This window comes from Streptomyces xingningensis (assembly GCF_054957865.1).
In genome coordinates this window covers 54,314-111,984 of the sequence record NZ_JBDJPF010000009.1, presented here as the reverse complement: position 1 = coordinate 111,984, position 57,671 = coordinate 54,314, and the positions used below count along the sequence as shown (strand labels likewise).

Here is a 57,671-nt window from a genome sequence, read left to right as displayed (position 1 = left end):
GCCCAGGGAGCGATGGCCGACGCACTGCGGCGGGCCGGTCTGTTGTGAGCCGGCCGGTCCGGGTGCGGCCGGCCGCACCCGGACCGGCTGCACCCTGGCTGACGCGGCACTAGCGCGCCGGGAACCTCGGCAGCGGCCGGTCGAAGAGCCAGGGCTCCAGCACCTCGCCCACCGGCCGCCCCACCACCCGCCCCGCATGCGCCAGAAACGCGCTGGTGTCCGCGCTCCCGCCGCGGTGCGCCGCGTGCCAGGTCCGCAGCACCGTGAAGAAGCAGGCGTCCCCCACCGCCAGCCGCAGTGCGTGCAACGTGCATGCCCCCCGCACATAGATGCGGTCGTCGAAGAGGTGCCGTCGGCCGGGGTCCGCGATGCGCAGATTCTGCCGCCGCCCCGCCAGCTCCAGCCAGGCCCGCCGGGCCAGGGTGTCCGCGTCGTCCTCGCCGATGTGTTCGGACCACAGCCACTCGGCGTAGGTCGCGAACCCCTCATTGAGCCAGATGTGCTGCCAGTCGGCGAGGCCGACGCTGTTGCCGAACCACTGGTGCGCGATCTCGTGCGCGACCAGCGTCTCCGAACCGCGCTGCCCGTCCACATGGTTGCGCCCGAAGACGGACAGCGTCTGGTTCTCCACCGGCGCCGCCAGATCCGCGTCCACGACGACGGCACCATAGGACTCGAACGGATAGTCGCCGAAGAGCTCGGTGAATGCGCACAGCATCTCCGGCTGGCGCCCCAGATCGTGCCGGGCCGGGGCCGCGAGATCGGCCGGATAGGCGATGTGCACCGGAACGGGCGCCGAGTGTCCGGCCGTTCGGGTCTCGAGCACAAACCGCCCGGTGTAGACGGCGGCGAGATAGCTGGCCATGGGCCCGGGGTGGTGGTACGTCCAGCGCACCGCGCCGCCCAGCTGCCGGCGTTCCCGCAGGGTGCCGTTGGCGAGCACATGCAGCCCGCGGGGCACGGTGACCGCGAAGGTGTAGGCCGCCTTGTCGTCGGGGCGGTCGTTGCAGGGGAACCACGAGGGCGCACCCACCGGCTGGGAGGCGACGAGCGTGCCGTCGTAGTCGTCCCCGGTGCGGTCCCAGCCGACGCCGCCGAACGGTGTGGTGACCGGCCGCGGGCGGCCCCCGTAGCCGATGTCCATGACGAACGGGCGGCCCGGGGCGAGCGGCCGGGCGGGGCTGAGCAGCAGCTTGCCGTCCCGGCGGTGGACGGCGACCGGCCGTCCGTCCAGCCGGGCGCCGCGCACCTTCAGCTTCGCGAGGTCGAGTTCGACCCGGCGCAGACGGTCCTCGGCGACCGCCCGGATCCGGGCGTGGCCCTTGAGCCACGCCCGGTCCGGGTCATAGGCGAGCCGCAGCTCATAGGCCAGGGTGCGGTGGCCGTACGAGCCGTGCCGGGGGAAGTAGGCGCCCTTGGCGTCCCTGGTCCGCCGGAAGATGCCGCCGCCGCTGCCGTCGCTGTCGGCGGCCGCCGCGGTCAGCGGGAGGACCGCCGCGGCGGCGAGCAGCGCGCGGCGGCTGCACGGGAGCCGTGCCCTCAGGCCGCGCATTCGCCCCCGGCCACGCACACCAGCGTGGGTGGCGTCGGCCGTTCCCCGGCGATCGGATTGCCCGCCCAGCGCGTGCCGGCCGGCACGCTCTCGCCGCGCATGACCAGCGAGGACGGGGCGATGGCGGTGTGCGCGCCGACGGTGGTGCCGGGCAGCGCGATGCCGTGCGGGCCGAGGGACGCGCCTTCGGCGAGGTGGACGGTGTCCATACGCATGATCCGGTCGTGGAAGAGGTGGGTCTGCAGTACGCAGCCGCGGTTGACGCTGACCCCGTCGCCGAGGGTGATGAGGTCGGTCTCCGGCAGCCAGTGGGTGTCGCACCACACACCCCGGCCGATCCTCACGCCCAGGGTGCGCAGCCACCAGTTGAGCACGGGGGTGCCGGTGAAGGGACCCGCCAACCAGGGGACGGCGAGGGATTCCACGAAGGTGTCGTACAGCTCGTTGCGCCAGACGAAGGAGCTCCACAGCGGGTGCTCGCTCACCGTGAAGCGACCCATCAGCAGCCACTTGGCGGCGGTGGCCGTCAGTCCGGCGACCAGGCCGGCGAGCAGCAGCAGCGGGGCGCCCACCAGGGCGGCGAGCCACAGGCCGCCGACGTCGAGCGCGCGCTGCTCGCCGAGGAACACCCCGTCGGCGAGGGCGAGGCCGATCATCAGGGGCAGGACCCGGCACAGCTCCACCGAGGCCCGGGCGAGGACCAGCCGCCTGGGCGGGTCGAAGGTGCGTCCGGCGTCGGCGGTGGTCGCCACGCGTGGCAGCGGCATCGCGGGCCGGCCCAGCCAGGAGGTGCCCGGCTCGCTGTGCTCGGGGGCGTCGGAGAGGACGCCGATCAGGCCGTGGTCGGGCACCGTGCGGCCGGGGCCGACGATGCCGGAGTTGCCGACGAAGGCGCGCCGCCCGATGTGGGCGTGGCCCAGCCGCAGCCAGCCGCCGCGGAGCTCATACGGGGCGACGAGCGTGTCGTCGGCGAGGAACGCGCCGTCCTCGACGCTGAGCAGCGAGGGCAGCGGCAGGACGGTGGAGAGCTCGGCGCGGCGGCCGATCCGGGCGCCCAGCATGCGCATCCACACCGGGGTGGCCAGGCCGGCATAGACCGGGAAGAGGTTGCGGCGGGCGCCGTCCAGGAGGCGGGTGACCAGCCAGGCCCGCCAGGCGACGCCGCCGCAGGCCGGGTGGTGGCCCGGGATGATGCCGCGGCCGAGGACGCGGACCGTGGCGGCGAGTACCAGCATCCAGCAGAAGGTGGTGAGCAGGGTGAGCGGCGGCACCGACAGCAGCATCCAGCCGGCCGCCGAGGTCAGGGTGGCGGTGTCCTTGATCAGGTAGTAGGTCGCGACCAGCACGGGTGCGAAGGCGACCAGCGGCAGCAGCGGCATTCCGGCGAGGGAGAGCGCATAGGCGGCGGCCCAGCGGCGGGAGCGCTGTGCCCGTGGGGCGGGCCAGCCGTCGGCGGAGCCCCCGTCGACCGAGCGGACCGGGCAGTTGGCGCCGTGGGCCGAGTTGCCGTCCGGGCGGGCGGGCGAGCCGATCCAGGTGTGTCCGGCGGGTACATGGTCGTTCAGGCAGGCGCCCGCGGCGAGTTCGGCGCCCGGGCCGAGGGAGGAGCCGGGCATGACCATGCTGCGGTGACCGACGCGGGCGTTGGCGCCGATGCGCACGGTGCCGATGTGGATCACCTCGCCGTCGAGCCACCAGCCGGCGATGTCGGCCTCGGGTTCGACGCTGCAGCCGTCGCCGAGCTCGGCGAGCCCGGTGACCGGCGGCATGGTGTGCAGGGCGACGTTCTTGCCCGCCGAGCAGCCGAGGGCGCGCGCGTACCAGGACATCCAGGGGGTGCCGACCAGGGACGGGACCCCGAAGGACGCGACGGTGCGCTCGGCGGCCCACAGCCGCAGGTGGACCCGGCCGCCGCGCGGGTAGGCGCCGGGCGCGATGCCATGGGTCAGCACCCGGGCGACGGCGGCGCCGATCGCGAACCGGCCCGGCGCGCTGAGCAGCAGCAGCCAGCCGGCCAGCACGAACCACCAGGAGACGTGGGGTGCCCAGGCCTTGGGCGCGAGTAGCCCGATCATATTGTCGGCGATGGCCAGACCGACCAGGCCGCGCAGTCCCTGCACGCCGAACAGGGCGCTCTGGATGAGGATCTGGGCCGCGCCGGTGCGGCGCCGCACGGGGCGGACCCGGCGGCCGTGGTCGGCCTGCGGGGCCTGGGAGGCGTCCAGCGAGTCGATGTGCCCGGCCATGTCCCGCAGCACGGTGTGGCCGTAGAGGCCAGCCACCGAGACGCCCGGGTGGTCCTCGCGCAGGGCGGACGCCATGCGGGCGACCGTCAGACTGCTGCCCCCCATGGCGACGAAGTCGGAGTCGGCGCCGGGCCGGCTGCCCAGCAGCTCTTCCCACAGGTCGGCCAGTCGGGCGGCCGTGCCGTGCAGCTTCTCGCCGGTCTCGGTGCCTTCGGTCTCTCCGGTGGTGGGGAGCGGCCAGGGCAGGGCGTTGCGGTCGACCTTGCCGGAGGTGCGGGTGGGCAGGTCGTCGACCTCGGCCAGGACCGGGACGAGCGCCGCGGGCAGCCGATCGGCCAGTCGCCTTCTGGCGTCCTTGCGGTCGTACTCGGGGCCCGGCACCACATAGCCGACCAGCAGTTGGCTGCCGACCGGGGTGGTGCGTACGGCGGCCGCGGCGCCGCGCACTCCCGGGAGCGCGCTGAGCGCGGCGTCGATCTCGCCGAGTTCGATGCGCCGGCCGCCGAGCTTGATCTGGTCGTCGGCGCGCCCGGCGAAGACCAAGCCCTCGGGGTCGGCGCGGACCAGGTCGCCGGTGCGGTAGACGCGGTCGAGGCCGAGGGCCTCGGAGGGCCGAAAGCGCTCGGCGTCCTTTGCCGGGTCCAGGTAGCGGGCGACGCCGGCCCCGGCGATGACCAGCTCGCCCTCGGCCCCGAAGGGGACGGGCTCGCCGGCCTCGTCGACGACGGCCAGCTCCCAGCCGTCCAGCGGCAGCCCGATGCGCACCGGCCGGCCCGGCAGCATCCGGGCGGCGCAGGCGACGACGGTGGTCTCGGTGGGGCCGTAGGTGTTCCACATCTCGCGGCCGGGCACGGCGAACCGGTCGACCAGCTCGGCCGGGCAGGCCTCGCCGCCGACGATCAGCAGCCGGACCCGGTCCAGGGACTCGGCCGGCCACAGGGCGACCAGGGTGGGCACGGTGGAGACCACGGTGATGCCGCGCTCGACCAGCCAGGGCCCGAGCTCATGGCCGGCCCGCACCAGCGAGCGGGGTGCCGGCACCAGGCAGGCGCCATAGCGCCAGGCCAGCCACATCTCCTCGCAGGAGGCGTCGAAGGCCACCGAGAGCCCGGCCAGCACCCGGTCGCCGGGGCCCAGCGGCTGCTCCTGGAGGAACAGCCTGGCCTCGGCGTCGACGAAGGCGGCGGCGCTGCGGTGGGTGACGGCGACGCCCTTGGGGGCGCCGGTGGAGCCGGAGGTGAAGATGATCCAGGCGTCGTCCGCCGGCAGCGGGAGCCGGGGCGCCACGGCCGCGGGGGACCTGCCGCCGGGGGTGAGGGTGCCCTCGGCTCCGATGACCGCGCAGACGCCGGCCTCGTGGAACACCGTGGCGGCGCGTTCCTCGGGGTCGTCGGCGTCCACCGGCACATAGGCGGCCCCGCAGCGCAGGGTGGCCAGGATGGAGAGGTAGAGCTCCGCCGTTCCGGAGGGAACCCGGATCCCGACCCGGTCACCGGGCCCGATGCCGGCCCGGCGCAGCCGCTCGGCGCGGGACTCGACCTCGTCGCACAGCCGCCGGTAGCTGAGGACGTCGCTGCCGGTGTCGATGGCGGGGGCGTCCGGGTGAGCGGCGGCGGTGGCGTCGAGTGCGTCGATCAGGGTGCGGGTGCCAGGCGGCGGGACGCTGGCATAGCGCGCCCGCTCCACTGGCGGATCCAGTGGGGTGGGCGTGGGACTGGAGTGGGTCGGGGACATGCGTACGCCTCAATTCGACGTTGTTGATGCGAACGTCCTTCACGGACGTCCGCACCCACAGACGTCGCTCCGGGCCCATGGGTTCGTATAACGAGGCCAACGTTCCGTAAATCGAACATGTACTGGAGTGGCCTCGAACGGACCGCCTCTACCACCGTACGTGTCGCCACACCGGAAAACCATGGTTTTCAACCACTCGCACCCCGATGATCCCTTGAGGAACTGTTGGTCATCTCCTGGGGTTGTTTTCGGCAACCTGGTCACCCTTTTGGTAGCACTGGAACGGGTGATCCCGGTCACTGCTCGGTGACTCGGCCGTCCGCCACCTCGATCCGGCGGGTGGTGTGGACCGCCTCCAGCATCCGCCGGTCGTGGGTGACCAGGAGCAGAGTGCCGCGGTAGGAGGCCAGTGCGGACTCCAGTTGCTCGATGGCCGCGAGGTCCAGGTGGTTGGTGAGCTCGTCCAGCAGGAACACGTCATAGCGGTTGAGCAGCAGCGAGGCGAGTCCGGCCCGGGCGGCCTGGCCGCCGGAGAGGCTGGTCATCGGGCGGTCCAGGCCGACCGTCAGACCGAGCGAGCCGACCACCTCCTCGGCGCGCTCGTCCAGGTCGGCGCCGCCGAGGCCGAGCCAGCGCTCCAGGCCGGTGGCATAGGCGTCATCGGCCCCCGGCGCGCCCTCCACCAGCGCCTCGGTGGCGGTGTCCAGCGCGGCCTGCGCCGCGGCGACCCCGGTCCGGCGGGCCAGGAACCCCCGGACGGTCTCCCCCGCGCGCCGCTCGGGCTCCTGCGGCAGATGACCCACGGTCGCGGTCGGCGGGCTGAGCCGCAGGCTCCCCTGGTCCGGGGCGGCGAGCCCGGCGAGCAGCCGCAACAGCGTCGACTTTCCCGCGCCATTGGCACCGACGAGCCCGATCACGTCCCCGGGTGCGCCGCCGAGGTCGGGCCCGGAGAACAGGGTGCGATCGCCGTGTCCGGCGGCGAGGTCCTTGACGACGAGAGTGGCGCTCATAGGACTCCGACTCCAGCCGCCGGTGATCCGCTCACCGAATGGATTTCGTCCCCTGGACCAGCGGCCCCTATCCCGGCGACACCCCCGCGACCAGCACATCCCCAAAGGTCCGCGCCACCACGAACGCCCCGCTCACCGGCAGCCGGTGCACCCCCGCTGCCAGCCGCCCCTCGAAGAGCTCGTACACCCGGGTACGGCGCAGCACGTCCTGCCGGTAGCCGGTCAGCCGCACCCGGCAGGCGATCGCCACCTCCACCCGGGCCCGCGAGCCGGTCGCGCTCAGCGCGACCACCCGCCGCTGCTCGGGCGGCGTCCGGGTCAGGGCCTGCTCCAGCTGTGCGACCAGCAGGGGCACCAGCGGGGCCAGGGTGTCCACAAACACCGCATCGGCGTTCGCGGTCGCGAACGCGGCTCGTACGGCGGCCCGTTCGTCCTCCCCCACCGCGCCGTCGAAGGCCACCGCACCGTAGGTCCGCAGCTCCGCCGCGTCCACGCCCACCGCATCGCGGGTGATCTCGGCGCCGATGCCCATGGTGCGCAGGGCGGCCGCGAGCCTGGCGAACAGCGCCACCCGTCGCCCCACCAGCAGTACCCGGCGCGCGGATCCGGCTAGAGCCTCCTCGGTGCACAGTCGTTCCAGCACCGCCCGGTACTGCTCCGCCCGGAACCGGAAGGGCCCGATTCCGGCATAGCCGTCGCGCACCGGGTCCACCGTCTCGGCGGTCTGCCACGCAAAGTCCCGCCAGATGACGTCCGTTCCCTCCCGCTGGATCACGGCACTGACGACACCGCACTCCAACCCCTCGCATTCGGGGCAGGCATAGAGGACATACCGGCCGCCGGGCAGTGGTGGCCCGGTCTCCAGCAGCAGCCCCCGCACATGTGAGGTGAAGATCGACGGGCCGAGGTCGGAGGCGAGCGGCGAGACCCCGTCGAGATCGGCGAGGCGCAGCAGCAGCGGCCGTCCGTCCACGATGAAGTCCAGGAAATCACGGTGCATTTGATACCCGCGCCCGGCGAGAACCCCGCCGGCCCGAGTCGCCTGCGCGACCCCGAACGTCGCGTACTCCACTGCCATGGGCCGAGTATTCCCGGCTGCCCACCGCTTTGCGCCCAACCGGCGTGATCAGGAGGTACGTTCACTCGCATGGTGACCGACATACTTGTGCTGGGCTCCGGAGTGATCGGCCTGACGAGCGCCGTCGTGCTGGCCGAAGGCGGGCACCGGGTCGAGGTGCTGACCCGCGAACCCGCGGCCGGTACCACCTCCGCGGTGGCCGGCGGGCTGTGGTGGCCCTACCGGATCGAGCCCGGGGAGCAGGCCGCCGCCTGGTCGTCGGCCGCGCTTCGGGTCATGACCGAACTGGCCCTGGATCCCGCGGAGACGGGGGTGCGGCTGACCGAGGGCACCGAGGTGGGCCGGGCGGTGTCCGAACTGGGGCCGTGGGCGGCCGGGGTGCCGGGGCTGCGCGACGCCACACCCGGCGAGCTGCCCGGCGGCTACGACCGCGCCGTGCGCGCCCGGGTGCCGCTCATCGACATGCCCGCCCATCTCTCCCATCTGCTGCGCAGACTGGCGGCGGCCGGCGGCAAGGTCACCACCACCGCGGTCGCCTCGCTCGCCGATGCGGCCCGCCATCCGGCGCCGGTCATCGTCAACTGCACCGGGCTGGGCGCCCGCGAGCTGGTGCCCGACCGGGACACCCACCCGGTGCGGGGCCAGCTCGTGGTGGTCGAAAACCCGGGCGTGGACGAGTGGTTCGCCGTCGCCGGCGACGACCAGGAGGACACCACCTATCTGTTCCCCCAGCCCTACGGCCTGGTCCTCGGCGGCACCGCCCAGGAACACTCCTGGGACCGTGCCCCCTCCCCCGCCACCGCCCGGGCCATCGTCGCCCGCTGCGCCCGGGTGCATCCCGCGGTCGCCCGCGCCCGGGTCCTGGCCCACCGGGTGGGCCTGCGCCCGGCCCGGCGCGGCGGCGTCCGGCTGGCGGCCGAGCGACTGCCGGACGGCAGGCGTCTGGTGCACAACTACGGCCATGGCGGGGCGGGGGTGACGGTCTCCTGGGGGTGCGCCCAGGTGGTGGCGGAGCTGGTGTCCGGCGCAGCGGACATCCCCTGAAGCGGGACCGGGGCCTGCCCCCGGTCCCGCCCGTCCGTCACGGCAGGTGCGTCACGGACGGAATGCGCAGCCCGTGCGGCGGCCGGCCCGCCCGGCCCGGTGCGGGCTCCGCACCCTGGGTCGCCCGGATGAACGCCGGGTATCCCCCGGCCAGCGGCAGGCTCGCCGAGGTGTTCTGCAGATCGACCGTCAGCTTCGGGGTCGTGGACGGGGCGTCGACCAGCGGAGTGTCCGTGCCGGCCACGATCAGGGCCAGCCGGTGACCGGCCGGGATCACATGGTCGGCCGTGCCGAGGTCGAGGCCGATGGTGTACGGCCGGCCGGGAGTCACCTCACGCTGCTCGTCGGCGTAGTGGCCGAGGTCGGCCCAACCACGGCTGAAGATGGTGTAGTCCACCTGAGCCTTGTTGGCGACGGTCTTCCTGAAGCAACCGTCGTCACCGGTATTGCCACTGCCCCAGCAGTCCTTTTCGGGCAGGAGGGAGATGCCCGAGCCGGTCTTGGTCGAGTAGTCGCGGATGGTGGCCGGGCCGAGATCGACCAGCGCGGCGGACAGCGTGGCCGAGTTGGTGGACGAGGCCACCTTCAGGGTCACCTTTCCATGGCCGGACAGCCGCAGGTCCTGGGTGAGCGGCTGGGTGCTGAAGGCGACCTTGCCGGGGGTCGAACGGTCGGCCTGCGCCGCCCAGTCGGCCTCGCCCAGCTTGGGGTCGTCGGTGAACTCGGCGGTGGTGCCCGCCGGAGCGGTCTCGGCTCCCAGTTTGCCGACCCCCGCGACCGGGCCCGCCGTCGGACGGAGCGTGGTCGTCCGGGTCTCGCTCGGCGGCCAGACCTGGTCGGTGGTCCACTGGTCGGGCGCCCGCTCGATGTCGGCCATCGGCTCGCGGTCGATACCGTTGTCGTAGTCCAGCAGATAGTGGTCGAACCACCGGTGCAGGGTGGACACCCACTCCGCACGCCGGAAGTCGAACGGGTCCAGATGGCCGCCCGTGTGCAGCCAGATCTTGCGCTCCACACCATTTGCGGCCAGCGCGTCCCACCACTTGTCCAGGTGCTGGGTACGCGCGTTGAGGTCCTGCAGCCCGTTCACCATAAAGACGCTGGCACGGATCTTGCTCGCGTCCTTCACATGGTCCCGCTGGTCCCAGAACTCGGTCCAGTTGCCGTTGCGGGGTGCGCCCTCGATGAGTTGACGGTGGACGTCCTGGCAACGAGCCGTTGTCTCGGCGGTCTCTACATACCGGGCCTGTCCCTCGGGACCCTCGTCGTTGTGCGCGGCGCCCCGGTAGAAGAAGTAGCCGTACCAGGAGGTGAGGGAGGAGATGGGGACGATGGTCTTCAGGCCCTCGACCCCGGTGGCGGCCACCCCGTTGGCGATGGCTCCGTCCCAGCTCTTGCCGATCATGCCCACCTTGCCGGTGGTCCAGTCGGCGTCGACGTCACTGCCGCCGGCCCGGGCGTCAAAGGCGCGGGCCCGGCCATTGAGCCAGTCGATCACCGCCTTGCCGGACTGGATGTCGGACTGACCACCGACATCGGTACAGCCTTCGGAGCGGTTGGTTCCGGCGAGGTCGACCAGCACCACGGCATAGCCGCGCGGCACAAAGTAGTTGTCGTAGAAGAGCGGGAACTGGACCGGCTTGCCCTGGGCGTCATAGGTCTTCACCTGGTTGTCGGGTCCCCGTCCCACCCCCTGCATCCCGTAGTAGGGGCTGGTCTCCATGATGACCGGCACCTTCAGCCCCTGCTCGGCGGCTTCCCGTGGCCGGACGATGTCCACGGCGATCCGGTCGGTGCGGTTGGCACCGGTCTTGGCCTCCACCCACACCGACTCGCGTATCGCGTTGTCGTAGGAGTAGACGGGGCTGCTCTCGCCGCCCTCGGCGGCATGTCCGGGGGCGGGCTTGGCGTGGGCAGCGCCCGGTGGTGCGGCAAAGACGGCCAGCAGCGCTGCCACTGCCGTCAGGACAAGGGTCGTCCAGCGAAGGCGGGTATCCCGCACAGGTTTCAACACGGCGGCAAGATACGCCAGTTAACTCCTGTGATTAAAGGGGAAGTTGATTCACTGAGCCGGATATTCAGCCGGCTTCATGACCTCCGAAATTCGACCTGACAAAGTACTCGGCAAGACAGCCCGGGAACACGCTCAACACCCCGGTGGGGACATAGATTCGCGTTTCCCAACGATTCTCTTTCTGTGTTGAGCTGGAGTGACCGATGCGGCACGGTGTCTCCGCTCCGAGCGGGGCCGAAGGGGTGGCCTCCAAGAGCGGGAGGCCACCCCGGTGGTCACTTCAAACGGGTGTCGGCGGGAATGCCGACACCACGCAACGGATGGCCAACCGCGGAAGGCTGACGCTTGGCGCTCTTCGTCGCACCGTCGAAGGACGGGTAACCGCCGACCAGCGGCAGGCCGACCGAGGTGCTGTGCAGATCGATCGTCAGCTTCGGATTGGTGGTCGGCGCGTCCACCAGCCCGGCATCCGTGCCGGCCACGATCAGGGCCAGCCGGTGGCCCGCCGGGACCACATGGTCGGCCGCCCCGAGGTCCAGAGTGAGGGAATACGGCTTGCCCGGCGTTATCTCACGCTGGTCGCCCGCGTAGTGGCCGAGGTCGGCCCAACCACGGCTGAACACGGTGTAGTCCACCTTCGCCTTGTTGGTGGCCGTCTTCCTGAAGCATCCGGTGTCACCGGAGTTACCACTGCCCCAGCAGTCCTTGTCGGGCAGAGTGGTGATGCCCGAGCCGTCCGCGGCATAGTCGCGGATGACCGCCGGGCCCACATCGACCAGCACGGCGGACAGGGTGGCCGAGTTGGTGGACGGGGTGACCTTCAGCTTCACCTTCGAGGAGCCGGACAGTCGCAGGTCCTGGGTGAGCGGTTGAGTGGTGAAAGCGGCCTTGTCCGGCGTCGGTTGATCGATGCGCGCCGCCCAGTCGGTCTCCTTCAGCTTGGGATCGTCGGTGAACTCCGCGGTGGCGCCCGAGGGAGCCGCCTCGACGCCCAGCTTGCCGGCTCCCGGGACGGAATCCGCGGCCGGATGCAGGGTGGTCGTCCGGGCGTCACCCGCCGGCCAGGCGCGCTCGGTGGACCACTGGTCCGGGGCGCGCTCGATGTCCGCCGTCGGCTCCCGCTCGACGCCGTTGTCATAGCCCAGCAGATAGTGGTCGAACCACCGGTGCAGGGTGGACACCCACTCCGCACGCCGGAAGTCGAACGGATCCACATGCCCGGCCGTGGACAGCCAGATCTTGCGCTCCACACCATTGGCGGCCAGCGCGTCCCACCACCGGCCCAGATGCTGGGTGCGCACATTGAGGTCCTGCAGACCGTGCACGGCGAAGACGCTGGCCCGGACCTTGCTCGCGTCCTTCACATAGTCCCGCTGGTCCCAGAACTCGGTCCAGTTGCCGTTGCGGGGCGCACCCTCGACGAGTTGGCGATGGACGGACGCACAGCGGGCCTTGGCCGCGGCGCTCTCGACGTAGTCGGCCTGCCAGACGGGGCCGCCGTCATTGTGGGCGGCGCCCTTGTAGAAGAAGTAGCCGTGCCAGGAGCTGATGGCCGAGATGGGGACGATGGTCTTCAGGCCCTCGACCCCGGTGGCGGCCACCGCATTGGCGATGGTTCCGTCCTGGCTCTTGCCGATCATGCCCACGGCGCCGGTGCTCCAGTCGGCCTCCACGCCGTTGTCGCCGGTACGAGCGCCATAGCCGGGTGCCCGTCCGTTGAGCCAGTCGATGACGGACTTGGCCGACGTGGTGTCGGAGCGGCCGCCGACATCGAAACAACCGTCGGAGCGGTTGGTTCCGGCCACATCGACCAGTGCCACAGCATAGCCGCGGGGCACAAAGTAGTTGTCGTAGTAGAGGGGGAACTGGACCGGGTTGCCCTGGGCGTCGTAGGTCTTGGTCTGGCTGTCGCCGCCGCGTCCGACGGACTCGTAGTACGGACTGGCAACCATGATCACCGGGACCTGACGGCCCTGTTCGGCCGCCTCGCGGGGCCGGATGATGTCCACGGCCACCCGGTCCGTACGGCCGGTCCCGGCGCCGTCGATCCCGGTGTCCACCCAGACCGTCTCCCGGATGGCACGGTCGTAGGAGTAGATGGGGCTGCTCTCGCCGCCCTCGGCGGCATGTCTCGGAGCGGGCTTGGCATAGGCCGCGCCCGGGGGTGAGGTGAGGACGGCCAGCAGCGCTGCCACTGCCGTCAGGACAAGGGTCGTCCAACGAAGGCGGGTATCCCGCACAGGTTTCAACACGGCGGCAAGATACGCCAGTCAACTCCTGTGATTAAAGGGGAGGTTGATTCGCTGAGCCGGACGCTCATCCGGATTCACGGCCTCCGGAACCCGACCTGACAAACTATTCGGCGGAACGGCCCGGGAACGCGCTCACCACCCCGGTGGGGACATAGATTCGTGCTCGCCAACGATCCTCGTTCCGCTCCGAGTTGGGGTGACCGATGCAGTACGGCGTCTTCGCTCCGAGCGGGGCCGAAGGGGTGGCCTCCAGGGGAGAGAGGCCACCCCGATGGTCACTTCAGGCGGGTGGCGGTGGGAGTACCGGCACCACGCAAGGGGTGGTTGGCAGTGGAAGGCTGGTGCAGGACGCCCCTCGTCGCGTCGGCAAAGGACGAGTAGCCACCGACGATCGGCAGGTCGACCGAGGTTGCAGCCAGGTCGACCGTCAGCTTGGGTGTCGTGGTCGCCGGCTCGACGAGCGGGTTGTCCGTACCGGCCACGATCAGGCCCAGCCGGTGACCGGCCGGAACCACATGATCGGCCGTACCGAAGTCGAACGTGATGGTGTAAGGCTGACCCGGAGTCACCTCACGCTGGTCACCGGCATGGTGGCCAAGGTCGGCCCAAGCACGGCTGAAGATGGTGTAGTCCACCTGAGCCTTGTTGGTGGCCGCCTTCTTGAAGCAGCCGGTGTCACCGGCGTTGCCGCTGCCCCAGCAGTCCTTCTCGTCCAGCATGGTGACACCGCCACCCGAGGAATAGTCACGGATGGTGGCCGGGCCGAGATCGACGAGAACGGCCGACAGGGTCGCCGAGTTGGTGGACGGAGCGACCCGCAGGGTCACCGTCCCATGACCGGACACCCGAAGGTCCTTGGTGAGCGGCTGGGTGGTGAACCCGGCCTTGCTCGGCGTCGGCTGGTCGATCCGCGCCGCCCAGTCCTTCTCACCGAGCTTGGGGTCATCGGTGAACTCGGCGGTGGCACCGGACGGCGCCGTCTCGATGCCCAGCTTGCCGACCCCCGCGGCGGAACCCGCCGCCGGCCGCAGGGTGGTCGCCGTGGTGTCGCTCGGCGGCCAGACGGCGTCGGTGGTCCACTGGTCGGGAGCGCGCTCGATGTCCGCCATCGGCTCCCGGTCGATGCCGTTGTCATAGCCCAGCAGATAGTGGTCGAACCACCGGTGCAGGGTGGACACCCACTCCGCACGCCGGAAGTCGAACGGATCCACATGCCCGGCCGTGGACAGCCAGATCTTGCGCTCCACACCATTGGCGGCCAGCGCGTCCCACCACTTGTTCAGGTGATGGGTACGCACATTGAGGTCCTGGAGCCCGGCCACCTGAAAGACGCTGGCCTTGATCTTGCCCGCGTCCTTCACAAAGTCCCGCTCGGACCAGAGATCGGTCCAACTGCCGTCGCTCGGTGCGCCCTCGATGAGTTTGCGGTGCACATCCTGGCACTGCGCCACCCGCTCGGGAGTCTCGACATAGCGGGCCTGCCCCTCGGGGCCCTCGGTGTTGTGGCGGGCGCCGTTGTAGAAGAAGTAGCCGTACCAGGAGCTGACGCCCGAGATCGGGACGATGGTCTTCAGCCCGTCGACCCCGGTGGCAGCCACCCCGTTGGCGGCGGCCGCGTCCCAGCTCTTGCCGACCATGCCCACATTGCCAGTGCTCCAGTCGGCGTCGACCTCATTGCCGCCGCTGCGTGAGTCAAAGGCCCGCGCCCGCCCGTTGAACCAGTCGATGGCCGCCTTGCCGGACTGGATCTCGGACTGGCCGCCCACGTCCTCACAGCCGTCGGAGCGGTTGGTCCCGGTGATGTCGACCAGGGCGACGGCGTAGCCGCGGGGCACAAAGTAGTTGTCGTAGAACAGCGGGAACTGAACGGGTTTGCCCTGGGAGTCGTAGGTTTTCAGCTGCTTCTCGGGGCCCCGTCCGGCGTCCGCGAGCGCGTAGTAGGGGCTGGCGTCCATGATGACCGGCACCTTGAGCCCCTGCTCGGCGGCTTCCCGTGGCCGGATGATGTCCACCGCCACCCGGTCGGTGCGGTCGGCGCCGGTCTTGGCCTCCACCCACACCGACTCGCGTATCGCGTTGTCGTAGGAGTAGACGGGGCTGCTCTCACCGCTCTCGGCGGCATGTCTCGGAGCGGGCTTGGCATAGACCACGCCCGGGGGTGAGGTGAGGACGGCCAGCAGCGCTGCCACTGCCGTCAGGACAAGGGTCGTCCAACGAAGGCGGGTATCCCGCACAGGTTTCAACACGGCGGCAAGATACGTCAGTCAACTCCTGTGAATACAGTGGTAATTGAAAACGCGGCAGATGTCGGCTACCGCCTGTTCTCCGCCCAGTCGGGCCCGTGTGGCCTGAACCATACCGATGACAGGCACATGTCGATCACATGTCGGGATTGGCCATGGACATACCCGCACCATCGGTGAGTACATAGGCTGCGGTCAGCGAACGATCTTCCGCCCCCTATGAGTTGGAGTGTCCCGTGCGTCACAGACTTCTCGTTCCGAGCGCCGCCGCTGCCGCCGCCTTCCTGATGGTGGCCGTCCCGGCCTCGGCCGCCGATGCCACGCCGGGCGCGCCGAGCATCGGCGACTCCTACTACCCGGACGCCGGAAACGGCGGCTATGACGTCTCCCACTACGACCTGCGGCTCAAGTACCAGCCGAGCACCGACCGGCTCGAGGGCACGGCGACCCTCACCGCCGTCACCACCCAGGACCTGTCCCGCTTCGACCTGGACTTCCTGCTCGATGTCAACGAGGTCCTGGTCAACGGGAAGAAGGCGTCCTTCACCAAGTCCGGGGTCCACAAGCTGGAGGTCACTCCCTCCGCCGCCCTTCCCTCGGGCAAGTCGGTCACCATCGTGGTCCGCTACAGCGGCACTCCCTCCACCGTGAAAGTGAAGGGCTTCTCGGCCTGGCAGCGCACCCCGGACGGCGGGGTCGCGGCCCAGGAGCCGGAGTCGGCGGCCTGGTGGTTCCCGAGCAACGACCACCCGCGCGACAAGGCCACCTACGACATCTCGGTCTCGGTCCCCGACAACGTCCAGGCGATCAGCAATGGAGTGCTCGCCTCCAAGACCTCCAAGCTGGGCTGGACGCGCTACAACTGGCGCTCCACCAAGCCCCAGGCCAGCTATCTGACCACGCTGGCCGTCGGCAAGTTCGACATCACCACGGACACCACCGCCAACGGCCTGCCGGTGGTCAACGCCTACAGCAAGGACCTGGGCGACAACTACGACTCGGCCAAGGCCAGCATCGAGCGCACTACCGAGGTGCTCGACTGGGAGAGCACGGTCTTCGGCCCGTACCCGTTCACCGCGGCCGGCGGCTATGTGCCCCATGTGCCCACGCACTTCGCGCTGGAGACCCAGACCCGCCCGTTCTACAGCCCCGCACAGTTCGGCAATGGCGCCAATGTCTCGGTCGTGGTGCATGAGCTGGCGCACCAGTGGTTCGGCGACAGCGTCTCGGTGCACGACTGGCGGGACATCTGGATCAACGAGGGCTTTGCCTCCTACGCCCAGTGGCTGTGGTCCGAGAAGGAGGGCGAGGGCACCGCGCAGGAACTGGCCGACTACACCTATGCCCTCTATCCGGCGGACTCCCCCTTCTGGAAGGTCAAGCCGGGCGACCCGGGCGCGGACAAGCAGTTCGACGCGGCCGTCTACCAGCGCGGCCCGATCGCCCTGCAGGCCCTGCGCAACCAGGTCGGGGACAAGGTGTTCTTCGACATCCTCAAGGGCTGGACGGCCAAGAACCGCTATGGCAACGCCTCGGTCCAGGACTTTGTGAAGTTCGCCGAACAGACCTCGGGCAAGCCGCTGCAGAAGCTCTTCGACACCTGGCTGTTCACCACCTCGAAGCCGTCCGCGGCCGCGGCCGCGAAGGCGGGCATCGGCCGGTCGCTCAAGAGCGGCAAGGGTGCCAAGAGCCTCGCGGCCTCCGCCAAGCCCGCCCAGCCCAAGTCCTGGAAGAAGATCCAGGACGCGCTGGACTCGCACCGGCACTGATCCGCCCCGGGCCCGCCGTACTCCCCCGGGGGTTGGGGAGTACGGCGGGCACCGAAGGTCAGGCGCCCGGCGCGGTGTCGCGCACGAATTCCTCCACCGGCACGGGCTTGACCTCCGGATAACGGTCGTTGTCCAGGACGTCGAACTTGGCCTTCCCGGACACCATGCCCCACTGGTACTGCAGTGCCACATAGTCGAAGGGGTTCTGGGTCAGCTGCGACTGACGCTCGATCTCGGCCCTCAGTTCATCGGCCGTGCCCAGGGTCCGCAGTTCGAGCTTCCGGCCCGAGCCGCGCTCGACGGCGGCATGGAACTGGCGCATCGAGGCGACCTCCCCGGCGAAGCGGACCGGCCCGCCGGAAAGTGCCGGGTCGAGCGCGGCGGCAGCGGTGTACGCGGCCGAATCGCGGATCGTGGTCAGGTCCATCGGCTGGTCCGGGTCGCCCCAGTGCGAGAAGGTTCCCTTTTCCCAGTCCACGATCTGCATAAAGGTCGTCATCACCTCCATAAAGGCCCCGTTGAGCACCGAGACCACGGTGACCGGGCTTCCCTCGAACCGCTCGGCCGCCCGCTTCCGCATATCGATCATAAAGTTGTCGCCAAAGTCGAGCTTGAACATGTCGATGGCGAAGTCCGACGGAAGGAACCGGGCGACCCCGGCCCGCTCGGCGGCCCGCAGCAGATTCTCCTGCCCGTCCACGATCACATCCGGACCGCCCTGGACCGCCGACACCACGACCGACACCCCTTCCAGGGCGGCGGCCAGCCGGTCCACCGGGTCCGTGATGTCACCCTCCACCAGCTCGACTCCCCGCTCCGCCAAGGCGTCGAGAGCCTTCTTCCGGTCGCCTTCGGCCCCCGGCCGAACCAGCGCCCGCACGGCCTGTCCCCGGTCCAGAAGGTGGCCCACGATCTCACGACCGAGCAGACCGGTGGCGCCTGCCACCAACGCCCCTGCCTGTGCTGCCATTTCGCTTCCCCTTTTTCATGGTGCCCGGCCCGGCGAATGCCCCTCAGTACCCTCGTTTTCTGATCTCACCCGCGAGTGCTTCGAGGCCACCGGCCAGATGCTCGACATCGGGAACGCCCCACTCGGCCATCAATTCGGCGATGGCCGTGGTCCGGGCTTCCTTCAACTTCCTTATGGCCAGCCGACCGGCGGTGGTCACCGTCACCAATTGCGCCCGCGCGTCGGTGGGATCGGGAGAACGCTCTATCAGCCCCCGCGCCTCCAAACGCTTCGCGGGAGGGGTGAGCGTGGACTTGTCGACCTCCATGAGCTGGGCCATCACGGAGAGCCGCGCCGGCCCGCGCAGCGAGAGCTGGGCGAGCAGGGTGTAGTCCCCCAGGGAGAGGTCCAGCCCGGAGTCGGCCATGATGCGGCGCCGGTTCACCGGCGAGAACATCCAGTTCCCGATGGTGGCCAGGGCCACCGCCACCCGGTCCGTGACCTCGTCCGTCGCCACTGCGCAGCTCCCGCTCAATTGGTTGGTTGGCCACAACCAACTATATGTAGAGGTGCCTGCCCGCGCAACACCGGCTTTCACAGCACCGGTGCTCCACCCATACTGTTGAGCCCATGGCCATGGACACCGAGGAACCCCACCTCACCATCGATGAACTGGCCGCCCGGGCCGGCCTGACCGTACGCACCATCCGCTTCTACAGCACCCGTGGCCTCCTCCCCCCACCCGAGCTGGGCCCCCGCCGCGTCGGTCGCTACGGCCCCGGCCACCTCTCCCGGCTCGCCCTGATCGAGGAGCTGCAGCACCAGGGCCTCACCCTCGCCGCCATCGAGCGCTATCTGCGGCACCTTCCCGACGATCTCAGCCCCCATGACCTCGCCATCCACCGTGCGGTGGTGGCCTCCTGGGCCCCGGACCGGGCCGAGGAGACCACGCTCCGCCGGCTCGAGCACCGGGCGGGCCGCCCCCTCACCGAGGATGACCTCGACCGGCTCGCCGCCATGAACGTGCTGGAGCGGGCCGCCGAGGGCGCCTTCCGGGTGGACCCGGGCCTGCTGGGCGTCGGCATCCAGCTGCTGAATGTGCCCATGGCCCTGGACACCATCCTGGCCGCCCGCAAGGTGCTGCTGGAACACGCCCGCGCCACGGCCCACGAGCTGGCCCAGCTCTTCCACCGGCAGGTGTGGGAGCCCTACCGGGAGCGGGAGACGGACCCCGAGCAGGTCGAGACGATGAAGACCCTCTCGGCGCATATGCAGCCGCTGGTGGTGCAGGCACTGGTGACCGCCTTCCAGCGGTCGCTGAAGGAGGAGTTGCAACAGACCTACGGAGCCGATGCGGAGCGCGGCGGCAGTTGACTCCGTTGCGGTGGACCCGGCCTACGCCTCGCAGCGCTGCAGTCCGAGATAGCTCCAGCGAACCTCCCCGCGGCCCAGGTGGTCCGCTCCCCCACTGTGGTGGACGACCTCGAGGCCGAAGTCCGCGGCCAGTGCGATCGTTTCCTCCGCCGATACATCGAACATCCGCCGCCCCACGGGCACCGGGCCATGGCGGAGGGACATCACCACGCGTCCCCCGGGAGCGAGCAGGGCGGCCATGCGCTCCATGGCCGACCGCCGCTGCACGCGGTCCAGGTGCATCCAGACGGCAGTGAGAAGAATCAGGTCGAAGCGCTCACCGCGGCCGCTGAGGGCCGGCAGTTCGGGCAGGGCGTCGTCGACCCAGTCGATGTCCTGGGCCGGGTGGAGGCGTTGTGCGTGGGCGCGGAGTTCCGGGGTGGGCTCCGCCGCGACGACCGCGTGACCCAGGTCGGCCAGGGCGGCCGCGTCGCGGCCCGTGCCGGCGCCGATGTCCAGGATCCGGCTGGGTTTTGCGGGAAACAGATGGATCGTTTCGCTGTGCACCTCGGAGAACGACACGCTCTCATATTGCCGGGCGAGCTTGTCGGCCTCTTCGCCATATCCGGCGGTACCGGTCGTCGTCCTCATGAGAACTCCCCCAGCAGGGCCGGGAGTTTGCGCATGTCGTCAAAGACCACGGTGTCCGGCCCTTCGAGCCAGTGTGCGGGGGTGAGACCGCCCGCATAACCCAGGGAGCGCATTCCCGCGGCGCGGGCCGCCCGCACACCGTATTTGCTGTCCTCGACCACCACACAGGCCCGGGGCGGGACCCCCAGGGTGGCCGCCGCATGCAGAAACAGGTCGGGGGCGGGTTTGCCGTGGGCGACCTCGGTGGCGCTGAATATCCGGCCGTCGAAGCGGTGGTACAGGCCGGTGTTGCCCAGTGTGTGGCGCATCTTCTGGTGTGTGCCGCTGGAGGCGACGCAGGTGGGGAGGCCGATCTCGTCGAGGGCCTCGGCGATTCCCTCGACGGCGGTCAGTTCCGCGTCGACCGCCTCCCGGTGCAGGGCCTCGAACCGCTCTCCCCAGACGGTCGCCGCATGGGGCCCCAGCTGGGCCGCGACCTCCGCGCCGATGGACGTACTGGAGCGGCCCAGGAACCGCTCGATGACCTCCTGTTCGGTCAATGGCCAGCCCAGCTCCGCGCCAATGCGCACATTGATGCGGGCCGCAATGGGTTCGCTGTCGACCAGCACTCCGTCGCAGTCAAAGATGACCAGCTCAATCGGATTGTTCACACGGACCTTCCGGAGTCGAGGAGTTGGCTGCGGAGCCGGCCGATCAGCGCGTCATCGGCCCCGAGCCGGTCGATGGCATAGCCGTGCACCGAACCGTATGCGGTCGTCAGATCGGCAAGGAAGAGACGCATGATGTCCGCCGGGGCCCGGCCATATGCGGGCCACTTCAACACCCGGTCCGGATGGGCAGCCTTCCAGTCGGCGACCAGCCGGTCCGTGGCGAGTTCGGTGAGTGCGAAGTCCGCGACGATGTCATCCTCGGAAACGCCCAGCAGGGCGAGGACCAGCGCGGCCAGCAGCCCCGTTCGGTCCTTGCCCGAAGCACAGTGGAACACCAGGGGGCCGCTGTCGTCGGAGGCGATGACCTCCAGGGCGGTGCGGAGTTCCCCGGCTCCGTCTTCGGCGACTTCCGCATAGCGGTCGGCGAGGAAACGCCAGGGGTCGATGCCGGGGTCGGTCTCCGCCTGGTCATAAGGGCGGTGCTCAATGCTGAGGTTGTGGTAGCGGAGTCCCTCGTATTCGGGAACGGCGCCCTTGGCCGCTATCTCCCAGGGATAGCGCAAGTCGATGACCGTGCGCACACCGAGTTCCAGGAAGCGCTCCCGGTCCGCCCCTTGCAGCTTGCCGAGAGAATCGGACCGGAACAGCTGGTTCCAGCGCACCGAATGGCCATCGGCGGTGTGATAGCCGCCCATATCACGGAAGTTGTGGAGGTGCTCGAACTCCAGATGTCTCTTCACCTACCGGACCCTACGACACACTTGTCCCGCCGTCGAAGGGTGACTGATCACATCGCCGGGCCCGGCAGAACTCCGGGACCCGGCCGATGACGAAGCAGCTCAGGCCACGTTGAAGGCCCGGGCGAGGGCGAGGCTGTCCTCGAAGGTGATGTAGCGGACGACCTTGCCGTTCTCCACCGAGAGGTGGAAGGCGAAGGGCGAGTCGAATATCTTGCCCGTCGCCTTCACCACCTGCCGCATATGGCCGATGATCACTGCTTGATCTCCGTCCACCAGCAGATGCTGCACCGTGAACTCATCTCTCCCCAGGTGGTCGGGGAGCGTCCGGAAGAATTCGACGGCCTCGGCCCGCCTGGTGCGCCGCCCGGCCCATGGCACCACCTCGGCACCATAGATGTTCCAGTCGACTTCGTCGGCGATCAGCTCGGCCAGGCCGTCGAAGTCACCGCTGCCCACGCGCCGGAAGAATTCTTCGACGACGGTACGGGTCTCGCTCACGGGTATTCCTTATGACTCGTGGTTGATGATGCGAGAACGACAGCGTCGGCCATGGCCGGAACTATTCCCGTCAGTCGCCGAACGGCTCTTTCCGTTCCGCTTTCGCCACCAATGACGCGGGCGGATCGAAGCGTTCGCCATAGGCCGCCGCCAGTTCGCGGGCCCGCGCCACAAAGCCGGGCAGGCCGCCCCGGTATCCATTGATGTACTGCAGTGCGCCGCCCGTCCAGCCCGGAAATCCGATGCCGAGGATGGAGCCGATGTTCGCGTCGGCGACCGAGGTGAGGACGTTCTCCTCCAGGCAGCGGACCGTGTCCAGGGCCTCGGCGAAGAGCATCCGCTCCTTGATGTCCGCAAAGGGGATCGAGGCGTCCGCCGACCCGAAGTGTTCGGCCAGGCCCGGCCACAGGCCGGCCCGCTCGCCGTCCGGGTAGTCGTAGAAGCCCGCGCCACCGCTGCGGCCCGGGCGGCCGAACTCGTCGACCATGCGGTCGATGACGGCGTCGGCGGGGTGGGCGGTCCAAGTGCCGCCCGCCGCCTCGACCGCCCGCCTGGTCTCCTCGCGGATCTTGCGCGGGAGGGTGAGGGTCAGCTCGTCCATCAGGGACAGCACCTTGGCGGGGTACCCGGCCTGGGCGGCGGCCTGTTCCACCGAAGCGGCGGGGATGCCCTCGCCGACCATGGCGACGCCCTCGTTGATGAAGCGGCCGATGACGCGTGAGGTGAAGAAGCCCCGCGAGTCATTGACCACGATCGGTGTCTTGTGGATCTGGCGGACCAGGTCGAAGGCGCGGGCCAGGGCCTCGTCACCGGTCCGCTCGCCCTTGATGATCTCGACCAGCGGCATCTTGTCGACGGGCGAGAAGAAGTGCAGGCCGACGAAGCCGGCCGGGCGCTCGACGCCCTCGGCGAGCAGGGTGATGGGAAGGGTGGAGGTGTTGGAGCACAGCAGGGCGTCCGGCTCGACGAGGTGCTGGATCTCCTGGAAGACCTTGTGCTTGAGGGCCGGGTCCTCGAAGACGGCCTCGATGACGGCATCGCAGCCGGCCAGGTCGGCCGGGTCGGCGGTCGGAGTGATGCGGGCGAGGAGTTCCTCTCGCTTGCGCTCGGTGGTCCGGCCCTTGGCCAGTGCCTTGTCCAGGAGCCCCGCGGAGTAGCCCTTGCCCTTGCGGGCGTTGTCGATCGAGACGTCCTTGAGCACCACCTCGATGCCCGCGCGGGCGCAGGCATAGGCGATGCCCGCGCCCATCATCCCGGCGCCGAGGACGGCGACCTTGCGCACCCGGCGCGGCTCGGTGCCCGAGGGGCGGCTGCGGCCCGCGTTGACGGCCTGGAGGTCGAAGAAGAAGGCCTGGATCATGTTCTTGGCGGTCTGGCCGGTGACCAGGTCCACGAAGTAGCGGGACTCGATGGTCTGCGCGGTCTCGAAGTCGACCAGGGAGCCCTCGACGGCGGCGGCCATGATGTTGCGCGGCGCGGGGTAGGGGGCGCCCGCGGTCTGCTTCTTCAGGTTGGCCGGGAAGGCCGGGAGGTCGGCGGCGAAGCGCGGACTGGCCGGGGTGCCGCCGGGGATCCGGTAGCCGTCGGTGTCCCAGGGCTGGCGGGACTCGGGGTGGGCCTCGATGAAAGCGCGGGCCTTGCCGAGCAGGTCGTCGGCCGAGTCCGCCACCTCGTGGACGAGCCCCGCCGCCAGGGCGCGGCGCGGGTCGTACCGGTTGCCCTGGAGCAGGACCTTGAGCAGGGCGTCGGTGATGCCGAGGAGGCGTACCGTACGCGTGACCCCGCCGCCGCCCGGGAGCAGGCCCAGGGTCACCTCGGGCAGGCCGATCCTGGAGCCGGGGGCGTCGAGGGCGATGCGGTGGTGGCAGGCCAGGGCGATCTCATAACCGCCGCCGAGGGCGGCGCCGTTGATGGCGGCTACCACCGGCACGCCCAGGGTCTCGATGCGGCGCAGATCGCGCTTGACGGTCTGGACCGTCTCGAACACGGGCCCGGCCTGGTCGCGGGTGACGGCGATGAGCTCGCGCAGGTCGCCGCCCGCGAAGAAGGTCTTCTTGGCGGAGGTGACGATGACCCCGCGGATGCCCGCCCGCTCGGCCTCCAGACGGTCGGCGGTCGCGGTCAACGACGCCTGGAAGGCGCGGTTCATGGTGTTGGCGGACTGATGGGGGTCGTCCAGGACGAGGGTGACGATGCCGTCGCCGCCCTGCTCCCAGCGGATGGCGCTGTCGCTCATGTTCGGGGTCTCCAAGGTGTGTGGTGGGCGTGCGGACGGGGCGTCACAGGCGCTCGACGACGGTGGCGATGCCCATGCCGCCGCCCACGCACAGGGTGATCAGGCCGTAGCGCTGGTCCCGCCGCTCCAGCTCGTCGATGACGGTGCCCAGGAGCATCGCGCCGGTGGCGCCCAGCGGATGGCCCAGGGCGATGGCACCGCCATTGACATTGATCTTCTCCAGATCGGCTCCCATCTCCCGGGCGAAGCGCAGCACCACCGCGGCGAAGGCCTCGTTGATCTCGATCAGGTCGATGTCGTCGATGGTCAGCCCGGCCTTGGCGAGGGCCTTGCGGGTGGCCGGGGCCGGTCCGGTGAGCATGATGGTGGGCTCGGAACCGGAGACCGCGGCGGAGACGATCCGGGCCCGGGGCGTCAGCCCATGGCGTTCGCCGGCCTCGCGGTTGCCGATGGCGACCAGGGCCGCGCCGTCGACGATGCCGGAGGAGTTGCCGGCGTGGTGGACATGGTCGATCTTCTCGACCCAGTGGTACTTCTGCAGGGCCACCGCGTCAAAGCCGCCCAGATCGCCGACCGTGGCGAAGGACGGCTTGAGGGCGGCGAGCGTCTCCACGGTGGTGCCGGGGCGGAAGTGTTCGTCGCGGTCGAGGACGACCAGACCGGCGCGGTCGCGCACCGGCACCACGGAGCGGTCGAAGCGGCCCTCCTTCCAGGCCGCGGCGGCGAGTTCCTGGGAGCGGGCGGCGAAGGAGTCGACGTCGTGGCGGGAGAAGCCGCCGATGGTGGCGATCAGGTCGGCGCCCACGCCCTGGGGGATGAATCCGGTGTCGAGGTTGGTCATGGGGTCGCCGAACCAGGCGCCGCCGTCGGAGGCCATCGGCACCCGGGACATCGACTCCACACCGCCCGCGAGGACCAGGTCCTCCCAGCCGGAACGGACCTTGGCGGCGGCCAGGTTGACGGCCTCCAGGCCGGAGGCACAGAAGCGGTTCTCCTGGACGCCCGCCACGGTGTCCGGCAGTCCGGCCGCGATGGCGGCGATCCTGGCGATGTCGGAGCCCTGTTCGCCGATGGGGCTGACCACGCCGAGCACGATGTCGTCGATGGCGGCGGGGTCCAGGCCCGGGAAACGGCGCCGGAGTTCATGGATCAGGCCGACCACGAGGTCGATGGGCTTGGTGCCGTGCAGGGCGCCATTGGCCTTGCCGCGACCGCGCGGGGTGCGGATCGCGTCGTATACGTACGCTTCGGTGCTCACGGTCGAAAGCCTTTCGGGGAGTGGGTCACGCAAGGAGGGAACGGCCGATGATCTCTTTCATGATCTCGGTCGTGCCGCCGTAGATGGTCTGGACGCGGCCGTCGGTGAAGGCCTTGGCGACCCGGTACTCGGCCATATAGCCATAGCCGCCGTGGAGTTGCAGACAGCGGTCGGCCACCCGCTTCTGCAGTTCGGTCGCCCACCATTTGGCCATCGAGGCGTGCACGGCGTCGAGTTCACCCCGGTCGTGGTCAACGATGCAGCGGTCCAGGAAGGTGCGGGTGACGGCGCACTCGGTGGCCATCTCGGCGATCTCGAAGCGGATGTGCTGCAGCTTGGCCAGCGGGCGGCCGAATGCCTCGCGCTCCTTGACATACCGGGTGGTGATCTCCAGCAGGTGCTCGGACGCCGCAATGGCGGCGACGGCGATGCTCAGCCGCTCCTGGGGAAGGTTGTTCATCAGGTGGACGAAGGCGCCGTTCACCTCGCCGAGCAGGTTCTCCTTGGGCACGCGCACCTCGTCGAAGAACAACTCGGCGGTGTCCTGGGCCTTCTGGCCGATCTTGTCGAGGTTGCGGCCGCGCTCGAAGCCCGCCCGGTCCCGCTCCACGACGAACAGGCCGAGACCCTTCGCCCCGCCCTCCGGCGTCGTCCTGGCAACCACGATGACCAGGTCGGCGAGGATGCCGTTGGAGATAAAGGTCTTGGAGCCGGTCAGCCGCCAGTGGTCGCCGTGGTCGGTGGCCGTGGTCCGGATGCCCTGGAGGTCGGAACCGGCGCCCGGCTCGGTCATGGCGATGGCGCCGATGGTCTCACCGGCGCAGAAGCCGGGCAGCCAGCGCCGCTTCTGTTCCTCGGTGGCGAGCGAGGTCAGATAGGGGCCGACGATGTCATTGTGCAGTCCGACGGCGAAGCCCGCGGCTCCCGCCCGGACGAACTCCTCGGCGAGCACGACGCTGTAGCGGAAGTCGGGGTTGCCCCCGCCACCGTACTCCTCGGGGACGGCCAGGCCGAGCAGCCCTTGCCGTCCGGCCGCGAGCCAGGCGTCGCGGGAGACGATGCCGTCCTTCTCCCACTGCTCGTGGTGCGGGGTGACCTCCTTGGCCAGGAAGGTCCGTACCGTCTCGCGGAATGCCTGGTGCTCCGGCGCGAAGAGCTGGCGCTTCATGGCTGATGACCCTTCTGGTCAAGGGAGTCGACGCCCCAGTCCCGGGCGACCTCGGCGGTGTCGGCGCCCGGCAGTGCGGGCGGGCGGCGCAGGGAGCCGGGGGTGCGGGAGAAACGCGGGGCGGGGGCGGGCTGGGTGATGCCGCCGTGGTCGGTGAAGGTGCCGCGTGCGGCGAGGTGCGGGTGCCGGGGTGCCTCGCGCAGGGACAGTACGGGGGCCACGCACGCGTCCGAGCCCGCGAACACCTCGGTCCACTCGGCGCGGGTGCGCTGCCTGAAGCGCTCGGCGATCGCGGTGCGCAGCTCCTCCCAGCGCGCGAGGTCGTCACGGGCGGCGGCCACGGCCTCGATGCCCAGCAGCCGGGTGAACTCGGCGTAGAACTGCGGCTCCAGCGCACCCACGGCCATATGGCCGCCGTCGGAGGTCTCATAGGTGCCGTAGAAGGGCGCGCCGCCGTCGAGGAGGTTGGCCTCGCGGCGGTCCTGCCAGCTGCCCGCCGCCGTCAACGCGTGCAGCATGGCGGTCAGATGGGAGGTGCCGTCGACGATGGCGGCGTCGACGACCTGCCCGGTGCCGGTAGCACGGGCGTGCTGGAGGGCGGCGAGCACGCCGATGACGAGGTAGAGCGAGCCGCCCGCGTAGTCGCCGAGGAGGTTGGCCGGTGCGTGGGGCGGGCCGTCGGCCGCCCCGGTGAGCCCCAGTGCCCCGGTGATGGCGATATAGCCGATGTCGTGCCCGGCGGTGCGGGCGAGGGGGCCCTGCTGGCCCCAGCCGGTCATCCTGCCGTACACCAGCGCGGGGTTGCGGTCGAGGCAGGGCCCGGGACCGACGCCGAGGCGTTCGGCCACGCCGGGGCGGTAGCCCTCGAGCAGGACGTCGGCGCGCCCGACGAGGTCGAGCACGGTCCGCGGCCCCGACGGGGACTTGAGATCGACGACCACCGAGCGCTTGTTGCGGTTCGTGATGTCACAGCGCGGATCGATGTGCAGGCCGGGGCCGCCGGGGCGATCGACGCGCACCACATCGGCGCCCAGGTCGGCCAGGACCATCGCGGCGAACGGGCCGGGCCCGATCCCCGCGAGCTCGACCACCCGCACTCCGGCGAGCGGGCCGCTCCCCGGCGCCGCCTCGGGTGCTGTCCTCGGTGCCGTCCCGGCCATCCGGCCCCCAGGTCGTGTGCCCACGTCATATGGCGTCATGTGACAAGACTGCTGTAACACTCGCGATGCTAAGAACGTGTTCCAGTTTGCACAAGTCCCGGGCGGGGCGCGCTCGGCGGACCCTTCTTGTCGCTGTGTGTTGAAGCGCCGTCGCCGGTCGTACAGCATGGGTGTCGTGACGTCAGCAGATATTCCGGTCAGGCTCGTGCTCGACACGGGAGACGACGACCCCGAGTACGCCGAAGAGCAACTCCAGTACCTGATCGAGGAGCTGCGCGGGCTCGACCTGCCGAGCATCGACCGTGCTCCGCAGCCCCCGCCGCCCCCGGGCACCCGCGGCACGGGTTCGCTGGAGCTGGGCACTCTGCTGATCGGTGTCGGCGGCAGTGGAGCACTGTTGCCCGTGCTCGTCGGCCTCGTACAGGACTGGGTGAAGCGCAGGCGCTCCGGCACCGTCCGGCTGAAGCTCGGTGACGACGAGATCGAACTGACCGTGGTCTCCGACGAGGTGCAGCAGCGCGCACTGGAGGAGTTCCTCCGCCGCCACGGGGAGTGACCGCCGTGGCGAACCGCGCCCTGATCATCGCCAACAGCAACTATGACGACGGCCACTTCACCACCCTGCCGTCCGCCGCCGCGGATGCCGCGGAGCTGGAGGCGGTCCTGGGTGATCCGGACGTCGGCGGTTTCGAGGTCGGAACCCTCGTCGACGCCGATCAGCGAGCGGCGATGCGTGCGCTGGAGTCCTTCTTCACCCGGGCCGGGCGCGACGACCTGCTCCTGCTGCATCTGTCGCTGCACGGCTGGAAGGACATCCGCAACCGCCTCTACTTCGTCATGCGCGACACCGAGCGCGACTACCCCGGCTCCACCGCTGTCGCGGCGGACAAGGTCGGCACCTTCATGGGCGACAGCCGCTCCCGGCGCATCGTCGTCCTCCTGGACTGCTGCTACAGCGGGGCGTTCACCCTGAACGCGCTGCGGCGCGATGCCGGGACGGCCACTGTCGACATCGCCGAGCCCTTCGCGGGCAACGGCCGCGTCGTCCTGACCGCCTCCACCGCTCTGCAGTACGCCCATGAGGGCGAGCAGGACGTCCGCTACAGCCGTGCTCCCGCCCAGCCGTCCGTGTTCACCTCGGCTGTGGTCCGCGGCCTGCGGGACGGCTCCGCGGACCTGGACGGCGACGGCCTCGTCTCCGTCGACGAGCTCTACGACTACGTGCACGAACAGGTACGGCAGCGCATCGCCGGCCAGACCCCCACGCTCAGCGTGGACAGCGCCCAAGGCACGATCTATCTGGCCCGCAGCCCCCGGCACGGCGATGTCGACCAGCTCGCCGAGATGCGGGCCGCGGTGCTCGACGTCCAGCCCTGGAAGCGCATCGGCTCCCTCCACCTCGTCGAGCAGTTGCTCGGCAGCGTCCGCGAACCGACCCGGGACGCGGCCAGGGCGGCACTGCTCGGCCTCGTCGCCGACGCGGACCGCGAAGTCGCCCACCGCGCACGGCGGTTGTGGCACCAACGCGGACTGGGCGAGATACCCACGGCGCGGGCGCCACGGCCCGCCCGTCCCCCGGCGCACCGCCGGCCCGTCGGGAGCTCGGGTCCGGTGGTGGGCGTCGACTTCGGCACGACGAACTCGTCGATCGCGCTCCTCGAGGACGAGGATGTACGCCTGATCCCCAACGCGGAAGGCGCCCTCACGACGCCAAGTCTGGTGGCCATCACGGCAGACGGAGAAATCCTCGTGGGTACGGCTGCCAAGCGCCAGGCGATCGCGAACCCCGACTACACGGTGCGGTCCGTGAAACTGCGGCTGGGCACGGACTGGAGCATCACACGAGGAACGGTGCGGCTGACGGCGGAAGATGCCGCAGAGCTCATCCTGCGGCGGCTGCGGGAGGACGCGGAGGCATACGCGGGCCAACCACCCCGGCAGGCGGTCATGACGGTGCCGGCGAACTTCGATCTGGTCCAGCGAGCGGCACTGAAGGAGACCGCCCGCCGGGCCGGGCTCATCGTGGGCCGGATGGTCAACGAACCGACCGCCGCGGCGATCACGTACGGGCTGAACTACGGGCTGGACAGGGATGAAGAAGCCACCGTACTGATCTTCGATCTCGGCGGCGGTACCCTGGACGTCACTCTCATCGAGGTCGGTTACGGTGTGGCCGAGGTCAAGGCGACCTGCGGCGACAGCCATCTCGGCGGTGACGACTGGGACGAGCGGATCGTCCAGCACCTGCTGCGCCGGATGTGGGACGGATACGGTGCGGACCTCGCACAAGACATCCCGGCGCGCCAACGACTCCTGGAGGCGGCCGAGGCGGCAAAGGTGGAACTGTCGTCGGCGAGCAGCGCCACCATCCGCCTGCCCTTCCTGGCCTCCACAGCGGCCTTCCCCGTGCACCTCGAAGAGACCCTGACACGCGCCGAGTTCGAGCACCTGACCAAGGATCTGCTGGAGCGCTGCCGTCGGCCCGTCGAACAGGCCATCCGTGACGCCGGGATACAGCACTCCGAGCTCGACCAGGTGATCCTGACCGGCGGGGCCACGCGGATGCCGGCGATCGGTGAGCTGGTGCGACAGCTCACCGGTGGCAGACGGCCCTATCGGGGTCTCATCCCCGAGGGGATCGTCACCGGTGCCGCCCTCCAGGGAGGCGTGCTCACCGGGGGTTTCGAGGACGTGCTGCTCCTCGACGTGGTCTCGGCCTCGTTCGGCTTCGAGACCCATGACGGCACCGTGCTGAAGGTGATCGAACGGAACACCACGATCCCCGCTCGCCGCTGGGCGTTCGCCGCCACGAGCGGGAACGGCCGGACCACCATGACCGTGCACGTCGTCGAGGGCGAGAGCCCGACCGCCGCGGACAACAGGACGCTCGCGGTCCTCGAGATCTCGGATCTGCCCCAACACCCTCGGCACACTCCGCTGATCGAAGTCGAGCTGGACATCGACGCCAACAGCCTTCTGCACATCACGGCCAGGGAACTGCGGGGTCATACCCATGAACTGGCCGGCCGGGCGAGGGAACTGGCCGATGCCCGCGCTGCCTTGAGCCGCGTACGAAGCTCTGACGACCCGGAACACGAACGCCTGAGGGCGAGAGTGGCCGCGCTGGAGGCCAGGTCCTTCACCGACCGGAAGTGGCGGACGAGCGTCGACCGCTCCTCCACGACACGGGCCGCCGCCCTCGTACGGTCCTCCCGGTGGCAGGCCCTGCGCGGCCTCGCTCCGCTCGCCTGGGACGCTCCGAGGACAAGGCCGTGAGGTCACCTACGCGTCGAGTTCGGCGACGAGCCGCTTGGGCGCGATGGCCCGATAGCTCTCCTCGACCCAGTCGCACAGCAACTCGACCGGCGCGCTCCGCCCGCTCAGCGGAATGGACACCCAGCCCGCCCTCCCCAGCCCGTATCCCGTGGGGGCCGCGCCGGGCACGGCGAGCGCATGGTCGTGAGCCTCCTCGTTCTTCAGCTTGACGCTGATGCCGGGGGTCTCGGCGTTTCCCTCTGCCCCCAGGAAGACAAAGATCTTCTTGTTGACCTTGACGGCGGCGCCCTCCGCCCAGGGGAACTCCTCGACGGCACCGGGGAGCGAGAGCGCGAACTCGCGGATTCTCGCGCGAGCCTTGAGAGGAGTGGGCATAGGTGCCTCCGGGGTGCAGTGTCGAATGGGCTTACACGCTAGCCCCGGGCACCGTCAGAGCAGGCCCGCCGCCGTCAGGCGGGCGCGTACCGCCCGCACGGCGGCGTCGGACAGCGGCTGCCGGGGGACGGCGGTGGCGGGGCAGTCGATGACGCCGAGCAGCCGCAGGGCGGCCTTGAAGCCGCCGATCGCGGCGGCGCCACCGCTCATGACGGCCGGATCACCGGCCTCGACGAGCGCGAACAGGGCCGCCAGGCGGTCCTGTTCGGCGGCCGCCTCGGCCCAGCGGTGCGCTCGCGCATGCTCGTGGAGCCGGACGTATCCGGCGGGGTCGACGTTGCCCAGCCCGGGCACCACGCCATGGGCACCGGCCAGCAGCGCCGCGTCGACCGTCAGCTCGGAGCCGGTCAGTACGGAGAACGTGTCGCCGAGGCCGCGCTCGCGCAGGGCGACCAGCAGGCGGCGCAGGGCGCCGAGGTCGCCGCTGCTGTCCTTGAGCCCGGTGAGGGTGCGGTCCTCGGCGAGGGCGAGCAGGGTGGCGGCGGGCAGTCCGGTGTGGACGGCCGAGGGGATGTCATAGGCCACCAGGGGCAGGTCCACGCCCGCGCGGATGCGGCGGAAGTGATCGGCGATCTCGGTGGGGTGAGTGCCGGTGTAGAAGGGGACGGTGGCCACCAGGGCGTCCGCGCCGCCGGCCGCGGCGGCGCGGGCCTGGTCGAGGACCCGGGCGGTGGTCATGTCGATGACGCCCGCCAGCACCGGGGCCCGGCCGGCGACGGCCTCGACGACGGTGTGCAGCACGGTGCGGCGTTGGGCGTCGGTGAGGTGGGCGGCCTCGCCGCTGGTGCCCAGGGCGAAGACGGCCGCCGCCCCCGCGGCGAGCACATGCTCGACGAGGGCGGCGAGGGAGCGGGTGTCGATGTCGCCGGAGGGGGTGAGGGGGGTGCACAGGGGTGGGATCACGCCGGTCGGCTGGGGCATCGTCGGGCCACCTCTTTGTGGTCGGGTGCGCTGGCCGGTGCGGGTACCGCCGGCGGCCGACGGTACGCGTCAGCGCACCGCGTCCGCCAGGGCACGGCGGCACAGTGCGTCCGCCAGCCTCGTCGTTTCCGGCAGCCGGAAGCCGCGTGTCAGGGACAGCACCTGGGTACACGCGGTGTCGAGGTCCACCCGGTGCCCCACCGAGACGAAGACCGGCTTGACGCCCGCCCGGGTGCGCAGCGCGCGGCCGACCTCCTGGTCGCCGTCCAGCAGGGGCGAGGTGTCGCCGCGGTCCGGCCCCGGCTGCTCGTACCGGAAGGTGAAGGGGTTCTTGGCCACGCCGATGGCGGGCAGTCCGGTGAGCACCCCCAGGTGACTGGCCAGGCCGAAGCGGCGTGGGTGCGCCAGACCGTAGCCGTCGCAGAGGACGAGCCCCGGCTCGGCGGTCAGCCGCCCCAGCGCGGCCAGCACCGTGGGGATCTCGCGGAACGCCAGCAGGCCGGGTATGTAGGGGAAGGCCACCGGGCCGACCGCCGTCGCCTCCCCGACCACCTCGAGGGTCTGCGCGTCGAGTGCGACGGCCGCGGCGGCGACCACATCCCGCTCGTCGTCGTAGGCGACGTCGACGCCCACCGCCACCAGGGGCGCGCCCGGCCGCGGGCCCGGTTCGCCGAGCACCACGCGGCCGCGCAGCCGGTCCTGGACGGCGAGCGCCGCCGCCTCGGTGGTGGGCCAGTCGGGGGGCAGATCGTCGGACTTGTCATTCATAACGCGGCACGTTACGGGACGGGCTCCCGCGGCGACGTAGCCTGTCGATCATGTTCGTACTGGAGCTGACCTACATCGCGCCCCTGGAGCGCGTGGAAGCCGCGCACGCGGAGCATGTCGCCTGGCTGGATGCGCACTACGCGTCCGGTGTCTTCGTCGTCTCCGGCCGCAAGGTGCCGCGGGACGGCGGGGTCATCCTGGCGGTGGGCGACGACCGGGCGAAGATCGAGGAGATCACCAAGAGCGATCCGTTCAGCGTGGCGGGGGTGTGCGAGTACTCGATCACGGAGTTTGTGGCGACGAAGACCGCCCCGGCGCTGGAGCAGTACCGGCAGCAGATGCCGACCCGGTAGCGGCGGACTGGGTAGTCAAAGATTCATCCTTTCGGCCGGTGGCAAGTGGCCGGCCGGTCGATCCGGGCCTCGTGCGTGGCCGCCTAGCGTGCGGGCATGCCCTGGTTCTCCCTGCCGTTCCCGCTCGCCCCGCCGCGCCGGTCGCCGTCCCGTGGCCGGGGGCATGGTTGGCTGCCGGCGGGATTGTGCGGGCTCTGGATGTCCGAGGGCGGGCTGCTGACCCGGGGGGCCCAGGGGTATGCGGGCGTCGGCCACCATGGGCACCTGGTGGTGTGGGTGGCCGGGCTGCTGGTGGCGGCGTGTGTGCTGCCCTGGGCACAGCTGACGGTGCGGGCCGCGGCCGCCGTCGGGGTGTCGTGGTCGGCGACCGGCTGGCTGCTGGCGGCGGGGCGGCCGGTGCCCGCGTGGGGGCTCGCGGAGAGCGCCGCGCTGCTGGTGCTGCTGGGCCTGGTCGCCTGGCGTTCGCCGGTGCGGGCGGCGGTGCCGCTGGGGATCGCGCTGGCGGCGGGGGTGCTGGTGGCGCCGGCGCGCGACGCGGAGGCGCTCAGTATCACCGTGGTGGCGTATGCGCTGGTGGTGGCGGGGGTGGCCGCGCTGGGTCTGGGTCTGCGCCACCGGGACGAGGAACGGGCGAAGGCGGTCGCGGCGGCTCGGGAGGCCGAACGGCTGGAGGTGGCGGGTGAGTTGCACGATTTTGTGGCGCATCAGGTGGCGGCGATGACGCTCCTCGCCAAGGCGACGGGCACCCTGGCGGAGGACGAGCGGGTGGCCGCCTCACTGCGTGACATCCAGCTGGCCGGGGACGAGGCGTTGACCACCGCCCGGCGGCTGCTCAAGGTGCTGCAGCAGGACCACCCCCACCGGCGGCCGCTCCCGGGGCTGGACCGGGTCGCCGAGCTGGTGGAGTCCTTCCGGAGCACCCGGCCGGGGACGCGCGTCGGGTTGTGCGTCGACCCCTGCTTCGATGCCGGGCTCGCTCCGGAACTGGCAGCCTCCGTGCACCGGATCGTCGCCGAGGCATTGGCCAATGTGGCCAAGCACAGCCCGGGTTCACGGGCCGTGGAGGTCACGCTGCGGCGGTCCGGGGAGCGGCTGTTCGCATCCGTCCGCAATGCGGGCGCCGGTTCGCCGCAGCCGCCGCGGCGTGCGCCGGGGGACAGCGGCGGGCCAGGGGGTGTCCGACCCACCGGACACCCCCTGGGGCTCGTCGGGATCCGCGAGCGCGCGGACGCGATCGGCGGCTCACTGACGGCGGGTCCGGTGCCCGGTGGCGGCTGGGAGGTGCTGGCGGTTCTGCCGGTGCGGGGCTGACGGCCGATGCGGTAACTGGTGTGACTGATGAGCCTGCTGACGACCAACGACGGCCATTTATAGGTTCCTTGCACTTCATGCGCTTGCTTCAACTTCATAGGCATAGAGGGCAAATGCCTTGGCCATCAAAGGGCCGTGACGCATCTCACGCTCGAATCAAGCACTACGGCAATCAATCCGCCGTCTCATCCTGCGTGGGGCCACCGCACCCCGCCCGGGAATCCGGGGGTCAACCAACAGCAAGGGAGCAGGCGTTGTCCACTGTCATCGACCAGGCCGTCCAGGCACGGCTCATCGCGTCGGCCGCCCGTCCTCGTCTGGTTCCCGCTCATCTGCGCTATGCGCGCACCGATCCCTTCGCCGTGCACATCTCCTTCCCGCCGGCGGCCTCGCTCGACGGCGCGGAGGTCCGCTGGGCCTTCGCCCGTGAGCTGCTGGCGAGCGGGCTGCTGACCCCGGCCGGCCGGGGCGACGTACGGGTGTGGCCGTGCGGACCGCAGCGCACCGTGCTGGAGTTCCACGCACCGGAGGGGGTGGCCATGGTGCAGATCGACACGGCGGAGCTGCGCGGCTTCCTGGCCCTGTCGTATGCACTGGTTCCGGCGGGCACCGAGGAGGGGCTGCTGGACGTCGACAGCGATGTCGCCGCACTGCTGGGCCAGGCGTGAGAGCCGCGGGGGCTCTCACGCACCTGGCTGTCGGCACATCCGTCTCTCACCGCACATATGCGGTCCAGTCGGTGCCCGGGATCGGATGCCGGTGCCAGTCTCGGGCGTACGGCGGCAGATAGGCGTCTGCGGGGTCGAAGAGGACGGCCACCGGTTCCGTCTCGGCGGCGCGCAGGATCCCGGCGGTGGTGGTCGAGCGGTTGTTGCCCATGGTCTGGGCCGAGACACAGCCCGCCTCATAGCCGATGGGCTGGGCGCGTGGTCCGGTGACCAGGCAGGGGGCGTGCAGGCCGAGACGTCCCAGCTCCCGGGCGGCACGCCGGTAGCGCACGGTGGTGTCGCGGGCGTCCGCCGTGTTCACCCGCAACTCCTTGATCTGCACGGCGAGGTGGGCGGTGAACACGGCGCACAGCAGGACGACGGCCATCGGCCGGGCGCGGCCGATGGCCGGCCGCCTGCGCACCGCGCGGGCGGTGAGGTCGGCGATGGGGAGGGCGAGCAACGCATAGCCGGGGAGCAGGAAGCGGGGCGCGGAGTAGTCCAGCAGCAGCAGGTAGGGCGCGGCAAGGGAGAGCGCGCAGCCGACGGGGAGCAGGGTGACGGCGGCGGGGGCGCGGCGGCGTGCCCCGAGCGCGAGCCCAACGGCGGCCAGGGCGAGGACGGGGAGCAGCAGCCACCACAGGGAGTGGGTGAGCGGCGGGCCGGCGATATGGCAGGGGCGGCAGAGCTGGGGGCCGTCGAGGCTGCGGTAGGCGGCGCGCAGTCCGGCGCCCAGGTGGTCGCCCATGCCGCCCTCGGTGTCGCTGGAGTCGGCGAGGCGCCGGCCGATGCCGCCGAAGCGGACATAGGCCTCGGCCGCCCACTGGGCGCCGCCCAGGGCGAGGCCGCCGAGCACGGCGGCGGCGGTGCCCAGGGCCTCGCCGGCCGGGGTTCGCCGGACGGACCGGAGTGCGCAGGCGGCCAGCAGGGGCAGGCCGAGCCAGACGCCGTCAGGGGCGCGGAACAGGGTCGCGGCGGCGAGGGTGGCGGTCAGCCAGGCGAGGGCCCTGCCGCGCTCGGCGGGTTGGCGGCTGCGCAGGAACCAGCCGACGGCGGCGACGGCCATGAGCGCGACCCAGAGGTTGGGCATGACCTCGGGGCCGCTGAGCACGGTGATCCACAGGGTGCCGAAGAGCAGCGCGGCCAGGGCCGCGCGGCCGCGGGTGAGCAGGGGCTCCCACACCTTGAACGCGGCGTACAGGGCGACCGAGGACAGCACCACCAGCGCGATGCGCAGGGCGAGGGTGGAGGAGGTGAGGGCGATGACGGGGGCGACGAGGAAGCTGATGCCGCGCGAGCGGGGGGCGCTGAAGTAGGCGGCGGGGTGGTGGGGGTCGACCTGGGAGAGGTAGACGGTCTCGTCCCAGCCGAGGTCCATGTGGACGATGGCGTAGCACAGTTGGAGCAGCGCGAAGGCGAGGGCGACCGCCGCGAGGCGCAGATCGCGGCGGGGCGCGGTGGCCGGCCGGGGGGTGCGGGACACGGCTCGCCGGTCGGTGGTGGCCATGGGCCCTTTCGGGTGGGGAGCGAAGTCACCGCATGTTGTACCGCATCCGGGGCGGGCGCTGCTCACCGGCCTCGGTGGCGCGGGCCCGCGAGGCGGTGATCTCGGCTTCGGCGGCGGCGCGGCCGGTCCAGCAGGCGTTGTCGGCGGACTTGGCGGCTGCCTTGGGGGATCTCCACGACGACGTCGAAGTCCACGGGCGCTCCTCGGTGAGTGGCCGACCACCATCGTGGCGCCGGGCGCCGCGATGCGCCATGGGTCCTGCCCGGGGTCGTGCGGGCGCACAACCCCGGGCAGGTCAGCCGGACTTGGACCCGGACCGGGCCGACACCAGGCAGCGTCCGTGGTCCGCGGACCGGGCGCCGGGCAGCAGCCCCGCTTCCGGCCGGGGTCCCGAACCGGCGGCGATCCCCGGTACCCGTGGCCGCTCGCGCTCCGCCCCCTGGAAGGTCAGCATGACCACCCCGGCGGTGGCGATCACCCCGGCCAGGACGGCCAGCAGTCCGCCGGTCAGGCCGTAGCGGAACGCCTCGCCGAGGGCGGCTATCCCGACGGCCGCGGCCACCACCGGGTTGACGACGGTGACGGTGGCCAGCGGCGCGGCGAGGCCCGCGCCGCGGTAGGAGGCCTGGGAGAGCAGCATCCCGGCCGAGGCCAGCAGCGCTATCACGCCCATGCTCAGCGGCAGGGCGCCGCTCTGGTGCGAGGTGAGGTCCTCGGCGGCGGCCTTGGTGAAGACCGAGGCCATGCCGAAGGCGGCGCCCGCCGCGGTGGCCAGCACCACGCCCCGGACGACGGGGCGGCGCGACCAGTGCGCAATGGCCATCAGCGTGGCCACCGCACCGAGCACCGTCGCCGCGAGCGCGGGGCGCTCGGCGGCGGCGAGGTGCTCGGTGCGGGGTGGCCCGGTCAGGGTGAGCAGCCCGGCCAGCCCGACGGTGGCCAGGAGTGCGCCCCGCCAGCCGGCCGCCCCGACGGGACGGTGGACGAACAACGCGGCCATGGGCAGCGCGAAGACGATCGTCAGCGCGCCCAGCGGCTGCACCAGGCTCAGCGGCCCGTACGCCAGCGCCACCACATGCAGGCCCGCGCCCAGCCCGGTCAGGGCCACCGCGCCCCACCAGGCGGGGCGGCGCAGCGCGCCATAGGCACCGTCGTCGCCGGTGGCGGCGACCCGTTCCTGCACGATGGCCGCCGCCGCATAGCAGACGGCGGACACCAGGCAGAGCAGCACTGACACCACGAGTGCGCTCACGACTCGCCTCTGCGGTCCGTAGCGTCGTCATCCATACCTTCCACCATGCCTGGTACCGCCGGTTTCGTCGTCGTTCCTGGGTACGGGGTTGTTCCTACTCTCGATGGAGTACGGGTCACCTGCCGACGGCCGGGCCGGGCGTCGTGCGCCGTTCAGGAGATCCGGAGACCGGCGTCCTGCGTATTTTCGGCGGTCCGCCCGTCCACTCCGGCAGGTTTTGCCGTGTCCTGAAATAGCATTGCGTTCCGTAGGGAGCGGATGAAATCTCTATGAAGCACCAAACGGGGAATAGATCAGCATTTACGGGGGGAATCATCCATGTCCGACACGCCTGGAGTCTGGCATGTACACACATTCGATGGCTTCGAACGCATGGGCCGTCATGTCATCGTCATCGGCGCCGGGATATCCGGCCTGATAACCGCCTTTGAGCTGGAGCGGCGCGGGTACACCGTCGAGGTCCTCGAGGGCAACACCCGCATCGGTGGCCGCATTCACACCCACCGTTTCGGTTCCGGTCCCGGTGCTCCCTCCGTGGAGCTCGGGGCCATGCGCATACCCGCCCACCATCTGCGCACCCTGGAATACATCGAACTCCTGGGACTGCGGAGCAAACTGCGCACATTCAGCACGCTCCTTTCCGAGGAAAACGCCTTTCTGCAGAACGCCGACGGCGGATTCATTCGCATCCGGGACGCCTCTCAATCCCTGAACGAAAGCTTCCGGCGCGAGCTGGCCCGGCACCACCACCCGGTGCGCTACGACGAACCGACCATGGCCTTCGGCGCCTGGCTCACCGCCGTCGTCGACGCCATCGCCCCGCCCGACCTGCGCGAGGCACTCCGCGAGGACCTGTGCCGCCAGCTCCTCGGCCTGGTCGCGCTCCTCGACCTCACGCCCCATCTGCGCGGCACGGCCGGGGACCGGATCGACCTGCACTCGCTGTTCTCCGCCCATCCCGGCATCCGCACCGGATGCAGCGGACGCCTCAACAGCTTCCTCGACGACATCCTCACCGAGACCAGCCCCACCCTGCTCCGGCTCGACGGCGGCATGGACCAACTCCCCCGCCGGCTGGCCACGGCCCTGCGCCGCGGGGTCTCCCGGGGACGGCGGGTGGTGCGGATCGACGCCGGCAAGAACGGGGTGCTCGTCCATGTGCGCCCGGCCGCCCGCACCACCGCCCGCACCACCGTCAAGCGCGCCGACTTCGCGGTCTGCACGGTGCCCTTCCCGGCACTGCGCCGGCTGCGCCTGACCGGTCTGGACGCCGACAAGCGCGCCGTGCTGCGCGAGGTGGTCTACTGCCCGGCCACCAAGGTGGCCCTGCACTGCCGGGAGCCCTTCTGGCGTGAGGAGGGCATCCAGGGCGGGGCGTCCTTCACCGGAGGGCGAATCCGCCAGACCTACTACCCGCCCGCGGACGGCGCGCCCGGGCGAGGGGCCGCGCTGCTGGCCAGCTACACCATAGGAGACGAGGCGGAGCGGCTGGGCCGGCTGTCGGCGCGCCGTCGGCACCGCGCCGTCCTCGACGAACTCAGCGTCGTCCACCCGCGGTTGATGTCCCCCGGCATGGTGCTGGGGGCGGCCAGCACGGCCTGGGGCAACTCGCCCTGGAGCGCGGGCTGCACCACCCGCTGGGGCAAGTCCGCCGCCGAGTGCGAGACGGAGCGGCGGCGCGCGGCCCGCCCGGCGGGCCGGCTCTTCTTCGCGGGCGAGCACTGCTCCACCGCGCCCGCCTGGATCGAGGGGGCGATCGAGTCCGCGCTGCACGCCGTGGAAAACCTCACCGGCCGGGCGCACACCGGCCGGCGCGACTCCCTGGAGGTGCCGGGATGAGCGTCTTCGAGCTGCCCAGAGTGCACTTCGCCGGAGCGGCCACCGGCAAACCACCGACCGGCCCGCGCAGCGGGCTGGTCGACCTGGCCACCAACACGGCCCGCACCGAGGACGGTCCGTTCCCCGCGGACCGTCCCGCCGCCGACTACCACGCCTGGCTGCAGCGGCGCGGCCCGCGCTTCGACCGGTCCGGACGGCCCTGTCCGCAGGGCGAGTTCAGCGCCGCGAAAGGCTGGAACTTCGACGGCAACGGCCACTTCTGGCTGGACGCCGCGGTCACCTGCGTGGAGGGCCCGGACGGGCGGACGGACCGCTCGGACCCTCTGGTGGGCCGGTCCGTGGACGTCTGGGGCCACTACAACGCGTATCTGCGCACCACGGTCAACCGCGCCCGGATCTTCGACCTCGACCCCGCCTCCCGCTGGACCACCGCCCTGATGGTGGGCCGGTTCGGCTTCGGCCGCCGGGGGCGCTCGCACGACGACGGCTATCTGTTCACCGGCGGCGTCACCGGATTCCAGCCCCCGCGCTGGGCCGGCTTCGCCCGCATCGCCGACGTCGGCGAGCACCTGCTGGCCGCCGAGCTGCGCTATGCCGCGGTGCACCAGTTCGTGGTCACCACGGACGCGGCCCGGTGGCTGCCCGACACCCGGCTCTCCCCCGCCGCCGACGCGCTGCGCCGGGCCGTGACGGACCGGGCGGACGGCCTGGTCGTCCAGTTCGCGCTGGACAACATGGCCTCGCCGACGGCCCCGGACACCCCCGGCCACTGGCGGGTGCGCGGCACCATCGCCCCCTGGCACCGCGATGAGCTGCGCAGCTACCCGGCCGGCCGGCTGCTCGTGCCCTGCCCGGGATCCCCGTTGCACCACCTCACCGTGGAAGTGGCGGACGGGCACGCCACCCTCAACATGATCACCGCCGTGCCGGTCACCCACCGCGCCGAGCACAGCGGACCGGGCCCGCTGCACCGGCTCGGCCCACCGCTCGACGCGGGAGAGCTGGAGCTGCGCACCACCGGCGGCACCCTCATCGCCCGGCTGCCCGCCGGTTCCTACCCGTCCGACCCGACTTCCGGAATCGTCACCGTGCCCGCCGAACCCCACTGGCGGGCGGCCGCGGACGAACCCCTGTGCCTGGCCGACGGACGGCGGACCGTCCTGCTGACCGAGCGGGAGACCAACATCCAGAGCGACGAGGCGCTGCTCGTCCTGCACCACCGGGACCGTGCCCACGGCCGCGACCATGCGGCCGAGGTGCCGCTGCGCTCCTACGTGCGCGGCCGGCCGGAGGCCGTCACGGTGCGGGTGCGGCAGTACTACAACCCCCGTGCGCTGCCCGCCGATCCGCTGGCCGGATCGCCCCGGGCCCGCTGCGAGAGCATCGCCGTGCTCGGCCTGCGGGCGGCGGCGGACGGACCGTACGCCCGCGAATGCACCGTGCGGACCAATGAGCACGGACACGGCGTCCTCACCCTGCGCGGCGGGCAGGCAGGCACCTGCCGGGTGCTGCTCTCCGCCGCTCCCGACGACCTGCCGCCCGCCGACCCGGCCGCACCGGGCTCGGCCTGGGCCTCCTATGACGACCAGGACGCGCTCGGCTACTGGGCGGGCGCCGGCTCGCTGGCCGTGCGCGTCCTGCCGGACGACTGGCACCTCGACGAAGTCCCGCGCGAGGACGTCGACTTCGCACTGCTGCACCGCGAGGTCTTCGCCTACTACGAGCACCTCTCCTCCTTTATGCGCTCGGAGGTCTTCAGCCTCGCCGACCAGTGCAAGGTCGAGACCTATGCCGAGCTGATCTGGCATATGTGCGACCCACGCAACAAGGACAAGACGTACTACATGCCGCCCACCCGCGATCTGTCCGACCCCAAGGCCCGCCTGCTGCTGGCCTATCTGCGCAACTGCCAGGACCGGGTGCGGCCGCCGCTGACCGTGCCCGCCACCGCCCTCCCACACCACCGGGTCGGCACCCGGGGCGAGCTGCTGGCCCTGCTCCACCAGGCGGCCACGCTGGAGCTGGCGGTGATGCTGCAGTATCTGTACGCGGCGTTCTCGCTGCCCACCCATGGCGCCGGGCGGGAGTACGTACGACGCGGGCTGTGGACGCCCGGGCAGCTGGAACTCGCCTGCGGCCAGGGCGGCGCGACACTCGACGACGGGATCCGCGGCAGCCTGCTGACCGTGGCCCGCGAGGAGATGATCCACTTCCTGCTGGTGAACAACATCGTCATGGCCCTGGGCGAGCCCTTCCACCTCCCCTCCGTCGACTTCGGCACGCTGGGCGGCAGGCTGCCCGTCCCGCTGGACTTCGCCCTGGAGGGGCTGAGCATCGGCAGTGTGCAGCGGTACATCGCGATCGAGCAGCCCGCCGGGCTCACCCCCCAGCTGAGGCGCGACGCCACCGCGGGGCGCGACGGCACCGCCTGGGGGTCGGTCAGCGAGCTGTACGGGGCGATCCGCGAGGGGCTGCAGCGGGTCCCCGGCCTGTTCCTGGTGGACCGGGGACGCGGCGGCGGGGAACACCATGTGTTCCTGCGGGAGTCGGTCAACACCGATCATCCGGACTACCAGTTGGAGGTCGACGACCTGTCCAGCGCCCTGTTCGCCGTCGACGTCATCACCGAACAGGGCGAGGGGGGCGTGCTGGGCGGCGCACCGGGCCCGGAGATGTCGCACTTCCAGACCTTCCTGCGGATCGGCGAACTGCTCACCACCGAACGGGTCCCCGGGCCGCACGGCCGGCTGCTGCCATGGAGCCCGGCCTACCCGGTGCTGCGCAATCCGACCCTGGGCACCGGGGATGCCGCGAAGGACCCGGTCACGGACCCCGAAGCACGCGCCGTGGCCGGGCTGTTCAACCGCTCGTACCAGCTGATGCTGCAACTGATGGCGCAGCACTTCGGGGAGAGCCCGGACGGCAGTCTGCGCCGCTCGAAGCTGATGAACGCCTCCATCGACGTGATGACCGGCATGATGCGCCCGCTGGCGGAGGTGCTGGTGACGATGGAGTCGGGGCGGCGCGGCCGGACGGCCGGACCGACCTTCGAGCCGGAGGCCGTGCCCGCCTTCGTCCCCCGCCCCGATGTGGCCCGGCGGGCCCTCGCGCTGCGCTTCGACCACCTGGCGGCCGCAGCCCGCAAATGCGCCCCGGTGCCCGCCCAGGTCGCCGAACTGATGGCGTTCTACGCCGACTTCTTCCGCCGGACGGGAGGATCCGGATGACCGGACTCGAGACGGACGTACTGATCGTGGGCGCCGGACCGGTCGGCCTGGCGCTGGCCCTGGACCTCGCCCGGCGGGGCGTGCGCCTCCTGCTGCTGGAGGCCTCCGACGGTGCGGTACCGCACCCCAAGGTGGGCACCATCGGGCCCCGTTCGATGGAGCTGTTCCGCCGCTGGGGCGTCTCCCACGCCATCCGCACCGCGGGCTGGCCCGGGGACCATCCGCTGGACGTCGCCTGGACCACCGCGCTCGGCGGCCATGAGATCCACCGCCTGGGCTTCGGCACCGCCGACACCCGCCCGCCGCTGCCGCACACCCCCGAGCCGGAGCAGATCTGTCCCCAGCACTGGCTCGTCCCGCTGCTGGCCCGCGAGTTGGGGGTGCATCCCGAGGGGCCGCTGCGGCGGCGCTGCCGGCTCGATGCCTTCGTCCAGGACGACGACCAGGTCACCGCCCGGGCCACCGACCTCACCGACGGCTCCCGGCTGACCGTCCGCGCCCGTCATCTGGTCGCCTGCGACGGTGCCGCCTCGCCCGTGCGCAAGGCCTGTGGCATCGCCTCGCCCGACCGCCGACGGGCCCGTTCCTTCCGCGACATCCTGTTCCGCGCGCCCCGGTTGCGGCAGCGGCTCGGGGAGAGCAGCGCCCTGGTGCACTTTCTGACCCGGCCCCCCGCGCTGTGCCTTCCGCTGCGTTCGGTGGACGGCCGCGAGCTGTACCGGCTCACGGCCCCCTGGCCGGGGACGGCCGGCCGGGACCCGATGGCCCTGGTGCAGGCGGCCGTCGGCCTCGACACCCCGCTGGAGTTCCGCTCCGAGCACGGCTGGCGGCTGACCCAACGGGTCGCCGAGCGCTTCCGCGCCGGCCGGGTGCTGCTGGCGGGCGACTCCGCGCACACGCTCTCCCCCTCCGGAGGCTTCGGCATGAACACCGGCATCTGCGACGCCGCCGACCTCGGCTGGAAACTCGCCGCCCAGCTGGCGGGCTGGGCGGGGCCCGGGCTGCTCGACTCCTATGACACCGAGCGCCGCCCGGTCGCCGAGCACGGCCTGCGGGCGGCCGGCGTCCAGCTGCGGCGCGCCCTCGGCCGCGAGCTGCCCGAGGAGATCCTGCTCGACTCGGCGGACGGGGAGCGGGCCAGGAAGGAACTGGCCGGCCTCCTCGAACACGACGAAGTGCGCCGGGAGTTCGACGACCCGGATGCACACCTCGGCTTCCGCTACACCTCACCGCTGATCGCCGATGACCCGCACGACGACGGCCCACCGGGCGGCGACTGGCGGACGGACGCCCTGCCGGGCGGCCGCGCCCCGCACGCCTGGCTGAGCGGCGGGACCTCCACCCTCGACCTCTTCGGCCCCGCCTTCCGGCTGTTGTGCTTCGCCGACTCCGGGCGGCTGGGCGCCTTCGAGAACGCCTTCGCCCGGCGGCGGGTGCCGCTGCGGACCACCAGGTGCCATGACCGGCTGGTGGCCGGGCTGCACCGCCGGCCGTATGTACTGGTCCGCCCGGACGGGCACGTCGCCTGGCGCGGGCACCGGCTGCCGCCGGATCCCGGGCAGCTGGCGGACACGGTACGGGGTGCGCGATGAGCGCCCCGGGCCCGTTCCGGATGTCCGAGGTGCCGGTTCCCGACCCGTATCCGCTCTACCGCCGCTACCGGGAGGCCGACCCCGTGCACCTGGCGGACGGCACCTGGTACCTCTTCCGCCACGACGATGTGGCCCGGGTGCTGACCGGCCGCGACTTCGGCCGGGGCGCGCTCCCCGCCCGCATTCCCGCCGACTGCCCCCATCTGCGCAGGACCACCGACAACTGGATGGTCTTCATGGACCCGCCGGAGCACACCCGGGTGCGCGCGCTGGTGGCCAAGAGCTTCACGCCGCGCGTCGTGGAGCGGCTGCGCCCGCGCATCCGCCGGATCGCGGCCGAACTGACCGACGCGCTGCGCGAGGAGTCACCGGCGGATCTGGTCGAGCGGTTCGCCGCGCCCCTTCCCATCCTGGTCATCAGCGAACTGCTGGGCGTACCGGCCGGGGACCGGCCGTGGTTCCGGGCCCGCGCGGTGGACCTCCAGCAGGCCACCAGCTCGCGGGTGGCGCGGCAGGCGGACGCCCATGCGGTGGCGGACGCGGCGGCCCGGGAGCTGGACGCCTACTTCCGGGCCGAACTGGCCCGCCGCACACCGGAGTCGGAGGATCTGATCGCGGGCATGCTCCGGGCCTCGGCCGAGCAGCCCCCGCCCGGGCCGCCGCTGGACGAGGACACCCTGGTGGGCACCTGCATCCACCTGCTGACGGCGGGCCATGAGACCACCACCAATCTGCTGTCCAAGGGGCTGCTGGCCCTGCTCGCCTACCCCTACCAGCGTAAACTCCTGCTGGAGCGGCCGGAGTTGCTGCCGGACGCCGTGGAGGAGCTGGTCCGCTATGACTCACCGGTGCAGATGATCAGCCGATGGGCGCACGCGGACGCCGAGATCGGCGGGCGGCGGATCCCGCGGGGCGCCAAGGTCGTCCTGATGCTGGGCTCGGCCAACCGCGACCCCGCCCGCTTCCCCGACCCGGACCGGCTGGACATCCGCCGCGATGCGCGCCGCCACTGCGGCTTCGGGATGGGCATCCACTACTGCGTCGGCGCCCCGCTGGCCCGCGTCGAGGCGGAGATCGGCCTCCTGGAGCTGCTGCGCGGCCTGCCCCGGCTCGCCCTGGCCGACGGCGAACCGGTGCGGTACGCCGACGACTTGGTCTTCCACGGGCCGGAGCGGCTGGTGATCCGCACCGGCTAGGGGGTGTCTGATGGATCAGTGCCGCGGCATTAGGCCGGCACGAACCACCGGCGCAGGTAGGCCTCCAGGGCCCGGTGGTCGTCTGTCCGGGCCCGCAGCCCGAGGTGGCCGTCGGGCCGCATCAGCAGCAGGGTGCCGGGCGGCAGTACGGGGTGCCGGGCCGGTTCCGGCCGTACCGCGTGCACCTCGACCGGTGCGGCGAAACGGCCGGCCAGGCGGCGCGCCTCGCCGGCCGCCGCCGCACCGTCCGCCTCCGCGGGCACCAGCAGCAGCGACCAGCGGCGGTAGGACAGCAGGTCATGGAGGTGGCAGGGGCCCCGCTCGGCGGTGACCGGCAGATCCGGCAGCCGGTCGCCCGGGCGCAGTGGCCCCCGGCCGCCGGCGTCGGTGGACAGCGCGCTTTCGCGGTGGTTCTTGATGAAGTCGCTGAGCAGGGCGCGCCCCCGCCGCTGTCCCCGGTCGCTCGACAGCACGGCGGGGATCAGCAGGTTCAGGGCGGTGAGCATCGGCCTGCCGGGCGGCAGTTCCAGCACATTGCGCCGCGTCTCCTTGATCACCTGCTGGGCGGTGCGGCGCTGTTCGGTGGAGTAGGTGTCCAGCAGAGCGTCGGCGGCCCAGCCGTGGTGCACGGCGGCGAGCTTCCAGCCCAGGTTGTGCGCGCCGCGCAGCCCGGTGTTGAGGCCGCGCCCGCCGATGGGGGCCCAGCAGTGGGCGCTGTCCCCGGCGATCAGCGCACTGCCGTGGCGCAGGGTGGCCGCGACGCGGTCGTGGAAGCGGGCCCGGTTGGCCCAGGGCGGGCTGGTCGGCACCAGCCGGATGCCGGGGTCTGCCGCGGCGGCCGCGACCAGGGCCGTCATCTCGTCGAGGTTCGGTGGGGCGTCGAGCGCCGGGTCGGGGTCGGGGCAGAAGGCGAAGAAGCGGTGGCCGCCGCCCGGGATCGGGCTGGCGATCAGCGAGACACCGGTGTTGACGAAGATGCGGGTGACATCGGGCTCATAGGGGTGGCGCCACTCCGGCTTCGCATTGATCTGCAGGCTCTGGAGGTTGTCCCGGCGCTTCCCCTCGAAGGGGATGCGCTGTGTCCCGCGGACGATGCTGTGTGCCCCTTCGCAGCCGACCACCCACCGGCAGCCGACCACCCGGGTGCGCCCGCCGGGGCCGCGCAGCACCACTTCGGCGCCGTCCTGTTCCGCCCGCACGTCCACCGCTTCGGTGCACCACTCGACATCCGCCCCGAGTTGCCGGAGCCGGTCGCGCAACAGGTGCTCGGTGGCGTCCTGTTCGATGGAGAGCGGGCCGGGGAAGGCGGTGTCGGGCATTCCCATCTCGTGCTCTCCGACCAGGCGTCCACGCACCTGGAACACGGCCCGGCGCAGGGGCAGGCCCGCGGCCATAAAGGTGTCGGCACAGCCCAGATCGCGCAGCCCCTCCAGCGCACGCTGCCAGATCACACAGGCCCGGGGCTCCCGTTTGGTGCTGGGTTCCCTGTCGACGATCAGCGTGTCCAGGTCGTAGTGGCGCAGGGCGATGCCCAACAGCAGGCCGGTGGGCCCGCCGCCGATGACCACGACATCGCGCGTCTCCGGGCAGACGCTCACGGATGTGTCTCCCCTCTGTGGAGCGGTGGCCGGGCCACACTTTGCCCTGATTGTGCGGGAAGGGAAGGCCCGCCCTCAATGGGGCCTTTACGGGTGATCCGGGCCACAGCGGCCTCTGGTTCATTGACCTTGACTCGGCTTCAGGTCGCACGATGGGCGCACAGCACACGTCCGGGAAAGGCCAGTCATGCAAGCAGCGGCGATCAACTCCTTCGGCGGCCCCGAGGTCGTGGAACTCCTCGAGGTCCCGACCCCGGAGGCCGGGCCCGGCCAGGTCCGGGTACGGGTCAGGGCGGCCGGCATCCAGCCCTTCGACTGCAAGTTCCGGGCCGGCGTGATGGGCACGGCCATGGGCAGCGGCTTCCCGCAGCTGCTCGGCAATGACTTCGCGGGGGTCGTCGACCAGGTCGGTGCGGGGGCCACCGGCTTCCCGGCCGGCCGCGAGGTCCTCGGCTGGGCCCCGCTGGCCAGCCATGCGGAGTACGTCGTGGTGCCGACCGACCAGATCGTGGCCAAGCCCGCGGCCATGCCCTGGGCGGAGGCGGGATCGTTCCCGGCCTCCGCACAGACCGCGCACACCGCCCTGGAGGCGATCGGGGCCGGCCCCGGCGACACCGTCCTCATCCACGCGGCCGCGGGCGGTGTGGGCACCGTGGCCGTCCAGCTGGCCAGGGCGTACGGCGCGACGGTCATCGGCACCGCGAGCGCCCGCAACCACGACTACCTCCGCTCACTGGGCGCCCTTCCGGTGGCCTATGGCGAGGGGCTGGTGGAGCGGGTGCGCGCACTGGCGCCGAAGGGTGTCACCGCGGCGCTCGACGGGGCGGGCGGTGGCGCGGCGCTCGACGCCTCGGTGGAACTCGTCGAGGACCGGGGGCGGATCGCGACCATCGTGGACCCCGAGGGCGCCCAGCGGCTGGGGGTCCGGATGGTGCGGTCCCAGCGCTCCACGGCCCGGCTCACGGAGCTGACGGAGCGTTATGAGCGGGGGGAGTTGCGCCTCGAGGTCGCCCGGACCTTCCCACTGGCCCGGGCCGCCGAGGCGCACCGCGAGGTGGAGACGGGGCATGTACGGGGCAAGGTGGCACTCGTGATGGGGTGAGCAGCGGATGTGATCCGGCCGCCCTGGCAACCGCCAGGGCGGCCGGATCGCCGGGAGCGGCACCGGTCTTGGGGTCACCCCCGCGGCGACAGCTCGGCCATGGCCGACCAACCGGTGCCCGGAACCTCGACGTTGATGATCTCCGGCGTCTTGGCGATCACCTCGGGCATCCAGGCCATCGCCGTCCTGAAGTGCTCCGAATTCACGTGCACGGCCCCGCCTCCGCGGACTCGAAGGCCTCCACCAGGACGAACTGATGGGGGTTGTCCACACTCCGCGACCACTCGTAGAAGACGTTCCCCGGCTCGTCCCGAGTGGCCCGGGTGAAGTCCTGGACGAGGTCGAGCCACTCCTCGCTGCGCTCGGGGCGGACCGTGAACTTGACCACGATGAAGATCATGAAGTGCTCCTGCCGGTGTGGGACGGCGGCCCGGTCGTCGGACCGGCCGGACCTCATCGTCCCCCGCACCCCGACTGCCCGCGAACGAGACCGCGAGCGATTCCGGCCCTGCCGGAAAATCCGGCCGGTCCGGTGCGCCGGGAGTCCTAGGGGGTGTCCTCCGCCGACACCGGCTTGGGGATCAGGAAGGACGTCGCGATGGCGATGCCCAGAACGACGACTCCGGCGATCATGCCCGCGGTGTACCCGTCGGCCGATGCCGCATCCGAGGGTGCCGCCGCGGTCCGGACCGCGTAGAGCAGCGCGAAGCTGAGCCCGGCGCCGAGGTTGAACGCACCGGCGTTCAGGCCGGGCAGGAACCCGGGGTTCTCCCCGGGGGACAGGACGATGCCCAGCCCGTTGAGCACGATGTTCGCCACGCCCGCATAGGTGATGCCCACCAGGACCGAGGCCACCAGCAGCAGGGCGCGGGAGTGGGCGGGGATCGTGAGGATCATCAGGACCACCGAGGCCACCGACCCGACGAGCCCGAGCCGCAGGACCCGGCGGTACCCGAAGGTGGCGGCCAGCCGCCCTGCGACCGGGCCCATGGCCAGCCCGGCGAGGGCGTACGGAGTGAGCGTCCACCATGCGGACTGCTCGGCGGACATGCCGAGCCCGGCCTTGGCGTCCTGGGCGAACATCGGGATCAGCCCGTTCATCACGGCGAACACGCCCGTCATGGTGAGCACCGTGGTCAGCAGGGTCGCCCAGGTGGCGCGCCGCTTCAGATGGCGGGTGGCGACCAGCGGGTGCCGGGAGCGGTCCTCGGTCCGCCAGAACAGTCCGAAGGCGGCCGCGGCGACGGCCACCAGGACGGCGACCAGGGACCAGCGGGCGGCGCCCAGCTTTCCGGCTTCGTTCAGCGCGATCAGCAGCGATCCGACCGACACCACGAGGAGGCCGACCCCCGGCCAGTCCATCCGGTGGGCGCCGGCGACCTTGGACTCCGGGGTCATGGTGGCGACCAGGGCGGTGGCGACGGCCGCGACGACGGCCATCGCCCAGAAGACCGCCTGGAAGCCGTGGTTGTCGGCGAGGAATCCGCCGGCCAGCGAGTCGACACCGGCGATGCCGCCGTTGACGGCGGTGATCACACCCAGCAGGGTGCCGTACCGCTTGGGCTCGGTGACCTCGACCCGCAGCATGATCAGGCACAGCGGGACGGCCGGTCCGGACGCGCCCTGGATGACCCGGCCGGCGAACAGCATGGGCACGCTCGTCGCCAGGGCGGCGACCACACAGCCGACGGCCATCAGGGCCAGCATCCCGGCCAGGACCTTGCGGCGGCCGATGACATCGCCGAGCCGCGGCAGGAAGAGCGAGAACAGGGCCGCCGAGGTGAAGAACGCGGTCTGGGTGAGCCCGATCTCGGCGGAGGTCGCGCCGAGGGAGTCCTCGATGCTCTTCAGCGCGGGGCTGAGCATGCTGGCATTGAGCTGGAAGGCGATGCACGCCGTGAGCAGCGCGGCGACCAGCACGCCCACCCGGGTGGCAGGGCCACCCGTCGGCCCGGCGCCCGTTGGCCCGGTGGTTCGGTCAAGGATGTTCTGGGTCAACGGAGGCCTTTGCACAGCTGAACAAATAAGGAAAGCGGCTTAAAGGTACCTTCTTTGGCTATTTCGCAGAAGTCGGGCAGTCCAGGACGGTTCCCCGGTGGGGGTCACACCTTGGCCGGACGGCTCAGGAGGTGAACCCTGCGGGGCGGCGGCTGGTCCAGCCGTCCAGGTCCTCCAGGGCGGAGGCAAGGCGGATGAGCACGGCCTCGTCCCAGGGCCCGGCGATCAGCTGGCTGCCGATCGGCAGCCCGGCGGCGGAGGTGTAGGTCGGCACGGTCACCGCGGGCAGGCCGGTGATGTTGCAGACCGCGGTGAAGGAGATCATCTGGGTCTCCGTGATCCTCGGGCCGCCGGGGTCGGTGTTGTTCTCCCCGAGACAGTGGCCGACAGCCGGCGGCGGACAGGCCATGGTGGGGGTCAGCAGCACGTCGAAAGCCCGCCCCCATTGGGCGCGGGCCTCCCGCGACTCCTCCGCCAGCAGCGTGGAGGCCATGGCGTACTCCCCCGAGTGGTGCTGCCGGGCGCGCTCCATCCGGAATCGCAGGTGCGGCTCGGCCAGGCTCCGGTCGTCATAGGGGGCCGCCCACATCGAGGCGTCGAGAATGGTGTGGGCGTACCCCATGAGCGCCTCCGGGCTGAAGAACCGCGGGGCGGCCGGGAACACCGAGTGCCCCAGGGACTCGAGGAGCCGGCCGGTGTGTTCGGCCGCGGCCACGCACTCCGGGTCCACCGGCATGCCGGTCGGCGCTTCCGTCAGCAGGCCGATCCGCAGCGGGCCGCTGTCGCGGCCGACCTCCTCGGCGTACGGGCGCTCCGGGGCCGGGGCGGCGTACATGGCCAGCCGGTCGGGGACCGACATGACGTCCAGCAGGGCGGCGGCGTCCCGGGTGTCGCGGGTGATGGCCCCCTCGACGGTGGCGTGGTCCCACACCGGCACATGCTGCGGGACCCGGCCCCGGCTGGGCTTGAGGCCGAGCACCCCGCAGGACGAGGAGGGCATCCGGATCGAGCCGCCGCCGTCGTTGGCGTGCGCCACCGGGGCGAGACCGGCGGCGACGGCGGCCGCCGCGCCGCCGCTCGACCCGCCGGACGAGTGGCCGAGGTGCCATGGATTGCGGGTGTCGCCGTACCGGCTGTTGTCGGCGGTGGACAGGAGTGCCATCTCGGCGGTGTTGGTCCGGCCGAACAGCAGGAACCCGGCGTCCAGGAACCGGGACACCACCGGCTCGGTCACCTTCCGGGGGGCGTCCGAGACGCCCCGCGCACCGAAGGTGGCGGGCTGTCCCGCCACCTGCGTGGTGTCCTTGATGGGGATGGGCACTCCATGGAAGGGCGGCAGCTCCGCACCTTCGACCACGGCCCGCTCGGCCGCGCGGGCGGCCGCCCGTACGGCCTCGTCGTCCCGCCAGACGAAGGCGTGCAGCGACGGGTCGTGCTCGTCGATCCGCCGCAGATAGCTGTCGACGACCTCGACCGGGCTCAATTCCCGCTTGCGGATGGCCGCGGCGAGGTCGGTGGCCGAACCGAAGGGGTCCATGTCCATGGTGGCTCCAAGAATCGGGGATCGGAATCGGGGATCGGAGAGGGCGAAGGAGCGGGTGCTCCTTCGGGAGGCCCCGGTTGAGCGGCGTGGCCGCCGCGCGGACCGGCTCATCCGGGTCGTCATGGGCGGGCGGCCCGTGAAGTCCAAGCCGGATCAAGAGCACCGGGCCCCATGTCCGCCTGTTGGATTTCTCGCTTCCAGCGGCTCCGGGTTGCATGTGAGCATCTGACAAGGCCACGGTGGGCGCTGGTGCCACAGCGCACGATTCTGGTCCCATAGTGCACGCCCCCGGAGAAAGAACCCGGAGGAACCGGACATGCCCATTGAGTCACGAGACGACGGCAGCCTGCTGTTCGGCTATCTGGACACCCTTGCCCCCGACCGGGCCCGGGCCTTCGACACGGTGCTGGTCGACTCGGCGGACCGGCCCTTCGAGGCGGATCTGCGACCGCTCCGCCTGGGCGCCCTGAGCACCTGCGACATCAGCGGCGGGCAGGCGGTCCGGGTGCGCTCCCGGCTGTCGCCGCGGGTCGCGTCCGCGGGGCAGATGCTGGGCCTGCTGCTGTCCGGCCGCGCCGCCCTGGAGCAGGACGGCCGCCGGACGCCCTTCGCCCCGGGCGAGTTCCTCCTCTACACAGCGGCGCGGCCGTTCCTGCTGGAGGTCAGCGGGCCGTACCGCTACTTCGTGCTGGGGATGGACCGCGCGGTCCATCCGCTGGGCGCGGCCGAGAACGCCGCCGCCAACCGGGAACTGCCCGGCTCGCCCGGCGGCCGGGTGCTCGCCGCCGCCCTCGTGGAACTGGCCGACCAGGCCCACCGGCTGGGACCGCTGGCCCGGCAGGACATGGGCGAGAGCGTGATCAGCATGCTCCGCGCCCTGGTCCGCGAGGCCGCCCATCCATCCGCCGGCGACGACCGGGTGGCGGTTCTGGACCGGGTGCTCGGCCATATCGACCGCCATCTCGCGGAGGACCTGTCACCCGCCGCGATCGCCGCCGCGCACCACATCTCGGTCCGTCATCTGCACACCCTGTTCCGGCGCCAGGGCGACACCGTCAGCGGCCACATCCGCCGACGGCGCCTCGACCGCATCCACCGCGACCTGGCCGACCCGGGCCTCGCCCACCTGCCCGGGTACGCCGTGGCCGCGCGCTGGGGATTCCGGGAGGCCAGCCATTTCAGCAAGGCGTTCCGGGCCGAGTACGGGACGTCCCCGCGTGATTTCCGGGCCCGGGCCCGGCCGGCCTCCTGACGTCCCTTCACCTGCCACGGCCGGTGCACCTAGAGTGGTGCCCCGTGTCATCGGGAAACGCCGTGGTCGCACGGAATGTGCGCATCCTCAGAGATCAGCGGGGCCTGTCCCTGGCCGAACTGGCCCGGCAGGCGGGGCTGGCGAAGCAGACGCTGTCCAAGCTGGAGCAGGGGACGGGCAATCCGACGGTGGACACGCTGTTCTCCATCGCGACGGCGCTCGGGGTGCCGGTGACGCGGCTGGTCGCCGAGCGCGAACAGGTGATGACCGTGCAGCGCGGCGACGAAGTGGTGTGGGAGCGGCACGAGGGCTATGAGTCCCGGTCGTTGGACCATGTCTATGGCTCCGGCGTGATCGAGAACTACCTGGTCCGGATCTCCGGCCGGACCGGCGGGCCCTCGGAGCCGCATCCGGCGGGAACCCTGGAGCACCTGTATGTCATCAGCGGGCGGGTCCGGGTCGGGCCGGCCGACAGTCCGTTGGAGCTGACCGCGGGCGACTTCGCGCGCTATCCGGGGGACGGCCCGCACATCTATGAGTCGCTGAGCGGGGAGAGCCTGCTGCACCTGGTGGTGAGCGTGCCCAGGGTGCAGCCGGGCACCCGGGGCACGGGGGCCCGCTGACGACCAGGTCGTAGGGGACCGTGCCACGGACCGGCACGGGCGGTTGGGCGGGCGCCGACGAACGGCGACCGTGGCACCAGGCCGATCAAGAAGGCGGTGCCAAGTGGTACTACGTTGTGCGGTGGTGGGTTCGGGGAACATCGGCTCCGACCTGATCGCCAAGATCCAGCGGTCCCCGGAGCTGGAGGCCGGACTCCTGGTGGGGATCGATCCCGCGTCGCCGGGGCTGGCCCGAGCCCGTAAGGCGGGCATCGAGGCCACCAGCGACGGGGTGGACGTCCTGATCGAGCGGGCCGGGGAGTTCGACCTGGTGCTGGAGGCCACCTCGGCGGCCGCGCACGCGGCCAACGCGGACCGCTACCGGGAGGCCGGGCTCACCGCGTTGGACCTGACACCCGCCGCCGTGGGCCCCTTCGTCGTGCCGGCCGTCAACCTGGACCGGGTGCGGGCCGAGCCCAACCTGAACATGGTCACCTGCGGCGGCCAGGCGACCGTTCCGGTGGTGGCCGCGATCAGCCGGGTCGCCACCGTCGCGTACGCGGAGATCGTGGCGACCATCTCCAGCCGGGCCGCCGGTCCCGGAACGCGGGCCAACATCGACGAGTTCACCGAGACGACGGCGTCCGCGCTGGGTGAGGTCGGCGGTGCGGAGCACGGCAAGGCGATCATCATCCTCAACCCGGCCGACCCGCCGGTGATCATGCGCAACACGGTGTTCTGCGCCGTGGACCCGGCCGCCGACGAGGCGGAACTGGTCCGCTCGGTCCAGGACATGGCCAGGGTGGTCGCCTCGTACGTACCCGGCTACCGCATCACCGCCGGTCCGCTGGTCGAGCCCGGCAAGGGCCCCGGCGGCACCACCAAGGTGAGCGTGTTCCTCGAGGTGCTCGGCGCCGGGGACTACCTGCCCGCCTACGCCGGGAACCTCGACATCATCACGGCCGCGGCCGTCGCCACCGCGGAGAAGCTGGCCCCGGCACTGACAGGAGCGACCCGATGAGCGACGCCTTCCCCTCCCCCGTCGTCGGCGACGGCTCCGGCGGTCCGCTCGGCGGACGCCGGATCGAGCTGTGCGACACCACCTTGCGCGACGGCTCCCACTCGGTGGCCCACCAGTTCACCGCGGACCAGGTGCGGGCGGTGACCAGGGGCCTGGAGGCGGCCCGGGTCCAGGTGGTCGAGGTCACCCATGGCGACGGGCTGGGCGGCTCGTCCTTCAACTACGGCTTCAGCCACACGGACGAGATCGAGCTGATCCGGGTCGCCCGCGAGGAACTGTCGCGGGCCCGCCTCGCGGCGCTGCTGCTGCCCGGCATCGGCACCGTGGAACATCTGAAGGAGGCGCACGACGCCGGGATCGACGTCGTGCGCATCGCCACCCACTGCACCGAGGCGGACATCGCCATCCAGCATCTCCAGGCCGCCAAGCGGCTCGGTCTGGAGACGGTGGGCTTTCTGATGCTCTCCCACATGATTTCCCCCGAGGGGCTGGCCGCGCAGGCCCGCATCATGCGGGACGCGGGGGCCGACACCCTGTATGTGGTGGACTCGGCCGGGGCGCTGCTGCCGCACCAGGTCACCCATCGGGTGCAGGCCCTGCGCGCCGAACTCGGCGAGGACGTACCGCTGGGCATGCACGCCCACAACAACCTCGGCTGTGGAGTGGCCAACGCGCTGGCCGCGGCGGAGGCGGGCGCGAGCATCCTGGACGGTTCGCTGCGCGGCCTGGGCGCGGGCGCCGGGAACGCAGCCACCGAGGTGCTGGCGGCGGTGCTGGACCGGGCGGGCGCGGACACCGGCATCGGTGTGTCGGAGCTGACGGACGTGGCGGAGGACGTGGTGGCCCGTGGCGCCGCGAGCGGCTCGCTGCCGTCGGTGGACCGGGGCAGCCTGATGCTGGGATTCGCCGGGGTCTACAGCTCGTTCCTGCTGCACGCACGGCGGGCCGCCGAGCGGTTCGCGGTGCCCGAGGCGGACATCATCCTGGAGCTGGGCCGCCGCCAGGTGGTCGGCGGCCAGGAGGACATGATCGTCGACGTGGCGCTGCAGCTGAGCGGAGCGGCGGCGGCCTCGGGCTGACGGCTTTCGGCCCGCGAGGCAGCCGGAGTGGGGCCCCGGCCGGGGCCTCACTCCGGCTGCCGGGTCCTGGCCGCGGTCACGGCCCGCGAGGCCTGGTAGGCCACCCGGCGAAGGGCCGGGGCGAAGCGGGCGGCGTCGAACCGGTGGCTGGCGCCGGCGACGGACAGCGCGGCCACCGGCCGTCCCGCACTCCCCATGATCGGCACCGCGACGCAGGACAGACCGAGGGTGGCCTCCTGGCGGTCGTAGGCGATCCCGTCCCGCCGGATGCGCCGCAGTTCGTCGCGGAAGCCGGCCGGGTCGGTGACGGTGTGTTCGGTGCGCGGGGACAGGCCCTCCTCGATGGCCACCTCGGCGGCGTCGTGGTCGAAGGCGAGCAGCGCCTTGCCGACGCCCGTGCAGTAGGCGGGCAGGCGAGCCCCGATCCGGGAAGGGGAGCGGGCCGCCCGGTGGCCGTGGATCTTGTTGACATAGACGATCTCGGTGTCGTGCAGCACCGCGAGATGCACCGTCTCGTGCGTCAGCTCATAGAGGTCCGCGAGATAGGGCAGCAGACGCTCGCGGAGCAGCAGCGAGGCCGGGCCGTAGACCCTGGTGCCGATGTCGAAGAGCTGTGCGCCGAGGCGGTAGTCGCTGCCGACCCGCTCGACGATGTCGTTGCGCTGCAGGATGCCCAGCAGCCGGAAGGCCGTGGACTTGGTCAGCCCGGTGCGGCGGGCCAGCTCGCTGACGCCGATCTCGCGGTCGTGCTCGGCGAGCGACTTCAGCAGGATGAGCGCCTTGTCGACCGCCGTCTGCTGCTCGGGCTCGGCGAGCCGTACGGCCGTGGCGGAGTCATAGGAGGTGACCATGGAGGGCTCCCGGGGTCCTGAAGGATGGCAATCTCAATAGACGCACGTCCACTTTAGATGACGATTTCGGGACTGTAAACGGCCCGGACTCGCGGCGGCGCGTCCGGACCGTGGTGCCAGTGCCGCGTCAGCTGGGGCGTACCACGACCTTTCCGGTCAGTTCGCCGTCCAGCATCGCCCGGAAGCCCTCATGGATCCCGGCCAGCGGCAGCACCCGGTCGATGCGCGGGCGGATCCCGGCGCTGTCGACGAAGCGCAGCAGCCGGACGAACTCCTCGCGGGTACCGCCGGTGGAGCCGAACACCCGCTGCTGGAGGTAGAAGACCCGGTTGAGGTCGGCGGGCGGATTGGGCCCGCTGGTGGCCCCCGCCACCACGATCGCCCCGCCGGGGCGCAGCGCCTTCAGGGAGTGCTCCCAGGTGGCCTCGCCCACCGTCTCCACCACCACGTCCACCCGCTCCGGCAGCCTGGCCCCCGATTCCACCGCCACCTGGGCGCCCAGCTCCAGGGCCGCCGCGCGCTTGGCCTCGGACCGGCTGGTCGCGTACACCGTGGCACCGGCGCCGCGCGCCAGCGCGATGGCGGCCGTGGCGACCCCGCCGCCGGCCCCCTGCACCAGCACCCGGTCGCCCGGCC

At 71.6% G+C, this 57,671-nt stretch carries 45 protein-coding genes and 2 pseudogenes (2 of these 47 running past the window's edge); 18 read left to right on the top strand and 29 right to left on the bottom strand.

Annotation, left to right across the window (positions count from 1 at the left end):
• Positions 1-48: the end of a Tex family protein gene (locus ABCR83_RS07575; RefSeq protein WP_462694051.1), read on the top strand. Its footprint begins 2,310 nt before the window's first position; the window shows 48 of its 2,358 coding nt (coding positions 2,311-2,358); its start codon lies beyond the left edge, outside the window; the stop codon is at positions 46-48.
• A 61-nt stretch (positions 49-109) separates the two neighbouring features.
• Here the strand turns inward: ABCR83_RS07575 and ABCR83_RS07570 are convergent, their stop codons facing one another.
• From ABCR83_RS07570 to ABCR83_RS07555, 4 genes and pseudogenes are all read right to left on the bottom strand, one after another.
• Positions 110-1,552, bottom strand: coding sequence for a M1 family metallopeptidase (locus tag ABCR83_RS07570; protein ID WP_462694050.1), 1,443 nt, complete (start codon positions 1,550-1,552; stop codon positions 110-112).
• A complete protein-coding gene (locus ABCR83_RS07565; RefSeq protein ID WP_462694049.1) occupies positions 1,540-5,532 on the bottom strand; it encodes a Pls/PosA family non-ribosomal peptide synthetase in 3,993 nt (1,330 codons plus the stop codon). Before ABCR83_RS07565 ends, ABCR83_RS07570 begins: the two co-directional genes overlap by 13 nt.
• A gap of 308 nt (positions 5,533-5,840) precedes the next feature.
• A pseudogene (locus ABCR83_RS07560) lies at positions 5,841-6,542 on the bottom strand (ATP-binding cassette domain-containing protein); the annotation flags it as partial.
• A gap of 67 nt (positions 6,543-6,609) precedes the next feature.
• Complete coding sequence (locus ABCR83_RS07555; protein ID WP_462694048.1) at positions 6,610-7,620, bottom strand: oxidoreductase; 1,011 nt, start codon at positions 7,618-7,620, stop codon at positions 6,610-6,612.
• Positions 7,621-7,689: 69 nt separating this feature from the next.
• Between ABCR83_RS07555 and ABCR83_RS07550 the strand changes: the two genes are divergently transcribed.
• Positions 7,690-8,664 (top strand): NAD(P)/FAD-dependent oxidoreductase, encoded by a 975-nt coding sequence (locus ABCR83_RS07550; protein ID WP_462694047.1) that lies wholly within the window; start codon positions 7,690-7,692, stop codon positions 8,662-8,664.
• Positions 8,665-8,701: 37 nt separating this feature from the next.
• On the opposite strand, the gene ABCR83_RS07545 is transcribed toward ABCR83_RS07550, so the two are convergent.
• The 3 genes from ABCR83_RS07545 to ABCR83_RS07535 all read right to left on the bottom strand — a co-directional run bounded on the left by ABCR83_RS07545 (position 8,702) and on the right by ABCR83_RS07535 (position 15,128).
• Entirely contained in the window at positions 8,702-10,621 is a 1,920-nt protein-coding gene (locus ABCR83_RS07545; RefSeq protein WP_462694046.1) for a Xaa-Pro dipeptidyl-peptidase, read from the bottom strand.
• 332 nt (positions 10,622-10,953) lie between these two features.
• The gene (locus ABCR83_RS07540) at positions 10,954-12,882 is read right to left on the bottom strand and encodes a Xaa-Pro dipeptidyl-peptidase (RefSeq protein ID WP_462694079.1); all 1,929 of its coding nucleotides are present in this window, start codon (positions 12,880-12,882) and stop codon (positions 10,954-10,956) included.
• Positions 12,883-13,205: 323 nt separating this feature from the next.
• On the bottom strand, positions 13,206-15,128 hold the full coding sequence (locus tag ABCR83_RS07535; RefSeq protein WP_462694078.1) for a Xaa-Pro dipeptidyl-peptidase: 1,923 nt from the start codon (positions 15,126-15,128) through the stop codon (positions 13,206-13,208).
• 281 nt (positions 15,129-15,409) lie between these two features.
• Between ABCR83_RS07535 and ABCR83_RS07530 the strand changes: the two genes are divergently transcribed.
• Positions 15,410-16,942 (top strand): M1 family metallopeptidase, encoded by a 1,533-nt coding sequence (locus ABCR83_RS07530; RefSeq protein ID WP_462694045.1) that lies wholly within the window; start codon positions 15,410-15,412, stop codon positions 16,940-16,942.
• 58 nt (positions 16,943-17,000) lie between these two features.
• Here the strand turns inward: ABCR83_RS07530 and ABCR83_RS07525 are convergent, their stop codons facing one another.
• Positions 17,001-17,912 carry an NmrA family NAD(P)-binding protein gene (locus ABCR83_RS07525; RefSeq protein WP_462694044.1) on the bottom strand — a complete coding sequence of 304 codons (912 nt, stop codon included), beginning with the start codon at positions 17,910-17,912 and terminating at the stop codon, positions 17,001-17,003.
• A 43-nt stretch (positions 17,913-17,955) separates the two neighbouring features.
• The gene (locus ABCR83_RS07520) at positions 17,956-18,408 is read right to left on the bottom strand and encodes a MarR family winged helix-turn-helix transcriptional regulator (protein ID WP_462694043.1); all 453 of its coding nucleotides are present in this window, start codon (positions 18,406-18,408) and stop codon (positions 17,956-17,958) included.
• Positions 18,409-18,521: 113 nt separating this feature from the next.
• Here ABCR83_RS07520 and ABCR83_RS07515 point away from each other — a divergent pair, with 113 nt between their 5' ends.
• On the top strand, positions 18,522-19,265 hold the full coding sequence (locus ABCR83_RS07515) for a MerR family transcriptional regulator (protein WP_462694042.1): 744 nt from the start codon (positions 18,522-18,524) through the stop codon (positions 19,263-19,265).
• 21 nt (positions 19,266-19,286) lie between these two features.
• On the opposite strand, the gene ABCR83_RS07510 is transcribed toward ABCR83_RS07515, so the two are convergent.
• From ABCR83_RS07510 to ABCR83_RS07475, 8 genes are all read right to left on the bottom strand, one after another.
• The gene (locus ABCR83_RS07510) at positions 19,287-19,895 is read right to left on the bottom strand and encodes a class I SAM-dependent methyltransferase (RefSeq protein ID WP_462694041.1); all 609 of its coding nucleotides are present in this window, start codon (positions 19,893-19,895) and stop codon (positions 19,287-19,289) included.
• Positions 19,892-20,545, bottom strand: coding sequence for an HAD family hydrolase (locus tag ABCR83_RS07505; protein ID WP_462694040.1), 654 nt, complete (start codon positions 20,543-20,545; stop codon positions 19,892-19,894). Before ABCR83_RS07505 ends, ABCR83_RS07510 begins: the two co-directional genes overlap by 4 nt.
• Positions 20,542-21,285 (bottom strand): tyrosine-protein phosphatase, encoded by a 744-nt coding sequence (locus ABCR83_RS07500; protein WP_462694039.1) that lies wholly within the window; start codon positions 21,283-21,285, stop codon positions 20,542-20,544. The genes ABCR83_RS07505 and ABCR83_RS07500 overlap by 4 nt, the downstream gene beginning before the upstream one ends.
• A 99-nt stretch (positions 21,286-21,384) precedes the next feature.
• Positions 21,385-21,783, bottom strand: coding sequence for a nuclear transport factor 2 family protein (locus ABCR83_RS07495; protein ID WP_462694038.1), 399 nt, complete (start codon positions 21,781-21,783; stop codon positions 21,385-21,387).
• Positions 21,784-21,853: 70 nt separating this feature from the next.
• Positions 21,854-24,019: a 3-hydroxyacyl-CoA dehydrogenase NAD-binding domain-containing protein gene (locus ABCR83_RS07490; RefSeq protein WP_462694037.1), complete on the bottom strand. Its 2,166-nt coding sequence runs from the start codon at positions 24,017-24,019 to the stop codon at positions 21,854-21,856.
• A gap of 43 nt (positions 24,020-24,062) precedes the next feature.
• The gene (locus ABCR83_RS07485) at positions 24,063-25,277 is read right to left on the bottom strand and encodes an acetyl-CoA C-acetyltransferase (protein WP_462694036.1); all 1,215 of its coding nucleotides are present in this window, start codon (positions 25,275-25,277) and stop codon (positions 24,063-24,065) included.
• A 25-nt stretch (positions 25,278-25,302) separates the two neighbouring features.
• The gene (locus ABCR83_RS07480; protein ID WP_462694035.1) at positions 25,303-26,445 is read right to left on the bottom strand and encodes an acyl-CoA dehydrogenase family protein; all 1,143 of its coding nucleotides are present in this window, start codon (positions 26,443-26,445) and stop codon (positions 25,303-25,305) included.
• Positions 26,442-27,605, bottom strand: coding sequence for a CaiB/BaiF CoA transferase family protein (locus ABCR83_RS07475; protein ID WP_462694077.1), 1,164 nt, complete (start codon positions 27,603-27,605; stop codon positions 26,442-26,444). The genes ABCR83_RS07480 and ABCR83_RS07475 overlap by 4 nt, the downstream gene beginning before the upstream one ends.
• Before the next feature lie 175 nt (positions 27,606-27,780).
• Between ABCR83_RS07475 and ABCR83_RS07470 the strand changes: the two genes are divergently transcribed.
• Together ABCR83_RS07470 and ABCR83_RS07465 are read left to right on the top strand one after the other, a co-directional pair.
• Positions 27,781-28,161, top strand: a complete 381-nt coding sequence (locus ABCR83_RS07470) for an effector-associated constant component EACC1 (RefSeq protein WP_462694034.1) — start codon at positions 27,781-27,783, stop codon at positions 28,159-28,161.
• A gap of 5 nt (positions 28,162-28,166) precedes the next feature.
• Positions 28,167-30,881: a caspase, EACC1-associated type gene (locus ABCR83_RS07465; protein WP_462694032.1), complete on the top strand. Its 2,715-nt coding sequence runs from the start codon at positions 28,167-28,169 to the stop codon at positions 30,879-30,881.
• 6 nt (positions 30,882-30,887) lie between these two features.
• Here the strand turns inward: ABCR83_RS07465 and ABCR83_RS07460 are convergent, their stop codons facing one another.
• From ABCR83_RS07460 to ABCR83_RS07450, 3 genes are all read right to left on the bottom strand, one after another.
• Positions 30,888-31,256: an MmcQ/YjbR family DNA-binding protein gene (locus ABCR83_RS07460; protein WP_462694031.1), complete on the bottom strand. Its 369-nt coding sequence runs from the start codon at positions 31,254-31,256 to the stop codon at positions 30,888-30,890.
• Between the two features lie 54 nt (positions 31,257-31,310).
• Complete coding sequence (locus ABCR83_RS07455; RefSeq protein ID WP_462694030.1) at positions 31,311-32,237, bottom strand: dihydrodipicolinate synthase family protein; 927 nt, start codon at positions 32,235-32,237, stop codon at positions 31,311-31,313.
• Between the two features lie 69 nt (positions 32,238-32,306).
• A complete protein-coding gene (locus ABCR83_RS07450) occupies positions 32,307-33,005 on the bottom strand; it encodes an endonuclease V (RefSeq protein ID WP_462694029.1) in 699 nt (232 codons plus the stop codon).
• Positions 33,006-33,055: 50 nt separating this feature from the next.
• Here ABCR83_RS07450 and ABCR83_RS07445 point away from each other — a divergent pair, with 50 nt between their 5' ends.
• The 3 genes from ABCR83_RS07445 to ssgD all read left to right on the top strand — a co-directional run bounded on the left by ABCR83_RS07445 (position 33,056) and on the right by ssgD (position 35,337).
• Complete coding sequence (locus tag ABCR83_RS07445) at positions 33,056-33,358, top strand: YciI family protein (RefSeq protein WP_462694028.1); 303 nt, start codon at positions 33,056-33,058, stop codon at positions 33,356-33,358.
• Positions 33,359-33,454: 96 nt separating this feature from the next.
• Positions 33,455-34,669, top strand: a complete 1,215-nt coding sequence (locus ABCR83_RS07440; protein WP_462694027.1) for a sensor histidine kinase — start codon at positions 33,455-33,457, stop codon at positions 34,667-34,669.
• 254 nt (positions 34,670-34,923) lie between these two features.
• The gene (ssgD, locus tag ABCR83_RS07435) at positions 34,924-35,337 is read left to right on the top strand and encodes a spore wall synthesis regulator SsgD (protein ID WP_462694026.1); all 414 of its coding nucleotides are present in this window, start codon (positions 34,924-34,926) and stop codon (positions 35,335-35,337) included.
• 46 nt (positions 35,338-35,383) lie between these two features.
• On the opposite strand, the gene ABCR83_RS07430 is transcribed toward ssgD, so the two are convergent.
• Genes ABCR83_RS07430 through ABCR83_RS07420 form a run of 3 tightly spaced genes read right to left on the bottom strand, consistent with a single transcriptional unit; the run spans position 35,384 to position 38,135 of the window.
• Positions 35,384-36,883 carry a hypothetical protein gene (locus ABCR83_RS07430; RefSeq protein WP_462694025.1) on the bottom strand — a complete coding sequence of 500 codons (1,500 nt, stop codon included), beginning with the start codon at positions 36,881-36,883 and terminating at the stop codon, positions 35,384-35,386.
• Positions 36,884-36,908: 25 nt separating this feature from the next.
• Positions 36,909-37,136, bottom strand: a complete 228-nt coding sequence (locus ABCR83_RS07425) for a hypothetical protein (RefSeq protein WP_462694024.1) — start codon at positions 37,134-37,136, stop codon at positions 36,909-36,911.
• 42 nt (positions 37,137-37,178) lie between these two features.
• Complete coding sequence (locus tag ABCR83_RS07420) at positions 37,179-38,135, bottom strand: DMT family transporter (protein ID WP_462694023.1); 957 nt, start codon at positions 38,133-38,135, stop codon at positions 37,179-37,181.
• Between the two features lie 318 nt (positions 38,136-38,453).
• On the opposite strand from ABCR83_RS07420, the gene ABCR83_RS07415 reads away from it, so the two are divergent.
• From ABCR83_RS07415 to ABCR83_RS07400, 4 genes are read left to right on the top strand one after another with little or no spacing between them, the layout of a single operon-like run.
• The gene (locus tag ABCR83_RS07415) at positions 38,454-39,974 is read left to right on the top strand and encodes a flavin monoamine oxidase family protein (RefSeq protein WP_462694022.1); all 1,521 of its coding nucleotides are present in this window, start codon (positions 38,454-38,456) and stop codon (positions 39,972-39,974) included.
• Positions 39,971-43,201, top strand: a complete 3,231-nt coding sequence (locus ABCR83_RS07410) for a ferritin-like domain-containing protein (protein WP_462694021.1) — start codon at positions 39,971-39,973, stop codon at positions 43,199-43,201. Before ABCR83_RS07415 ends, ABCR83_RS07410 begins: the two co-directional genes overlap by 4 nt.
• Complete coding sequence (locus tag ABCR83_RS07405; RefSeq protein WP_462694020.1) at positions 43,198-44,793, top strand: FAD-dependent monooxygenase; 1,596 nt, start codon at positions 43,198-43,200, stop codon at positions 44,791-44,793. Before ABCR83_RS07410 ends, ABCR83_RS07405 begins: the two co-directional genes overlap by 4 nt.
• Positions 44,790-45,989, top strand: a complete 1,200-nt coding sequence (locus ABCR83_RS07400; protein WP_462694019.1) for a cytochrome P450 — start codon at positions 44,790-44,792, stop codon at positions 45,987-45,989. Before ABCR83_RS07405 ends, ABCR83_RS07400 begins: the two co-directional genes overlap by 4 nt.
• A 29-nt stretch (positions 45,990-46,018) precedes the next feature.
• On the opposite strand, the gene ABCR83_RS07395 is transcribed toward ABCR83_RS07400, so the two are convergent.
• Entirely contained in the window at positions 46,019-47,587 is a 1,569-nt protein-coding gene (locus tag ABCR83_RS07395) for an FAD-dependent monooxygenase (RefSeq protein ID WP_462694018.1), read from the bottom strand.
• Positions 47,588-47,774: 187 nt separating this feature from the next.
• Here ABCR83_RS07395 and ABCR83_RS07390 point away from each other — a divergent pair, with 187 nt between their 5' ends.
• A complete protein-coding gene (locus tag ABCR83_RS07390) occupies positions 47,775-48,689 on the top strand; it encodes an NADP-dependent oxidoreductase (RefSeq protein ID WP_462694017.1) in 915 nt (304 codons plus the stop codon).
• 74 nt (positions 48,690-48,763) lie between these two features.
• Here the strand turns inward: ABCR83_RS07390 and ABCR83_RS07385 are convergent.
• The 3 genes and pseudogenes from ABCR83_RS07385 to ABCR83_RS07375 all read right to left on the bottom strand — a co-directional run bounded on the left by ABCR83_RS07385 (position 48,764) and on the right by ABCR83_RS07375 (position 52,230).
• Positions 48,764-49,089 (bottom strand): annotated as a pseudogene (locus ABCR83_RS07385) (putative quinol monooxygenase).
• Between the two features lie 146 nt (positions 49,090-49,235).
• Positions 49,236-50,687, bottom strand: coding sequence for a uridine transporter UriT (gene uriT, locus ABCR83_RS07380; RefSeq protein ID WP_462694016.1), 1,452 nt, complete (start codon positions 50,685-50,687; stop codon positions 49,236-49,238).
• 124 nt (positions 50,688-50,811) lie between these two features.
• Positions 50,812-52,230: an amidase gene (locus tag ABCR83_RS07375; RefSeq protein WP_462694015.1), complete on the bottom strand. Its 1,419-nt coding sequence runs from the start codon at positions 52,228-52,230 to the stop codon at positions 50,812-50,814.
• Positions 52,231-52,546: 316 nt separating this feature from the next.
• Here ABCR83_RS07375 and ABCR83_RS07370 point away from each other — a divergent pair, with 316 nt between their 5' ends.
• The 4 genes from ABCR83_RS07370 (at position 52,547) to dmpG (ending at position 56,184) form a co-directional block, all read left to right on the top strand.
• On the top strand, positions 52,547-53,482 hold the full coding sequence (locus ABCR83_RS07370) for a helix-turn-helix domain-containing protein (RefSeq protein ID WP_462694014.1): 936 nt from the start codon (positions 52,547-52,549) through the stop codon (positions 53,480-53,482).
• 44 nt (positions 53,483-53,526) lie between these two features.
• Positions 53,527-54,105 carry a helix-turn-helix domain-containing protein gene (locus ABCR83_RS07365; protein WP_462694013.1) on the top strand — a complete coding sequence of 193 codons (579 nt, stop codon included), beginning with the start codon at positions 53,527-53,529 and terminating at the stop codon, positions 54,103-54,105.
• Positions 54,106-54,229: 124 nt separating this feature from the next.
• Positions 54,230-55,105: an acetaldehyde dehydrogenase (acetylating) gene (locus tag ABCR83_RS07360; protein ID WP_462694012.1), complete on the top strand. Its 876-nt coding sequence runs from the start codon at positions 54,230-54,232 to the stop codon at positions 55,103-55,105.
• Positions 55,102-56,184 carry a 4-hydroxy-2-oxovalerate aldolase gene (gene dmpG / locus ABCR83_RS07355; protein WP_462694011.1) on the top strand — a complete coding sequence of 361 codons (1,083 nt, stop codon included), beginning with the start codon at positions 55,102-55,104 and terminating at the stop codon, positions 56,182-56,184. Before ABCR83_RS07360 ends, dmpG begins: the two co-directional genes overlap by 4 nt.
• A gap of 47 nt (positions 56,185-56,231) precedes the next feature.
• Here the strand turns inward: dmpG and ABCR83_RS07350 are convergent, their stop codons facing one another.
• Together ABCR83_RS07350 and ABCR83_RS07345 are read right to left on the bottom strand one after the other, a co-directional pair.
• Positions 56,232-57,035 (bottom strand): IclR family transcriptional regulator, encoded by an 804-nt coding sequence (locus ABCR83_RS07350; protein WP_462694010.1) that lies wholly within the window; start codon positions 57,033-57,035, stop codon positions 56,232-56,234.
• 127 nt (positions 57,036-57,162) lie between these two features.
• Positions 57,163-57,671, bottom strand: partial view of a zinc-binding dehydrogenase gene (locus ABCR83_RS07345; protein ID WP_462694009.1) — the 3' portion only. Its footprint extends 463 nt past the window's final position; the window shows 509 of its 972 coding nt (coding positions 464-972); the start codon falls outside the window, past its right edge; it ends in the stop codon at positions 57,163-57,165.

What these genes read in the sequence shown, in the direction of transcription:
- ABCR83_RS07570 (WP_462694050.1), bottom strand. Translation starts at nt 1,552, where the DNA reads ATGCGCGGCCTGAGGGCACGGCTCCCGTGCAGCCGCCGCGCGCTGCTC.
- ABCR83_RS07565 (WP_462694049.1), bottom strand. Translation starts at nt 5,532, where the DNA reads ATGTCCCCGACCCACTCCAGTCCCACGCCCACCCCACTGGATCCGCCA.
- ABCR83_RS07555 (WP_462694048.1), bottom strand. Translation starts at nt 7,620, where the DNA reads ATGGCAGTGGAGTACGCGACGTTCGGGGTCGCGCAGGCGACTCGGGCC.
- ABCR83_RS07550 (WP_462694047.1), top strand. Translation starts at nt 7,690, where the DNA reads ATGGTGACCGACATACTTGTGCTGGGCTCCGGAGTGATCGGCCTGACG.
- ABCR83_RS07525 (WP_462694044.1), bottom strand. Translation starts at nt 17,912, where the DNA reads ATGGCAGCACAGGCAGGGGCGTTGGTGGCAGGCGCCACCGGTCTGCTC.
- ABCR83_RS07515 (WP_462694042.1), top strand. Translation starts at nt 18,522, where the DNA reads ATGGCCATGGACACCGAGGAACCCCACCTCACCATCGATGAACTGGCC.
- ABCR83_RS07510 (WP_462694041.1), bottom strand. Translation starts at nt 19,895, where the DNA reads ATGAGGACGACGACCGGTACCGCCGGATATGGCGAAGAGGCCGACAAG.
- ABCR83_RS07490 (WP_462694037.1), bottom strand. Translation starts at nt 24,019, where the DNA reads ATGAGCGACAGCGCCATCCGCTGGGAGCAGGGCGGCGACGGCATCGTC.
- ABCR83_RS07480 (WP_462694035.1), bottom strand. Translation starts at nt 26,445, where the DNA reads ATGAAGCGCCAGCTCTTCGCGCCGGAGCACCAGGCATTCCGCGAGACG.
- ABCR83_RS07475 (WP_462694077.1), bottom strand. Translation starts at nt 27,605, where the DNA reads ATGGCCGGGACGGCACCGAGGACAGCACCCGAGGCGGCGCCGGGGAGC.
- ABCR83_RS07460 (WP_462694031.1), bottom strand. Translation starts at nt 31,256, where the DNA reads ATGCCCACTCCTCTCAAGGCTCGCGCGAGAATCCGCGAGTTCGCGCTC.
- ABCR83_RS07455 (WP_462694030.1), bottom strand. Translation starts at nt 32,237, where the DNA reads ATGCCCCAGCCGACCGGCGTGATCCCACCCCTGTGCACCCCCCTCACC.
- ABCR83_RS07450 (WP_462694029.1), bottom strand. Translation starts at nt 33,005, where the DNA reads ATGAATGACAAGTCCGACGATCTGCCCCCCGACTGGCCCACCACCGAG.
- ABCR83_RS07445 (WP_462694028.1), top strand. Translation starts at nt 33,056, where the DNA reads ATGTTCGTACTGGAGCTGACCTACATCGCGCCCCTGGAGCGCGTGGAA.
- ABCR83_RS07440 (WP_462694027.1), top strand. Translation starts at nt 33,455, where the DNA reads ATGCCCTGGTTCTCCCTGCCGTTCCCGCTCGCCCCGCCGCGCCGGTCG.
- ABCR83_RS07430 (WP_462694025.1), bottom strand. Translation starts at nt 36,883, where the DNA reads ATGGCCACCACCGACCGGCGAGCCGTGTCCCGCACCCCCCGGCCGGCC.
- ABCR83_RS07425 (WP_462694024.1), bottom strand. Translation starts at nt 37,136, where the DNA reads ATGGCGCATCGCGGCGCCCGGCGCCACGATGGTGGTCGGCCACTCACC.
- ABCR83_RS07415 (WP_462694022.1), top strand. Translation starts at nt 38,454, where the DNA reads ATGTCCGACACGCCTGGAGTCTGGCATGTACACACATTCGATGGCTTC.
- ABCR83_RS07410 (WP_462694021.1), top strand. Translation starts at nt 39,971, where the DNA reads ATGAGCGTCTTCGAGCTGCCCAGAGTGCACTTCGCCGGAGCGGCCACC.
- ABCR83_RS07405 (WP_462694020.1), top strand. Translation starts at nt 43,198, where the DNA reads ATGACCGGACTCGAGACGGACGTACTGATCGTGGGCGCCGGACCGGTC.
- ABCR83_RS07400 (WP_462694019.1), top strand. Translation starts at nt 44,790, where the DNA reads ATGAGCGCCCCGGGCCCGTTCCGGATGTCCGAGGTGCCGGTTCCCGAC.
- ABCR83_RS07390 (WP_462694017.1), top strand. Translation starts at nt 47,775, where the DNA reads ATGCAAGCAGCGGCGATCAACTCCTTCGGCGGCCCCGAGGTCGTGGAA.
- ABCR83_RS07375 (WP_462694015.1), bottom strand. Translation starts at nt 52,230, where the DNA reads ATGGACATGGACCCCTTCGGTTCGGCCACCGACCTCGCCGCGGCCATC.
- ABCR83_RS07370 (WP_462694014.1), top strand. Translation starts at nt 52,547, where the DNA reads ATGCCCATTGAGTCACGAGACGACGGCAGCCTGCTGTTCGGCTATCTG.
- dmpG (WP_462694011.1), top strand. Translation starts at nt 55,102, where the DNA reads ATGAGCGACGCCTTCCCCTCCCCCGTCGTCGGCGACGGCTCCGGCGGT.
- ABCR83_RS07350 (WP_462694010.1), bottom strand. Translation starts at nt 57,035, where the DNA reads ATGGTCACCTCCTATGACTCCGCCACGGCCGTACGGCTCGCCGAGCCC.